This window comes from Caulobacter sp. HMWF025, assembly GCF_003060965.1.
Lineage (GTDB): Bacteria > Pseudomonadota > Alphaproteobacteria > Caulobacterales > Caulobacteraceae > Caulobacter.
Genome location: NZ_QAII01000158.1, coordinates 1 through 44,746, shown reverse-complemented (window position 1 = coordinate 44,746; position 44,746 = coordinate 1). Strand labels below are relative to the sequence as shown.

The 44,746-nt window shown below is 64.8% G+C and carries 35 protein-coding genes, 2 tRNA genes and 2 pseudogenes; 8 read left to right on the top strand and 31 right to left on the bottom strand.

All coding sequences use genetic code 11. The annotated features are described in order from the left end of the window. The 22 genes from DBR10_RS17240 to DBR10_RS17135 all read right to left on the bottom strand — a co-directional run. Positions 1 to 420, bottom strand: a 420-nt coding sequence (locus DBR10_RS17240) for a sulfite oxidase heme-binding subunit YedZ (RefSeq protein ID WP_146187869.1), incomplete at its 3' end; no start/stop codon positions are given. Next, positions 420 to 1,340, bottom strand: a complete 921-nt coding sequence (gene msrP / locus DBR10_RS17235) for a protein-methionine-sulfoxide reductase catalytic subunit MsrP (protein ID WP_108504086.1) — start codon at positions 1,338 to 1,340, stop codon at positions 420 to 422. The genes msrP and DBR10_RS17240, both read right to left, overlap by 1 nt. Before the next feature lie 74 nt (positions 1,341 to 1,414). Further along, a complete protein-coding gene (locus tag DBR10_RS17230) occupies positions 1,415 to 1,900 on the bottom strand; it encodes a periplasmic heavy metal sensor (protein ID WP_108504085.1) in 486 nt (161 codons plus the stop codon). Beyond that, positions 1,897 to 2,334, bottom strand: a complete 438-nt coding sequence (locus DBR10_RS17225) for a hypothetical protein (protein WP_108504084.1) — start codon at positions 2,332 to 2,334, stop codon at positions 1,897 to 1,899. Before DBR10_RS17225 ends, DBR10_RS17230 begins: the two co-directional genes overlap by 4 nt. Positions 2,335 to 2,347: 13 nt before the next feature. Further along, complete coding sequence (locus tag DBR10_RS17220; RefSeq protein WP_108489899.1) at positions 2,348 to 2,908, bottom strand: RNA polymerase sigma factor; 561 nt, start codon at positions 2,906 to 2,908, stop codon at positions 2,348 to 2,350. 30 nt (positions 2,909 to 2,938) lie between these two features. Then, complete coding sequence (locus tag DBR10_RS17215) at positions 2,939 to 3,352, bottom strand: EF-hand domain-containing protein (protein ID WP_108489900.1); 414 nt, start codon at positions 3,350 to 3,352, stop codon at positions 2,939 to 2,941. 107 nt (positions 3,353 to 3,459) lie between these two features. Beyond that, complete coding sequence (locus DBR10_RS17210) at positions 3,460 to 5,124, bottom strand: alkaline phosphatase family protein (protein ID WP_108504083.1); 1,665 nt, start codon at positions 5,122 to 5,124, stop codon at positions 3,460 to 3,462. A 125-nt stretch (positions 5,125 to 5,249) separates the two neighbouring features. Further along, positions 5,250 to 8,135 carry a bifunctional [glutamine synthetase] adenylyltransferase/[glutamine synthetase]-adenylyl-L-tyrosine phosphorylase gene (locus DBR10_RS17205; protein WP_108504082.1) on the bottom strand — a complete coding sequence of 962 codons (2,886 nt, stop codon included), beginning with the start codon at positions 8,133 to 8,135 and terminating at the stop codon, positions 5,250 to 5,252. A 96-nt stretch (positions 8,136 to 8,231) separates the two neighbouring features. Continuing rightward, positions 8,232 to 9,638, bottom strand: coding sequence for a sensor histidine kinase (locus tag DBR10_RS17200; RefSeq protein WP_108556532.1), 1,407 nt, complete (start codon positions 9,636 to 9,638; stop codon positions 8,232 to 8,234). A 42-nt stretch (positions 9,639 to 9,680) separates the two neighbouring features. Further along, positions 9,681 to 10,352, bottom strand: a complete 672-nt coding sequence (locus tag DBR10_RS17195; RefSeq protein ID WP_108504092.1) for a response regulator transcription factor — start codon at positions 10,350 to 10,352, stop codon at positions 9,681 to 9,683. Between the two features lie 193 nt (positions 10,353 to 10,545). Then, a complete protein-coding gene (locus DBR10_RS17190; protein WP_108504081.1) occupies positions 10,546 to 12,114 on the bottom strand; it encodes a trypsin-like peptidase domain-containing protein in 1,569 nt (522 codons plus the stop codon). A 101-nt stretch (positions 12,115 to 12,215) separates the two neighbouring features. Then, on the bottom strand, positions 12,216 to 12,749 hold the full coding sequence (locus DBR10_RS17185) for a cytochrome c-type biogenesis protein (RefSeq protein WP_442861127.1): 534 nt from the start codon (positions 12,747 to 12,749) through the stop codon (positions 12,216 to 12,218). Continuing rightward, positions 12,746 to 14,728, bottom strand: coding sequence for a heme lyase CcmF/NrfE family subunit (locus tag DBR10_RS17180; protein ID WP_108556531.1), 1,983 nt, complete (start codon positions 14,726 to 14,728; stop codon positions 12,746 to 12,748). The genes DBR10_RS17185 and DBR10_RS17180 overlap by 4 nt, the downstream gene beginning before the upstream one ends. Continuing rightward, positions 14,725 to 15,222: a cytochrome c maturation protein CcmE gene (gene ccmE / locus DBR10_RS17175; protein WP_108505411.1), complete on the bottom strand. Its 498-nt coding sequence runs from the start codon at positions 15,220 to 15,222 to the stop codon at positions 14,725 to 14,727. Before ccmE ends, DBR10_RS17180 begins: the two co-directional genes overlap by 4 nt. Continuing rightward, positions 15,219 to 16,337, bottom strand: a complete 1,119-nt coding sequence (ccmI, locus tag DBR10_RS17170) for a c-type cytochrome biogenesis protein CcmI (protein WP_108505412.1) — start codon at positions 16,335 to 16,337, stop codon at positions 15,219 to 15,221. Before ccmI ends, ccmE begins: the two co-directional genes overlap by 4 nt. A gap of 102 nt (positions 16,338 to 16,439) precedes the next feature. Further along, positions 16,440 to 17,771: a hypothetical protein gene (locus tag DBR10_RS17165; protein ID WP_108505413.1), complete on the bottom strand. Its 1,332-nt coding sequence runs from the start codon at positions 17,769 to 17,771 to the stop codon at positions 16,440 to 16,442. A gap of 185 nt (positions 17,772 to 17,956) precedes the next feature. Further along, on the bottom strand, positions 17,957 to 19,348 hold the full coding sequence (locus tag DBR10_RS17160) for an ATP-binding protein (RefSeq protein WP_108505418.1): 1,392 nt from the start codon (positions 19,346 to 19,348) through the stop codon (positions 17,957 to 17,959). 23 nt (positions 19,349 to 19,371) lie between these two features. After that, positions 19,372 to 20,049: a response regulator transcription factor gene (locus DBR10_RS17155; RefSeq protein WP_108505414.1), complete on the bottom strand. Its 678-nt coding sequence runs from the start codon at positions 20,047 to 20,049 to the stop codon at positions 19,372 to 19,374. 12 nt (positions 20,050 to 20,061) lie between these two features. Beyond that, the gene (locus DBR10_RS17150) at positions 20,062 to 20,379 is read right to left on the bottom strand and encodes a PepSY domain-containing protein (protein WP_108505415.1); all 318 of its coding nucleotides are present in this window, start codon (positions 20,377 to 20,379) and stop codon (positions 20,062 to 20,064) included. A 119-nt stretch (positions 20,380 to 20,498) separates the two neighbouring features. Then, on the bottom strand, positions 20,499 to 22,253 hold the full coding sequence (locus tag DBR10_RS17145; protein ID WP_108505416.1) for a DUF885 domain-containing protein: 1,755 nt from the start codon (positions 22,251 to 22,253) through the stop codon (positions 20,499 to 20,501). Between the two features lie 142 nt (positions 22,254 to 22,395). Continuing rightward, positions 22,396 to 22,470: transfer RNA gene (locus DBR10_RS17140), tRNA-Gly, on the bottom strand. Positions 22,471 to 22,516: 46 nt separating this feature from the next. After that, a tRNA-Gly gene (locus DBR10_RS17135) sits at positions 22,517 to 22,591 on the bottom strand. Between the two features lie 150 nt (positions 22,592 to 22,741). Here DBR10_RS17135 and DBR10_RS17130 point away from each other — a divergent pair. Beyond that, complete coding sequence (locus tag DBR10_RS17130) at positions 22,742 to 23,602, top strand: SDR family oxidoreductase (RefSeq protein ID WP_158273172.1); 861 nt, start codon at positions 22,742 to 22,744, stop codon at positions 23,600 to 23,602. A gap of 4 nt (positions 23,603 to 23,606) precedes the next feature. Here the strand turns inward: DBR10_RS17130 and DBR10_RS17125 are convergent, their stop codons facing one another. The 5 genes and pseudogenes from DBR10_RS17125 to DBR10_RS17100 all read right to left on the bottom strand — a co-directional run bounded on the left by DBR10_RS17125 (position 23,607) and on the right by DBR10_RS17100 (position 31,291). Beyond that, positions 23,607 to 24,539 (bottom strand): DnaJ C-terminal domain-containing protein, encoded by a 933-nt coding sequence (locus DBR10_RS17125; RefSeq protein WP_108556529.1) that lies wholly within the window; start codon positions 24,537 to 24,539, stop codon positions 23,607 to 23,609. Positions 24,540 to 24,621: 82 nt separating this feature from the next. Next, positions 24,622 to 26,964 (bottom strand): annotated as a pseudogene (locus DBR10_RS17120) (baseplate multidomain protein megatron); the annotation flags it as partial. Between the two features lie 73 nt (positions 26,965 to 27,037). Continuing rightward, on the bottom strand, positions 27,038 to 28,930 hold the full coding sequence (locus DBR10_RS17115; RefSeq protein WP_108503800.1) for a DUF262 domain-containing protein: 1,893 nt from the start codon (positions 28,928 to 28,930) through the stop codon (positions 27,038 to 27,040). Positions 28,931 to 29,373: 443 nt separating this feature from the next. Next, positions 29,374 to 30,015: a hypothetical protein gene (locus tag DBR10_RS18975; protein ID WP_146184058.1), complete on the bottom strand. Its 642-nt coding sequence runs from the start codon at positions 30,013 to 30,015 to the stop codon at positions 29,374 to 29,376. 1,051 nt (positions 30,016 to 31,066) lie between these two features. Then, complete coding sequence (locus DBR10_RS17100; protein ID WP_108556528.1) at positions 31,067 to 31,291, bottom strand: helix-turn-helix domain-containing protein; 225 nt, start codon at positions 31,289 to 31,291, stop codon at positions 31,067 to 31,069. Between the two features lie 92 nt (positions 31,292 to 31,383). On the opposite strand from DBR10_RS17100, the gene DBR10_RS17095 reads away from it, so the two are divergent. From DBR10_RS17095 to DBR10_RS17080, 4 genes are all read left to right on the top strand, one after another. Then, complete coding sequence (locus tag DBR10_RS17095) at positions 31,384 to 32,220, top strand: flagellin (RefSeq protein WP_108504304.1); 837 nt, start codon at positions 31,384 to 31,386, stop codon at positions 32,218 to 32,220. Between the two features lie 224 nt (positions 32,221 to 32,444). After that, on the top strand, positions 32,445 to 32,696 hold the full coding sequence (locus DBR10_RS17090) for a hypothetical protein (protein ID WP_108504305.1): 252 nt from the start codon (positions 32,445 to 32,447) through the stop codon (positions 32,694 to 32,696). After that, positions 32,693 to 33,079 (top strand): hypothetical protein, encoded by a 387-nt coding sequence (locus DBR10_RS17085; RefSeq protein ID WP_108504306.1) that lies wholly within the window; start codon positions 32,693 to 32,695, stop codon positions 33,077 to 33,079. Before DBR10_RS17090 ends, DBR10_RS17085 begins: the two co-directional genes overlap by 4 nt. A gap of 143 nt (positions 33,080 to 33,222) precedes the next feature. After that, positions 33,223 to 38,121, top strand: coding sequence for a DEAD/DEAH box helicase (locus DBR10_RS17080; protein WP_108504307.1), 4,899 nt, complete (start codon positions 33,223 to 33,225; stop codon positions 38,119 to 38,121). 36 nt (positions 38,122 to 38,157) lie between these two features. Here the strand turns inward: DBR10_RS17080 and DBR10_RS17075 are convergent, their stop codons facing one another. Then, on the bottom strand, positions 38,158 to 39,450 hold the full coding sequence (locus DBR10_RS17075; protein ID WP_108504308.1) for a DNA methyltransferase: 1,293 nt from the start codon (positions 39,448 to 39,450) through the stop codon (positions 38,158 to 38,160). A 243-nt stretch (positions 39,451 to 39,693) separates the two neighbouring features. Here DBR10_RS17075 and DBR10_RS17070 point away from each other — a divergent pair, with 243 nt between their 5' ends. Both DBR10_RS17070 and DBR10_RS18970 read left to right on the top strand, forming a co-directional pair. Further along, on the top strand, positions 39,694 to 40,272 hold the full coding sequence (locus tag DBR10_RS17070) for a recombinase family protein (RefSeq protein ID WP_108504309.1): 579 nt from the start codon (positions 39,694 to 39,696) through the stop codon (positions 40,270 to 40,272). Between the two features lie 320 nt (positions 40,273 to 40,592). Further along, positions 40,593 to 41,126, top strand: a complete 534-nt coding sequence (locus tag DBR10_RS18970) for a hypothetical protein (protein WP_146187868.1) — start codon at positions 40,593 to 40,595, stop codon at positions 41,124 to 41,126. Between the two features lie 63 nt (positions 41,127 to 41,189). On the opposite strand, the gene DBR10_RS17065 is transcribed toward DBR10_RS18970, so the two are convergent. Then, on the bottom strand, positions 41,190 to 41,960 hold the full coding sequence (locus DBR10_RS17065; protein WP_108506292.1) for a 3'-5' exonuclease: 771 nt from the start codon (positions 41,958 to 41,960) through the stop codon (positions 41,190 to 41,192). 105 nt (positions 41,961 to 42,065) lie between these two features. Here DBR10_RS17065 and DBR10_RS18965 point away from each other — a divergent pair, with 105 nt between their 5' ends. Next, on the top strand, positions 42,066 to 42,299 hold the full coding sequence (locus tag DBR10_RS18965; protein WP_146184223.1) for a hypothetical protein: 234 nt from the start codon (positions 42,066 to 42,068) through the stop codon (positions 42,297 to 42,299). A 102-nt stretch (positions 42,300 to 42,401) separates the two neighbouring features. On the opposite strand, the gene DBR10_RS17055 is transcribed toward DBR10_RS18965, so the two are convergent. Together DBR10_RS17055 and DBR10_RS17050 are read right to left on the bottom strand one after the other, a co-directional pair. Beyond that, positions 42,402 to 44,126, bottom strand: a complete 1,725-nt coding sequence (locus DBR10_RS17055) for a recombinase family protein (protein ID WP_108506294.1) — start codon at positions 44,124 to 44,126, stop codon at positions 42,402 to 42,404. A gap of 144 nt (positions 44,127 to 44,270) precedes the next feature. Beyond that, positions 44,271 to 44,746: pseudogene (locus DBR10_RS17050) on the bottom strand (baseplate megatron protein TIM-barrel domain-containing protein); the annotation flags it as partial.

Genomic DNA, 44,746 nt, shown 5'->3' with positions numbered 1-44,746 from the left:
CACCGCCAGCGGGATCAGCAGCACCAAGCCGAGCATGCCCAGGGTGATGAAGGGCCGCTTGAGAATGTCCTTCCACAGCTGGCCGAGGTCGAAATAGAGGTCGACCCCGACATAGCTGAACAGGTGCAGCACGATATAGGCGAAGGCGAACAGGCCGACCGTCCGCCGGAAGCGGATGAGACGCGGCTGCCGGAAAATCCGCGCCGCCGGGGTGATGGCCAGACCGACCAGCAGCAGTCGCAGACCCCAGACCCCCAGCTGCCGGATCAGCTTCTCGATCGGATTGGCCCCCAGATCGCCGGCAAAGCCCTTCCAGGCCAGCCACAGCAGGGGCGCAAGGCAGGCTAGCCAGACCAGGCCATAGACCAGGTTGTCCTGCAGTCGCGAGGGGCGTTTTCTCGCCGCCCTGGTCGGTTCCATCAGTAGTAGGTCTTCAGATCCATGCCCCGATAGAGATCGGCGACATACTGGCCATAACCGTTGAACGGCAGGGTCTCGCGGCGGCGGAACTCGCCGATCCGGCGCTCGGTGGCCTGGGACCAGCGCGGATGATCAACCGCCGGATTGACGTTGGAATAGAAGCCGTACTCGCGCGGAGCCAGGCGGTTCCATGCGGTGGCGGGCTGGCGCTCGGTCAGGGTGATCCGGACGATCGACTTGGCCCCCTTGAAGCCGTACTTCCACGGCACCACCAGCCGCAGCGGCGCGCCGTTCTGGTTGGGCAGGGTCTCGCCATAGAGACCGACCGCCATCAGGGTCAGCGGATGGGTGGCCTCATCGATCCGCAGGCCTTCGCGATAGGGCCAGTCCAGGGTGTTCCAGGCCTGGCCCGGCATTTCCGACGGCCGCACCAGGGTTTCGAAGGCGACGAACTTGGCCTTCGACGTCGGCTTGACCGTCGCCAGCAGGTCCTTCAGGGGGAAGCCGGCCCACGGGATCACCATCGACCAGCCCTCGACACAGCGCATCCGGTAGATGCGCTCCTCAAGCTTGTTGGCCTTGATCAGGTCTTCGATTCCGACCGTGCGGGGGGCTTCGCATTCGCCGTCGATGCGCACGGTCCAGGGCCGGGTCTTGAGCTTGCCGGCGTTCTCAGCCGGATCGCTCTTGTCGACCCCGAACTCATAGAAGTTGTTGTAGGTGGTGACATCCTCGCGCGAGGTCGGGGGCTCTTTCGTGGAAAAGCCCTTCGAGAAGTTGAGGGGCGCAGCGGCCGCTGCCCCGCCGAGACCGGCAAGGCCCAGTCCGGCTGCTCCGGCGATGAAGGACCGCCGCCGCAGATAGAGGTCCTGGCCGGTGACCTCGTTTTCGCTCAGGTCGGGGGCTTGGCGGATCAGCATGGCGGGCTCCGGAAAAGAACACTTCGTCCAAGATACGGATCACCGCGCCGTTTGGTTACGCCGATTTTGAAATATCAGTGCCGGGGCGGCCGATCACCGCCCCGGGCGGACTGCAGGCGCTGCAGACCGTCTGCCAGAGCGGCCCGTTCCCCGGCCGGCAGGGTAGCGGCATAGCCCACCAGCGCCTCGTCCACCCGGCCACGGGTCTGGACGTCCAGTTCGCGCGCCGCGGCAAGCCGGCGTGAGGCGGCGGCCGCGTCAAACGGCTCGTCGGCAAAGCTCTTCCAGACCGCACGGCGTTCCGATCGTGCCTGCCGCACGGCGTCGCGATTGGCCTGATTGGCCTCGCGCACCACCGCCCGCAGGCCCTGCCGGTGCTCGACCGTCAGGCCACGCCCGGCCGTCCACAGCGGCGCGCGCCCGGTCACGGCACCGACCACCGGATACTCGGCCTTGATCCGGTGACGCATGAAGGCCGCGCCCGCAATGCCGCCGACCAGGAAGAGGTTCAGTGCGCCCGACACGATCAGGGCCACGGTCAGGGTTCGGGTCGAGATCATGATGCTGCGGGCTCCTCGAGACTGTCGGTCGCGTCACCCCCGTCCACCGACGACGCGATCAGCGCGTCGGCACTCAGGTCCTCCCGGTCATGGCCGGCCAGGACAACGCCCACCGTAACCCCGGCCATGGCCGAGACGCCGAGACCGAGGGCCGCACCGAGCCCGGCGATCCAGCGCCAGGCGGAGGCTGCGGGACGCGGTGCGGCCGAAACCAGACGGCCCAGCAGGGCCGCATCCACCGCACCGGCCGGGGCCAGGTCGAGCAGACGGTCCAGCGCGGCCGCCGCTTCCAGATGGTGTCCAAGGCCTTGCGGGTCCTGCAACAGCAGGGCCCGCGCCGCCTCACGCTCGGGCTCGGGCCAGCGGGCAATGTCACCGCCGTAGGCTTCAGCCAGGGCCAGAAAGCGATCCCGTGAGAGGCTCATCTCGCTCATCGTGGCATCTCCATCATCCGGCGTCCCGCGTCAGGTCGGCCAGCGCGGCCTTCAGGGCACGCCGACCGCGTCCCAGCAGGCCTTCCAGCGCCTCGACACTGACCTGCATCAGGGCCGCGGCCTCGATATTGCCCAGGCCCTGGTGATGGCACAGGACGATCGCCTCGCGCTGACGGGCCGGCAGGGCCGCCAGGGCCGCTTCGACCCGGTGCGAGACCTCGCGCCCCAGCACTCCGGCATCGGGGCGCGGGCCGGGATCGGCCTGCTCGGGGGGCTCGGCCATCACCACGTCGCGACGGCGCCGCAGCCGGTCGCGGCACAGGTTCAGGGCCACCCGGTGCAGCCAGGTATCGAACCGGGCTGCACCCGGCTGCCAGGACCGGGCCTGTTTCCAGGCCCGCAGGAAGGTCTCCTGCGCCACGTCCTCGGCTTCGCCGGAGTCGTTGAGCATACGCCGCGCCAGGGCGAGGATACGGGGCAACCGCCGATCCAGCAGCTGGCGAACGGCACGCGGGTCGCCCCGCCCGACGTCCGCCAGCAATGCCTCGTCGGGATCGCTCCCCTGCGACGTCAATCGTCACCTCGCCGCCCGAAGTCGCATCGATCAGAGACCAACCTTCTTACGATCACGACCGGACTTCAAATCCGAAGCGCTCAGGACACCGTCCTTGTCGGAGTCCATGCGCTGGAAGCGGGCAGCGAGAGCCCCGTCCATCTCGGCGCGCGACAGGACACCGTCCTTGTCGCTGTCGAGCCGGGACCACATGCGGTCGGCCCGGCGTTCGCGCTTGGCCTTGGCCCGTTCCTCACCGAGGGCTGCAAACTCCGCGCGGGACAGCTTGCCGTCCTTGTTGCTGTCGAGGGCCAGCATCTGGGCTGAGCGTCCCGCCTGGAATTCGCTCTGGGTGACCTTGCCGTCGCCGTTCGTATCCAGCTTCGGGCCGTGCTGCCCCCCGGCCAGGACCGGCGTCGCGATCATCACGGCGGCAAGGCCGATCAGGGTAAGTTTCAGCTTCATCTTTGGTCTCCAGATCTATCGGACGCCCCCGTCCCACAGACCTTCAACGGAGACAGATCCGGTTTCCGTCGCTGGACCGCACAGGCCTTCGACCGAAGACCTTTGCTCTAGCGCGGCGTCAGCCCGTTGGGGTCGATGAACTGGCGGGGAAGGCCTGGCCCCTGGACATAGGCCCCCAGCCAGGCACCGCCGCCGCCGTTGAACCACTCCACCCGGATGGCGTGTTTGCCGGGCGTCAGGTCGATGCTGCCACCGGCCGTGAGCACACCGTGGTCTCCGTCATTGTCGACCACCGGCTTGCCGTCGATATAGAGCTTGCTGCCGTCGTCCGAGGCCAGGGAGAAGCCATAGGTCCCGGCGGCCGCGATCTGCAGGTCACCCTCGAACACCACGGCGACGCTGTCCTCGCGGGGCAGTTTCAGCCCGGTCAGCGAGATCTCGTGGGCGGTGCCGGAAGCCGCGGGCTGCAGCCGCGTGAAATCGGGCAGCCGCACCGGCCCCTCCGGCAGCAGATAGGCCTTCCAGGTCACGCCGGAGGCGACGGCGGTCTTTGGGTCCAGCATCCGGAAAAAGCCGGTCGCCGGAACGCTGGCGGCCTGACTGTCGACGAACAGGGTAGCACGCACGATCGTATTTCGGCGGATCGTAACCGGGCCGGCATAGAGCGGCGAGGCGGGTGTCGGGAAGCTGCTGTCCAGAGTGTAGCGGATCTCGCCCACCGGGTTGGGATTGCTGAGGGTCATCTGGACTGTCTCGGCGACGAACAGCCCGCCGGCGGTCGCGGTTCCGTCACGGGCCGGCGCGATCACCGGCGAGGCGTAGAAGCTGCTGGAGCGATAGGCCTGCTCCGGCGCGGCTTCGCCCTTCAGGATCGGCGTCACCGGCCGGCCCAGCCAGGCATAGGGGATCTTCGCCCCCAGCAGCCAGGCGGTGGTCGCCGCGGTGTCGAAGGTGTTGATCGGTAGGTCAAGCTGGACGCCCGGCTTGATGGCCTGGCCATAGGCAATCCAGGGGATCTCCAGCTCGGCCAGGCTTTCCCCGCCGTGGCCCTTGCCGACACCGCCGTGATCGGAGGTGACCAGGATCACCGTCCGGTCGGCGATCCCGGCCACCTCGGTCGCCTGACGAATCTGGCCGATCAGCGTGTCGACCCTGGCCACGGCGTCGTAGTAGCGCGCCGTTCCATGGCCGAATTCGTGCCCGGCATGATCGACGTCATCGAAGTGCACGAACAGCAGGCCGGGCTTGCGGGCCTTGATATAGGCGATGGCCAGGGCCGCCGTGTCGGCCTCGTCCTTGGAATTGACGTCATAGTCCACGAACCGGTGGTCATAGAGGTTGCCGAAGCCGTCCCACTGATAGATCGAGCCCACTTCCAGTTGCGGTTGCTGGTCGAACAGCACCTGGAAGATCGACGGGAAGAAGCCGCCCGACCCGGTGACCGAAGAGGGAAAGTTAAATTCGCCCACCTTCCAGTCATTGCTGGTCACGCCATGCTGTTCGGGCCCCACTCCGTTGAGGATCGAGGCCCAGTTGGCCCCGCTGGTGGTGGGCAGCACGCCCCGGGCATGCAGGCTCCAGCTGCCATGCTTCATCATGTCCTGCAGGATCGGCGTCTGGGCCTTCATCACCCCGTCGGGGCTGAGGCCGTCTACGCCGATGATGATCACATGCTCAACCTTGCGCGCACTGTCAGCCAGGGCAGAGCTTGCGCAGGCCAGACCGGCGATCAGGGCGATCGCGGTGGCGAGGTAGCGGATGGGGTGGGTCATGGCGGGCTCCGGAAACTGACCAGCACGCTGGACCGCGGCCATCCTGCTGGAGCCGGCCATCCACCGTGAATTGGTATAGACCAGTTACCACCACACGGTTGCGGTTTTGCGACTGTGGCCCGGGCTCAGGACTCCACCCGCACCACCGTCTCGAACGCCGCCCGGGCCTCCTGCTTGGCCCTGGCCAGCCGGGTTTTCAGCGTGGCGAAGGTGCGCGCGTGTCCGGCCCTGGCCAGCATGGCCTTGAAGGCCTTCGGTTCCAGCTCAGGATCGGTCCCGTCCTCGAGCGCCACCTTGAGCAGTTGCGACAGGTCCTGCTCCAGCCGCCAGGCGGTCTCAAGCGCCGACAGGGCTGACGCCTCGCCCAGGCCGGCCGCGCGCAGGGCCGCCAGGGCCTCGCCGGTGTTCTGGGCGAGGGGGCCGCCCCCGGCGGCGTGGCGCAGTTGCAGGAACTGGGCGACGAACTCGATATCGACGAGGCCGCCGGGCGACAGCTTCAGATCCCAGATGCCGCTGCCGGGCCGCTCCTGCTCCATCAGGGCCCGCATCTCCAGCACATCGAGGGCGGTCCGGTCCGCATCGCGCGGCCGGCGAAGGGCCGCCTCGATCGCCGCCTCGGCCCGGGCCTGGAAGGCCGGCGAACTGGCCCAGATCACCCGCGCCCGGGTCATGGCCAGCAGTTCCCAGGTCTCGGCCTCGCGGGCGTAATAGTCTTCGAAGGCGGCAAAGCTGACAGCGACCGGTCCCTTGGTGCCGGAGGGGCGCAGCTTCAGGTCCACCTCATAGAGGGTCCCCTCTCCGGTCGGGGCCGAGAGGGCCGAGGTCAGGCGCTGGGTGAAGCGGGCATAGAAGCTCTCGGCTCCCCAGCCCTTGATCGCCGACATCGCTGCCGGCTCGTGCGCCGCATAGAGGGTCATCAGGTCGAGGTCGGACTTGGCGGTCATCTCGCGCGATCCGGCCTTGCCCAGGGCCACCACCGCCACCTCGCCCGGGAAGTCGCCGCCCAGCCGCACCGTCTCGGCCAGAGCCGCCGGGGCCAGACCGGCCACGATCAGGTCGCCCAGCCCGGCAAAGGCCGCCCCGACGTCGCGGGCATCGGCGGTGCCGCTCATCACCCGCACGCCGATCCGGAAGCTCTGGTCGCGGAACAGCCGGCGGGCGGCGTTCATCGCCCCTTCGAAATCGTCCGGATCCCAGGGCGCCGTCTCGGGCACGGCCATGCTGCCGAAGAAGGCCGGGTCCAGCAGGGCGTCCAGCGCGGTCGGCCGCCGGGCCAGGGTCGCGGCCAGGCGCGGCGCGAAGGCCATGACCTCGACGATCAGCTCGAACAGGCGCGGCTGGGCCAGGAACAGCGACTGGATCTGCACGCCCGAGCTCAGCGAGCCGAAGAAGTCCGCAAAACGGTTGAAGGCGGTGTCGGGCGCGCCGGTGGCATTGGCGGCGTCCAGCAGGCGCGGAGCCAGGCGCGTGAACAGCTCGCGGCTCCGCTCGGTGCGGGTCGCGGCAATATGGCCGTGGTGCCAGCCGCGAATGGTCGCCGCCACCCGCTCTGGACTGGAAAAACCCATGCGCTTGAGCGTGGCAAGAGTCTCGGGATCATCCTCGACCCCGGTAAAGACCAGCGAACCGAAGCGCGACGACAACGCCTCCTCGCCCGCAAACAACCGGCCGTAGCGCTGGTTGACGCCCTTGAGGATCCTGCCGACCGCCGCATCAAACGACCGCAGATTGCCCTCGCCCCACAGGGCCGCGACCTTCTTACGGTCGGCATCGGACTCCGGCAGCTTGTGGGTCTGCTCGTCGGCGATCATCTGGGCGCGGTGTTCCAGGGCGCGCAGGTCGCGATAGGCCTGCGTCAGCCATTCGGCGTCGGCGACGGTGACATGCCCCGCCGCCGCCAGGGCCGCCAGGGCGTCCAGGGTGCGGGGCGAGCGCAGGTCCGGCTGGCGTCCGCCGAGGATCAGCTGCTGGGTCTGGACGAAGAACTCGATCTCGCGGATGCCGCCGCGCCCCAGCTTCAGGTCAGCCCCCTTGGCGGTCAGGCGGTCATCGACCTTGTAGGTATGGATCTGGCGCTTGATCGAATGGATGTCGGCAATGGCCGCAAAGTCCAGATTGCGCCGCCAGATGAAGGGCTGCAGATGGGCCAGGAAGGCCGCGCCCTCGTCCGGATCACCGGCCGCGATCCGGGCCTTGATATGGGCCGCCCGCTCCCAGTTCTGGCCGACGCTCTCATAGTAGTCGAGGGCTGCATCGACCGGCATGGCCGGCGGGGTCGAGGACGGGTCGGGCCGCAGGCGCAGGTCGATCCGGAACACATAGCCGTCGGCGGTGCGCTCCTGCAGAATCCGGCCCAGATGGTTGGCGATGCGAACCGCCACACCCTGGGGCTCAATCCCTTCGGCCACTGGCAGCCGCTCGGGGACGTAGAAGATCGAGAAATCGATATCGCTGGAATAGTTCAGCTCAAAGGCGCCGTGTTTGCCCATGGCGATGCAGAACAGGCCGGGCGCGGGCCCGTCCGCGCCCTCGCCGACATGCGTCAGGGCCCCACGTAAAACCTCAACCCGCACGGCCTGGGCCAGACCCGCCTTGAGACTGGCATCGGCGAACCGGGTCAGGGCCCCGGTCACTTGGTCAAGATCCCAGACCCCGCCCAGATCGCAGAGCGCCGTCAGCAGGTGCAGGTCGGCTTTCAGCTCACGCAGCCGGCGGCGGGCGGTCTCGAAATCGGGCTCGGCAGCCACCGTGGCGGTCTCGGCCAGCAGGCTGTCGAGGCGCGAGACCGGATCAGCCAGCAGAATCCCGGGCAGACGCCCCGCATCGCGTCGCGCCAGTCCGGCCAGATAGGACGAGGCCGCAAAGACCGGCGCCAGGGCCGGCCAGGCCGCCTCGACACCGGCGAGGCCCGCCTCCCCGACCTTGCGCAGGATCGCCTCATGCGCCCGCTCGGCGGCCTTGGGATCGTGGATCGGGCCGCAGGGGGCCAGGCGGTCGAGCAGGCGAGTCATGGCGGCCACCGTGGCCCGCCCGGCTCGTGTCAGCAAGCATCAGCACGCTGCCGAGGTTCCCCGGGTGCCGTCGTCACCAGCACGCCCCGGGAGAGCCTACTCCACTCTCGGCAGCACCAGGGCCACACGCAGGCCCGGGCCCATGCCGTTGTATTCACCGGGGCCTTCGGACAGTTCCAGCCGGCCGCCGTGCGAGGCGACGACGGCCTGCACGAGCGAGAGGCCAAGGCCCGCCCCCGGCTCGCTGCGGCTGTTTTCGAGCCGCACGAAGCGCTGGACGACGCGGGCCCGGTCCTCGTCGGGCACGCCGGGGCCGGTGTCGGTGACCGAAAACTCCAGCTCGCCGGACGACCGCCGCCGGGCACGCAGCATGATGGCCCCGCCCGAGGGGGTATATTTGATGGCGTTGTCGAGGATGTTGGCCAGGGCCTGGGCGATGAACTCGCGATTGCCGCGGATGACCAGCGACGGGGTGATCTCGGCCTTGAAGTCCAGCCCCTTGTCCTCGCACGAGAACTCGTAGAGCTCGGCCATGTCGCGGGCCAATTCGGAGGAGTCGAAGCTCTTCTGGTCGGGGGCCTGACCGGCGGCCTGCAGGCGGGCGATGGCCAGCACCGCATTGAAGGTCTTGAGCACACCGTCGGCGTCGAGCAGGGCCGTCTCCAGCGCCGCGACCGGATCGCCCTTGCCGTTCTCGGCATCGATCAGGGCCACCTCCATGCGGGCCCGCAGCCGGGTCAGGGGCGAGCGCAGGTCGTGGGCGATCGCGTCGCCGGCATGGCGCAGGCCGCCCATCAGGCGCTCGATGCGGTCGAGCATGTCGTTCAGGCCCTCGGCCAGTTCGTCATACTCGTCGCGTGCGCCGCGCACCTTGGCGCGGGCGTGCAGGTCGCCGGCCTGGACGGCGGTGACCAGATCCACCAGCCCCTGCATGCTGCGCGAGACGTTACGGCTGATCAGCACCCCGCCGGCCAGGCCCAGCAGGATCACCAGCGCCCCGGCCCCCCAGAGGGCCCGGACGATCTTGCGAACATAGTCCTCGGAGTCCTGGACGTCGGCGCCGACCATCAGCACCTCGCCGCCGTCGAGGCGAACAATCACACTCCGGGTCGAGCGCCGGATCTCGGCCCCGTCGATGTTGCGGTCAGTCAGCTTGAAGGTCACCCAGGCCGGGCCGGGCCCGCTGAAGCTGTCGACCGGCAGGGCCTCGACCGAGCCGGAGACCTTCTTGCCCGCCGGATCCAGCAGCAGATAGACGAACGGCCGCTCACCGATGGCCCGTTCGATGATCGCCTGGTTGAGCGTCGCCTGGCCCCCGACCCGATAGGTCGCCTCGAGGCTCTCCATTTCACGGCTGATCTCGGCATCGGCGCGACGGTTCACCTCGCCGGCCGTCGCGATATAGATGTAGCCGAGGAACGCACTGGCGGCCGCCGCGAACAGGGCCAGGAACAGCAGGGTCAGGCGGAACGGAGTCGTCCGCAAAAGGCGCGGCATGCGCATGGTCTAGACTTTCATGCCCGTCAGGCGAAGCCGCCGGGACACCTAGGGATCCAGCCGGTAGCCCGCCCCGCGCACGGTCTGCAGCATCGCCCGGTCAAAGCCCTTGTCGATCTTGCTGCGCAGGCGCGAGATGTGGACGTCGATCACATTGGTCTGCGGATCGAAGTGATATTCCCAGACCTTTTCCAGCAGCATGGTGCGGGTCACCGACTGTCCGGCATGGCGCATCATGAATTCCAGCAACTGGAACTCGCGCGGCTGCAGGTCGATCTCCTTGCCCTGGCGGTGAACCGTGCGGTTGATCAGGTTCATCTCGAGCTCGCCGACCTTCAGCGTCGTGGCGACGGCGCCGGTTTCGCGCCGGCGTGACAGGGCTTCGACCCGCGCCATCAGCTCGGGGAAGGCATAGGGCTTGACCAGATAGTCGTCAGCCCCGGCCTTCAGACCGACGACGCGGTCGCCGACTTCGCCCAAGGCCGACAGGAACAGGACGGGGGTGTTGTCACCCTCGCGGCGCAGGGTCTCGACGACCTCGACGCCGTCCTTCTTGGGCATCATGCGGTCGACGATCAGGACGTCGAAACCGCCCTTGCCGGCCGCAATCAGGCCGGCCTCGCCATCGGGCGCATGCTCGCACTGATAGCCAGCCTCCGTGAGACCATGGCTCATGGCCGCAGCCGCCTCGATATCGTCTTCAATGATCAGAATACGCATCAGCCAGCCCCTCATGCGTCCGTCGAACGGAGAAACAACCCACGTTCTCCCGATTCGACCCCGGGACGCGACATCTGGACTCTGGATACCGGTTTTGAGGACAGCCGTCCCTTAAACCTTCGACAGACTCCGGACGAAAAAGCCCGCCCCGGAGATCCGGGGCGGGCTGGATCGTTTCAGCGCTGACGCCGGATCAGGGGGCGATCTTCAGCGCCATGACCAGCGGGCGCCCCTGACGGACCACCTTGGCCAGCACGCTGGGGCGACCAGCCTTGCGCGCGGCGGCCACCGCTGCGTTGACATCGGCCGCCGAGCCGACGGTCATGCCGTTGATCCCGGCCAGCACGTCGCCCTTGGCCAGGCCCTTTTCGCCGGCGTCGGAGTCGGTTTTCACGCCGGTGATCAGCAGGCCCTTGAGGTCCGGATCGATCTTGAAGGCCGCGCGGGCCGCCGCATCGATCGGCGCGAGGCTCAGGCCCAGCGCTTCGAACTTCTGGGTCTGGGGCTTTTCGGGGGTCGGGTTGGCACCGCCCTCGGCATTGTCATCCCCGGCCCCCAGCGAGTCTTCCGACGGACGGACGCCCGACTTGACCTCGATGGTGCGCGGCTTGCCGCCCCGCAGGACCGACAGCTTGATCGGCTCGCCCGGGCGGGACTTGGCGACTTCGCGCGTCAGTTCCGAACCGGTCTTCACGGCGACACCGTTGACCGCCGTGACGATGTCCTCGGGCAGCAGGCCCGCCTTCTGGCCCGGCGCGCCGGCCACCAGCTCGGCGATGATCACGCCCTTGACGTCCGGCATGCCCAGGGCTTCGGCCATCTCGGGATTGAAGTCCTGGATGTTGGCGCCGATGTAGCCGCGCACGACCTTGCCGCCACTGATCAGCTGACGGGCCGTCGACTCGGCCACGTCGGCGGGAATGGCGAAGCCGATCCCGACCGAGCCGCCGGTCGGCGAGAAGATCGCGGTATTGACCCCGATCACGCGGCCATAGATGTCGAAGGACGGACCACCGGAATTGCCCCGGTTGATGGGGGCATCGATCTGGATGTAGTCGACGAAGCGCGACGAGCTGTCGCCCAGATCGCGATTATAGGCCGAGATGATGCCGGCCGTGGCCGTGCCGCCCAGGCCGAACGGATTGCCGATGGTGATGACCCAGTCGCCGACCCGCGGCTTGGCCTGGTTCTCGAAGTCGACATAGGGGAAGTCGGCACCCTTGGCCTTGGGGTCGGTGACCTTGATCACCGCCAGGTCGGTGCCTTCGTCGCGGCCGACCACCGTGGCCTTCAGCTCGCGGCCGTCCTTCATGACCACCTTGATCTCGTCGGCGTCGGCGACGACGTGATTGTTGGTCACGATGTAGCCGTCGGCCGAGATGAAGAAGCCCGAGCCCGAGGACTGCTGCTTGGGAGCCGCCGGAGCGTCTTCCTCACCTTCAGCGCCCGGCTTCTGGCCGCGCGGCACGATGTCGAAGCCCTCGAGGCCCGGAATGCGCAGGCGCGGCGAAGCGGCTGCCTTGGACGTCACGTCGATCTGGACGACGGCGGGCGACACCTTCTCGAAGATGTCGGCGAACGACATGGGCGCACCGGGCGGCGGCGCGAAATTGGCAACCGGTGCCATGGCGGCGTGGGCGGCCGGGGGCGTCTCGGCGGCGTCCGCCGTCCCCATCCGCATCCCGGCACCCGCCAGGGCTGCGGCAGCGACGCCCGCGCCGGCGACGGCGCCCAGAATGAAACCCGACTTCCTAGCGGTCATCTCTTGTCTTTCCTCACCCGCGGCGCTCGGCGCCGGGACCTGTCACTGCAGAACCTAGTCTCGAACGGATATCGCGCAATGGTTCCTGAAACATCTTTGCATCACGCGGGAGGGTCTTCTTGCGACCCCTTTTCGGCGCAATCGTGGCCGTCGCCCTCCAGCAGAACCGCGAGGCGGGCTTCTTCCTCGGCTGACAGGGCGTCCACCTCGGCGGTTTCAGCGGATCCGGCCGCAGAGCGCCGGCGCAACAGCGCAACCAGAAGACCGCCCCCGGCCAGCAAAAGCCCGGCAGGAGCCAGCCAAAGCGCGGCATTTCCCACCGAGAACGGCGGCTTCAGCAGCACGAACTCACCGTAGCGCGCCACCAGGAAAGCCCGCACCTCGGCATCGGTTCGGCCCTGGGCGATTTCCTTGCGCACGATCTGCCGCAGGTCGCCGGCCAGTTCGGCCTGGGAGTCGTCGATCGACTCGTTCTGGCAGACCAGGCAGCGGACCTCGCGGAACAGGGTGCGGGCCCGGGCCTCCTGGGCCGGATCAGGCAGGCGTTCCGAGGGCTCGGAAGCCGCCGCCATGCAGACCACCGCCGTCAGGGTGAGGGCGAAGGCGCGCAGGGCGCCGAGCGATGAGCCCCTCACGCGGCAGTCTCCGAGGCGCGACGGCCCACGCCCAGCCGGATACGCCGGTCAGACAGGGAGATGGCCCCGCCCAGCGCCATCAGCAGCGGGCCCAGGAAGATCAGTCGCACCCACGGATTGACATAGGCGCGCACGAGCCAGGCCGGCTTGCCGCCCTCGCCCGCCCGGCGCTCGCCCAGAACGATATAGAGATCGTCCAGGCCCTTCGGGCAGATGTGCACCTCGGACGTGGTCTGGCCGCCGGTGGGATAGAAGCGGCGTTCGGGACGGGCCGCGCAGACCAGACGGCCGGCCTGGTCGACGATCGCCACCTTGCCGCGCTCGGCCAGATAGTTCGGGCCCTCGACGGTGCCGACATCCTGCAGGGTCAGGCTGTAGGCTCCCAGTCTGAAGGACTGTCCAAGGCTGAGCGCCTGGGCCTGCTCGACCCGCCAGGCCGTCTCGAACGACGCACCGAGCACAAAGACGCCCATGCCGGCATGGGCCAGGGTGGTGCCCCACGCCCCGCGCGGCAGGCCGGTGGCCCGTCGCCAGGTCTGGGCCAGCGGGACGCGCAGCAGCTTCACCCGCTCGGCCAGCTCGGCCAGGGCCCCGCCGATCAGCCAGAAGCCCAGGGCCACACCGGCGCTGGCCAGCGCCTTGCGGGGCACGATCAGCCCGTAGGTCACCAGGCCCAGCACCGCGGCCGCCGCCAGGGCCACCCAGAGCCGGCGCATCACCGCTCCGGCATCGCCGCGCTTCCAGGCCAGCAGCGGCCCGGCGGGCAGGATGGCCAGGGCCAGCAGCATGACCGGCGTAAAGGTCAGGTTGAAGAACGGCGGGCCCACCGAAACCGCCTCGCCGTCGATGGCCTCGCGGATCAGCGGATAGAGGGTGCCCAGCAGGACGGTCGCCGTGGCGGTCGACAGGACGATATTGTTCAGCACGATCGCGCTTTCGCGACTGACCGGCGCGAACAGGCCACCGGAATTGAGCGACGGCGCGCGCAGGGCAAACAGCAGGAACCCGCTCCCGGCCGCGACACCCATCATCATCAGCAGCAGCACGCCGCGGGTCGGATCGACGGCGAAGGCGTGGACCGAGGTCAGCACGCCCGAGCGCACGAGGAAGGCTCCCAGCATCGAGAAGGTGAAGGCCGCCAGGCCCAGGAAGACCGTCCAGCCCGGCAGGGCTCCGCGCTTTTCCAGCACGATGGCCGAGTGCAGCAGCGCCGCGCCGATCAGCCACGGCATGAAGCTGGCATTCTCGACCGGGTCCCAGAACCACCAGCCGCCCCAGCCCAGCTCGTAATAGGCCCAGAAGGCCCCCAGGGTGATGCCGATGGTCAGCAGGCTCCAGGCGGCGAGGGTCCAGGGCCGGACCCAGCGGGCCCAGGCCGCATCGACCCGGCCCTCGATCAGGGCCCCCATGGCCAGGCTGTAGACCACCGAGAAGCCGACATAGCCCGCATAGAGGAAGGGCGGATGCACGGCCAGGGCCCAGTCCTGCAGAAGCGGGTTGAGCGAACGGCCCTCGACCGGCGGATCCACCAGCCGGATCATCGGGTTGGAGGCGAAGACGGTATAGGCCAGGAACATGATCCCCAGCGCCCCCTGCACCGCCACCGCATAGGCCCGCAGGCGCGGCGGCAGGCTGGCGCCGAACACGGCCATGGCCGCGCCATAGCCCGTCAGCACCAGGCACCAGAGCAGCATGGAGCCCTCATGGCTGCCCCAGGCCCCGGCCACCTTGAACAGCATCGGCTTGGCGGTGTGGGAATTGGCCGCGACATTGGCAACCGAGAAGTCGGACGTGACGAAGGCGTGGACCAGGGCGGCGAAGGTCACCGCCACGCACAGGAAGGTGGCCAGGGCCGCACCCCGTCCGGCCCCGGCGAGCACGGCCGAGCGCCGCGCCCCGCCGACGGCGGACAGCCCGGTCTGCAGCACCGAAAACACGAGGGCCAGGATCAGGGCGAAGGCGCCCAGTTCGATGATCATGGCTTACCCCCGGCCGGTGCGGCATAGGCCGGAGCACCGGCCCCCTGCCCGCGCCATTCGCCCTGTTCCTTCAGGGCCTTGGACACTTCTCGCGGCATGTAGCGCTCGTCGTGCTTGGCCAGGACCTGTTTGGCGATGAAGGTGCCGGACTCGTCAAACGATCCCTGGGCCACGATGCCCTGCCCCTCACGGAACAGGTCCGGCAGGTCACCCTGGAATTTCACCAGGGCCGTGGCGGTGTGGTCGGCGACCACGAACTCGACATCGCCGCCGGGGTGCTTGACGACGCTGCCCGCCTGAACGAGCCCGCCCAGCTGGACCTTTCGACCGGCCGGCACCTTGGCCGCCTGGGCCTGGGCGGGCGTGTAGAACAGCGAGATGGCGTCGCGCATGCCGTACAGCGCCAGTCCGACCGCCAGGGCGAGGACCGGGGCGATGGCGAGAAGAATCGTCAGACGACGCCGGGCCTTGCGGGATTTCGGCCAGAAACTCATGGCCTTGCCCCGTCCTGTTGACCGGTTTTTGGTTGCGGCGGCGTCTGGGCCGCCTGACGCAGCGCGGCCAGCACCTTGGGCTCGCCGGAGAAGCGGGCCGAAGCCTCGGCCAGGGCCGCAGCCAGCTTGGCCGTCTCGCCCATCACGGCATAGGCTCTCACCAGCCGCACCCAGCCGTCGGGGTCATCGGGCGCGGTCTTGAGCCGCGTCGCCAGGCCCTCGACCATGCCGGCGATCATGCCCTGGACCTGCTCGGTTTCGCCCGGCTGGGCCACCGGTGCAGGCAGGCCGCCGGCCTTCTCGACGGTCGCGATCTCACGCATGAGCGGCTCGCGGCCCTGGTCATCGGACGGCAGGTCTGCTGCCAGGGCGCGCCAGTCGGCCAGCCCCCCGGCAACGTCACCGTCGGCGATCCGGCTACGGGCCAGATAGTAGCGCGGGCTGGGCGCAGCGGGATCGATCTTCAGCGCCTCGCCGAAGGCCAGGCGGGCATCGGGGCCGACCTCGCCCTGGGCCTCGGAGACGAAGACTTCGCCAAGGGCGGTCCACAGGTCGACCCGGCCGGGGGCCAGACGCACGGCCCGGCGGAGGGCCTGCTCGGCTCCGGGCAGGTCGCCGGAGGCGGCACGCGCCAGGGCCAGATGTTTCAGGGGCTCGGGATCGGTGGGCCGTTCGGCCGCGATGGAGGCCAGAACCGCCGCAATCCGGGGCGGATCCAGGGTGGCGGGATCGGTGGCCCGCCACTCGGCGACGCGGCCGGCATAGGGCTGGTCGGGCATGCCCGGGGACCCGATGGCCACATAGGTGGCCAGGGCCGCGATCGGCGCCAGGGCGGCCGTCAGCAGGGCGATGCGACGCGGACCAGCCCCCTCGGAGGGCCAGGCCTCGACATGATCGGCCGAGGCCAGCAGCCGCCGGGCCGCCTCGGTGCGGGCGCCCTGACGCTCGGCCTCGTCAAGAAGACCCTGGCCGGCCAGCCGCTCGATCTCGAGCAGTTGCCGACGCTGGGCGTCTCGTTCAGGGGCAACAACGAGACGGCTTTTCGCCGCACTGCGCAGCACGAGCGCGCCGGCTGCCGCCGACAATCCCGCAGCCGAGATCCAGAATGCCAACATAAGGGCCTGTTAGCCGGGAATGGCTTCGGCCGTTAGCGAAAAAAGCGCTTAAGGGGTTACTCCGGCACACTTGCTGTCCGGGAGTGTGAGGGCAGACAGGCCTCAGGCCGCGATTGCCGCCGCCGCCCGGCGCCGGACAATCTCGGCGGTTTTGTCATCGCGGGTGTAGGCAATCAGATTGGCGGCGATGTCGAGATACTGCCGGGCGATCGCAGGATCACCGCCCTCACCGGTCCGGGCCGCATAGAGGACGTCCTCGATATACTGGTCCAGGCGGGTATTGAGCTTCTCGAGCGCCTTGATCCGCGTCGTACCATAGCCGCTCTTGTCGGCGCAGGGACGCAGTTCGGCGATGAAGGTCAGGGCGGCGGTGGCGCGGCGCACCCGGCGCTCGTCCGGCGGATTGTCGAGCAGGGCCACTCCCTTGCCGCCCTTGCCGCCCAGGATCGAGATCGGCCGCGTCGGCAGGGCTTCGGCCAGTTCCCGGTCGGCGGCCGCCATACGGATGTCGGCGGCCTGGGCGATGGCCTGCTTGAACTTCGCCACGCGCTTGCCCCAGGGGCCGTCCTTGGCGAGGTTCACGGACTGCTCGAGCTCAATGATCTGCAAGGCCACGCGCTGGGCGATATGGCCGGCCTCGCGCCCGATCTTCTCGCCCCGCTCGAGATCGAAATCGCGGATCATGGCAATGGAGGTTTCGATGTCGGTCAGCACGCTCTCACCGAACGAGGCAGCTTCCGAGCTGGCCATGTAGCGATCGTTCGGCCGGTCCATGACCGCCGAGATAATCCGCAGAATCCGCCATTCGTCCGGCAGCTGGGCCGCCATCATGTCGAACAGCATCGGACCGGCGTCGTCGCGAATGGCGCAGGCGTCGCGATAGGCCAAGCGCGCGGCGGCAGCCCGCTCGCCGCTCATCTTGCTGACCCAGTCCGACAGCTTCGGCAGGGTCGTCCGGACGATGCTGGAAATCTCCAGGCAGCGGGCCAACTGCTCGCACTCGCTCAGGTCGCGGAGCGAATCGAAAGCGGTCTGCGAAGGGTCACGCAGGCCGGTAACGGCCATCGCGCAGAGCTGGTCGAAGACTTCGGGCGCCCCCTGCTCCAGATCCCAGGGATTGCAGCGGGATGCGGCGTCCTCGACGGCGCGGGGTGCGACGGTCTTCAGCGCCTTCCAGAGACGCGCCAGAACGACGGGGGGAAAGTGGATCAGTCCGTCCTTTCGCGGCCCGCACAGCGGCACGATCGGCGCGAGGACATTGTTGCGGACGAAACGCTCGGTGGTCTCGACCTCGACCAGGCCGCGAACCTGGGCCAGACCGCCGACTTCACCGACCCCGGACAGAGCCAGTTCGAGGCTGCGCAACGCAGCATCGGGCGCGGTTTGCACCAGCGTCCGGATGATCTGCAGTTTGTGCGCAGCGATTGCGGTCATGAGTCTCCGCCGGGTCAAAGGACCGACAGCGTCAACCATGTTGCCAACGAGGTTAAGACTTTCCGAAATCTCGTGAAAATCGTTCGGCCGAACACGGAAATCCGGACGGCCAAAAGTTCAGATGCGGCAAAGGCTTGCAAAGCCAGCCCTGACACCGCTGGACACAGCCTGTGCGACGGGAATCTCTAGCCCGGTGCCCGCGGCAGATCGAGCGAGACCCGCAGGCCACCGAGCGGGGAATCGCCGAGTGTCACCGACCCGCCGTAGGCCCGGGACAGTTCATCGACGATGGACAGGCCGAGCCCCGATCCCGGCGTATGCTCGTCCAGACGCTGGCCGCGCTTGAGCGCGTCGGCCCAGCGCTCGGGCGGCAGGCCCGGCCCGTCGTCATCGACGACCAGGCTCCAGCGGGCCTCGCCGACGGACGTTGCCATGACCCGGATCCGCCCCCGGCACCACTTTCCGGCGTTCTCCATCACATTGCCGGCCAGTTCCATCAGGTCCTGTTTCTCGCCCTGGAAGCAGAGATCATCGGGGCAGCGCCAGTCGATCTCGATCCCCTGCCCGTCTGCCTTGTCCTGGAAGATCCGCTCCAGGGTCACCGCCAGTTCGTCAAGGATCGGCTCGACCGGGGTCCGCTCGCCGCTGGTCTGCGAGCGGGCGGCCGCACGGGCCCGGCGCAGGTGATGGTCGACCTGCTCGCGCATCACGTCAGCCTGGCGGGTCACGAGCGCCGACAGCGGGCCGGGTTGCTGCGAGGCCTCGGTCAGCATCACCGACAGCGGGGTCTTCAGGGCATGAGCGAGGTTGCCGACATGGGTCCGCTGGCGCTCGACGACTTCCTGGTTGTGGGCCAGAAGGGCGTTCAGCTCCACAGCCAGGGGCTCGAGTTCCTCGGGATACTGGCCATGCAGGCGCTCGGTCTGGCCCCGGCGAACCGAGGCCACCTCACGCCGGAGCTCGAACAGCGGCGCGAGACCGAAGCGGACCTGCACGACCACGGCCAGGATCAGGCCGCCGCCGAGGATCAGCAGGGCCATGGCGGTGATGCGCACGAACCGCCCGGCATCGGCGTCGATCTGCGAGCGGTCCTCGGCGGCGAGGAATACCACCGGAGTCGTGTGGCCCGGCAGGCGGGCGAGAAGGGCGGCGGCGCGCAGCGGCTTGTCCTGCGGACCGCGCATGTCGAGGAACAGGGTCTTGCCCGGCGACGCCATCAGCTGGTCGATCTGGGCTGACGAGAGCATCAGGTCGCTGTCGAACAGCGACCGCGACCGCTCGATCGCCTTCAGAACCCCACCGCCGGGGCTGTCGAACAGGGTCCAGTAGCGACCGGAATAGGCGCGGGTCGCCCGGATATCGACCAGGAACGGCGCCTTGACCACGCCGTCCTCGACCGTGGTGCCGGCATAGAGGTCGTCGGTGAGCATCGACAACGACTGGTCGAACCGCCGGATGCCGGCGTCGCGGAACTGGCTGTTGACGAAGACGCCCGCCACCGCGACCACCAGCAGGGTCCAGAGACTGGCCAGCAGGACGAGGCGAAAGACCAGCGAGCGCTTGCGCGGCGCGAGCAGGTCGCGGACGCGCGTCAGAAGACTCACCCCGCCGACTCGCCTTCCAGGGGCGTCAGCCGGTAGCCCAGGCCACGCACCGTCTCGATGCGGTCGGAGCCCAGCTTCTTGCGCAGCCGGCCGATGAACACCTCGATGGTGTTGGAGTCGCGGTCGAAGTCCTGGTCGTACAGGTGCTCGACCAGCTCGGTCCGCCCGATCACCCGGCCCTGGTGCATCATCATGTAGTGCAGCAGGCGGTATTCCAGCGAGGTCAGACGCAGGGGCTCGCCATTGACCGACGCGCGGGCGGCGCGGGGGTCGAGACGCAGGGCTCCGCAGGACAGACTGGGGGCGGCATGGCCGGCCGAGCGGCGCAGCAGGGCCCGCAGCCGCGCCAGCAGCTCTTCGGTGTGGAACGGCTTGGCCAGATAGTCATCGGCCCCGGCGTCGAAGCCGGCGACCTTGTCGCTCCAGGCGGCGCGGGCGGTGAGGATCAGCACCGGCGTGGCGACATTGCCCCGCCGCCAGCGCTCCAGCACCGAGACGCCGTCCACCTTGGGCAGGCCGAGATCGAGGATCACCGCGTCATAGGGCTCGGTCTCGCCCAGGAACTGGGCTTCCTCCCCGTCCGGCGCATGATCAACGGCATAGCCGGCATCGGCCAGGGCCAGTTTCAGCTGGCGCGTCAGGTCGGGATCGTCCTCGACAAGCAGGATACGCATGCAAAGAGGCCCTTAATTGGCGCTGAGGATCTGGCCGCTCTCGGCATCGACGATGAAGTCGATGCGGCGGCCGTCGGTGGTGGCCCACCGGACCCGGTAGTTGCGGCCTTCGAGGCCGGCGTCGAGCACGCGGCCGGGGGTCCGGCGGGCGATCTGCTCGATCACCCGGGCCAGCGGCACGAGACGACCCGACTGAACGCCGCCGCGGGCCTGGTCCTGCTGGGCCCGCCAGTCGGCGCCCAGCGAGTCCGGGCCGCGTTGCGCCGACGCGACACCCGGCAGGGCGGCGGCGAGGGCAGCGGCGACGAAGAGGGCGCGGATCGGTTTCATGCGCTCAGATCTAGAGGACGGCGGCTGAATGGAGACTGAACAAAGCGCTTATGAACGGGGTGTGTCGTTCTGTCACGGGCCCAGCGGCCAAATGGCCGCCGACCGGCGAACTGTGCTCCCTAGCCCTTCTTCTGGTCGGCGATCCAGGCATCGATCCGCTGCTCCAGCACCGCCATCGGCAGGGACCCCTGCAGCAGCACGGCATCATGGAACCGGCGCTCGTCGAACCGGTCGCCGAGCGCCGCTTCAGCCCGGTGACGCAGCTCCAGGATCTTCAGCTCGCCCACCTTGTAGGCCAGGGCCTGGCCCGGCCAGGAGACATAGCGGGCCAGTTCAACCTCGATATTGACCGGTGACAGGGCGGTATTGTCCGTAAAGCAGGCCCGGGCCTGCTCGAGGCTCCAGTGCTTCCAGTGCAGGCCGGTGTCGGCCACCAGCCGGCAGGCCCGCCACATCTCGTAAGACAGCCGGCCGAACAGCTCATACGGATCGCGATAGATCCCCATCTCCTCTCCCAGCCATTCCGAATAGAGGCCCCAGCCCTCACCGAAGGCGTTGAAATACAGACCCTTGCGGAACTCGGGCACGTCCGTCTGTTCCTGGGCCAGCGAGGTCTGGGTGTGATGCCCGGGCGCGCCCTCGTGCAGCACCAGGGCCGGCAGTTCGTACAGCGCCCGCTGGTCCAGCTCGGAGGTGTTGATCATCAGCCCCCCGGCCCGTCCGGCCTTAGGGTCGCCGCCGAAATAGCGGCCGGTCGTGTAGCCCTTCTCGATACTGGCCGGCACGGGGCGCACGCCATAGCTCAGGCGCGGCAGCACGCCGAAATGGGCCGGCAGCTGGTCATCGGCGCGCTTGGCGATCTCGCTGGCCTTTTCCAGCAGCTGCTGGCGGCTGGTGGCGTAGAACTTCGGATCCTTGCGCAGATAGGTGATGAACTCGGGCAGGGTGCCGGTAAAGCCGGTCTGGGTCATCACCGTCTGCATCCGGGCCCGGATACGGGCCACCTCGCTTTGGCCGAGGTCATGGATCTGGTCCGGCGTCATGCTCGTCGTCGTGTGGCGGCGCGCCAGATAGGCGTAGTAGCGCCGACCGTCCGGCAGGTCCGAGGCCGCCAGGCTCTTGGCCGCCTTGGGCAGGTATTCGGTTTCCATGAAGCTGACGAAGCCGGCGCGGGCCGGCGCGATGCGGGTGGCCAGAAGCGCCTCGCCCTCGGCGATCAGGACCGCCTTGCGGTCGGCCGGTACACTGGCCGGCAGGGCCCGCAGGGGGGCCAGCAGCGGCTCTTCGGCGACCGGCGTGGCCGCCGTGCGCCGGGCGCGGTCCAGCACCGACTGGGCGGTCGGCACGGCCTGGACAAAGCCGCTGGCCATGCCGCGCCGGGCATTGGCGAGGTTGACCGCATACCAGTCCGGCGTGGTGGCGATCAGGTCCAGCCACTTGCGGGCCTCGGCCTCGGACTTCAGCCGCATGCCGTTCGCGCGATAGAGCAGCGCCACGTCAAAGCCGCCGTCACTGCTGAACGGCATGCGCGACTCGTCAAAGCCCAGCCCCTCGATCCGCTCATCGAGGGAAAACCGCAGGATCTGCGCGGTCAGCCGCTGGTCGGGGGTCAGGGTGGCGAGGTCCACACCGTCCAGCAGGCTCCGGGCCTGGACCAGACGGGCTTTTCGGGCCGCATCGGCCGCCGGACCGACGACCGGCAACCGCCAGCGCTGGGCCTCAGCCCCGCCGCCGTCATCGTCCTCGCCCCCGGCATTGGCCGCCTCATAGGCCTTGACCGCCGCAGTCAGCCGGTCGCCCGGCTGCGGTGCCGCGTGGGCCGCAGAAGACAGCAGGGCAACCGCCAGCAGGCCCGGCAGGCCCCAGCGCGACATCCGACGAACAGCCATGGGCACTCCCCGCAAAAACCTGTTCGCAGGGTTAGATCAGGAATCAGCCCGCAGCCAAACCCGGACCGTGGCGGGCCAGGGGCTCAAGTCTGTCGATGTCAGGAAAAGAGAGAGAGAGAGGAGAAATTGGAGCGGGCGAAGAGATTCGAACTCTCGACCCCAACCTTGGCAAGGTTGTGCTCTACCACTGAGCTACGCCCGCATCCGGATTTCTCGGGTCTCGTTCCACTCTCCAGGAGGCTGGAGACTGGAGCGGGCGAAGAGATTCGAACTCTCGACCCCAACCTTGGCAAGGTTGTGCTCTACCACTGAGCTACGCCCGCATCGTGGAAGCGAAAGAACCGCCCCGCGACGAGGAGGCGGCTTATGGCAGAGCGCTTGGCCGTTTGCAAGGGGCGTTTGAGGGCTTGCGAAGGCGCTTCTTTCCGGCGCTCAATCAGCCCCCTGAGGATTGGGGTGGCGGAGTTTCGACCTTGCGTCTGTTCGTGTTCGGCCTGGGCTATGTGGGGACCGCTTTCGCTGAAGCCCTGCGCGTCCGGGGCTGGGAAATCGCCGCGACCGCCCGCTCGCCGCAACAGGCGCAGGCCCTGCGCGCAGCGGGCATCACCCCGGCCGACCCAAGCGACCGCGAAGCGATGGCCGCCGCCATGGCGGGTGTGACGGCCGTGCTGATCACCTCCCCGCCCGGACCGGACGGCTGCGCGGCGCTGGAATCGGTGATTCCCGCCCTCGCCCAGGCCCAGGCCTTTCCCGACTGGATCGGCTATCTGTCGACCACCGGCGTCTATGGCGACTTCGAAGGACGTTGGGTGTTCGAGACCTCGCCGCTCAAGGCCCAGTCGGTCGAGGGGGCCCGCCGGGTCGGGGCCGAGCGCGACTGGCGTCAGGTCGGTCGCGGCATGGGCCTGACGGTGACCAGCTTCCGACTGCCGGGCATCTATGGCCCCGGCCGCAGCGCGCTGGACCGCCTGCGAGCCGGTGAAGGCCGCCGGATCGTCAAGCCGGGCCAGGTGTTCAGCCGCATCCATCTGGACGACATCGTCTCGGGCCTGCTGGCCTCACTGGACCAGCCCCGGGCGGGCGGCATCTACAATCTCTGCGACGACGAGCCGGCCCCACCACAGGACGTGATGGAGTATGCGGCCGGCCTGCTCGGCGTGCCGGTGCCACCGGACCTGCCCTTCAACGAACTGGGCCTGTCGCCCGCCACCCGGCGCTTCTATGCCGAGAACAAGCGGGTCTCGAACGCCCGGGCCAAGGCCGAGCTGGGCTGGACCCTGCACTATCCGACCTATCGCGAGGGGCTGAAGGCGATCCTGGCCTCGGGCCGCTAGAGCCCTACTTCCGCTTGGGCGAATAGGGCTTCTGCTCGCGCCAGGCCTGGGCGAACTTTTCCAGGTCGGGATCGATGGTGTCGGGCAGGGTCACCACCAGACGGGCCAGCAGATCGCCACGCTTGCCCTTGGCATCGGCCAGACCCCGGCCCTTGAGCCGCAGGGTCGCGCCGCTGTTGCTGCCCTTGGGCACGTTCAGCATGACCGCCCCGTCCGGGGTCGGGGCTTCGACCTTGCCGCCCAGCACCGCATCGGGCACCGAGACCGGCAGGTCCATGACCAGGATCTCGCCCTCACGGCGGTAGATCGGGTGCGGCTTGATCGACAGTTCAATCAGCGCGTCGCCGGGCCCGGCGCGGCCGGGACTGCCCTGCCCCTTCAGGCGCAGGGTCTGGCCTTCCTGGGCCCCGGGCGGGATGGAGACATCGATCGTGCGGCCGTCCGAAAACGCCACGCGCTTCTTGCCGCCCCGGATGGCCTCTTCCAGGTCGACGTCGAGCCTGGCCCGGACATCGGCCCCGCGCGGCGAAAAGCCTCCGGCCCCGCCACCGAAACCGCCCTGGCTGCGCGACCCGCGTCCGAGGATGTCGCCGAACAGGTCGCCCAGATCGATATCGGGACCGTCAGAGCCACCGCGCGAGGAAAAGCCGCCGCGATTGAAACCGCCGCCGAACGGATTGCCGCCCGCCCCGCCATAACCGCGCATGGTCTCGCGGCCGTCGGCATCGATCTCGCCGGCGTCGAACTTCTTCTTCTTCTCGACATCACCCAGGATATCGAAGGCGGCACTGACCTGCTTGAAGCGGTCTTCGGCCGCCTTGTTGCCGGGATTGGTGTCGGGGTGAAACTGCTTGGCCAGTTTGCGGAACGCCTTGCGGATCTCGTCCGCGCTCGCGGTCCGGGATACGCCAAGTTCCAGATAGGGGTCACGCGCCAAGGAATTGCCTCTGCGGAGTCAGGGAAAGCCCTACTCACTTAGGCCGTTCGCGCCGTGGCGCAAGCCAATTGTTGCATTATTATCACAGCAACCTTGTGGCCGGGACACCCCAACCCGCCGTGGCCGAGCCCTGGGCGACCTCAACGCTCAGGATTCCGGCCGTTCCGGCCGCCAGATCGACAGCGCGCAGGGCGGCGGAATAGGTGAACCCCGGTGCGGCCAGCACCACCTCGCGGACCACCGCGCTGCCGTTGAGGACTCTCAGCCGCCAGGTCTCGGCCAGCTCGCCGAGCGGAACCTCACCGTCCCAGACATCGCCGCCGACCCGGCTGCGGCGAATCCAGCGGATCGTCTGGTCGCCCCCGACTGACCGGACCCGCAGATGGGCCGGAGCCAGGGGCCGCGCCGCCCGGCCGGTCCAGGTTATTATCGCTTCGCTCATCGCCGGGCCGGACGGCGGTCCCCCGGCCGGCGCGGCCCGCACCCGCAGCGGCACCCCGCGCTCAAAACCGGAAAGCGTCAGCCGCGCCAGGGTCTCGTCCAGCAGCACGACCGCCGCGCCCGCCGGGATCAGGTCAGGCGCGGCCTGCCCGTCCCACTGGCCGCGCAACAGGCCCGACAGGGTCCAGACCTCCGGCGCGACCAGGGTCGCCGTAGCGTAGCCGATCACCTCCCAGGCACCGGCCGCGCCCTGAACCGCGATGACCCCGTCGCCTGCCAGGGCCAGGGCCAGCGACCGGGACGACAGGCCGATGCCTTCCAGCCGAACCGTCAGGCGACCGCTTCGATCCAGACGGTGCGGCGAGGCCGGCGGCAGGTCGGCGAGGGTCTGACCCAGGCTCGCGGCCGCTGGCACCGCCGCCCGCAGGGTCAGGCTGTCGACATCGGCACCGGCATGCACCTCCATCGGTCGCCACGGCTCGGCGGCGACGGCGATCCACGGTCGCAGATCCTCCCCGCCCTCCGGCGGCATCGGCAGGTCGAGGACCTGAACGACCGGCGAGCCGGGCGGCTCGCGGGCCGGTGCCGGGGACCAGTCCTGGCTCGCGGCCAGGCTTGGATCAGGCAGCACCGGGGCCAGCAGGGCCCGCGGCTGCTCGTCGAGATCGATGCGCCGCACCTGCCAGGCCTCGCCTTCGAAGCTCAGACGGGTGCCGGTTTCCAGACGCAGGGCGGCCAGGGGGGCCAGATGCACGACCCGCTCGCGCTGCGCGGCCAGGGCGGCGTCCAGCAGGCGTTGAGCGACCACAGTGGCGTCCGCCGCATAGAGTCCCAGCGGCATCTCGATGTCGGCACTGCCATTGCCGCCCGCACGCCGCACGCTGACCGAACCGGCCTGGTCGTCGCGGGCCGCATCGATGAAGCGCAGGCGCACGGCGGCGACAGGATCGGTCAGGCGACGCACGGCGGTGACCGGCGCGGCACGATCCTCGGGCCAGGCGAGATCGGCCTCGTCCAGAACTTCAGTCGCCGGGCCCGCGCGCGAGACCAGCCGCACGGCCCCGCCCCGCTCCACGGCATCCAGTCCAAAGGCCTCGCACAGCGGAGCCAGGGCGTCGCGCAGCCGCATCGGCCGGTCGAGGACATAGCCGACGGCCCCGCCGCTCGCCTCGCCGGGATCCAGCGCCACCCCGGCCCGGGCCGCCAGCGCCGCGATCAGCTCGACCAGCGGCGCGGTCCCGGTCCGGCCGTTCAGCCAGTGTCCCGTCAGCCAGTTGGGTCCATCAGCCCAGATCGCGCTGCGGGCCGGAAAGTCGGGAAACGGCCGCGCATCCCAGCACCAGGCCGAGGCCGCCTCGACCATCGGCCGGCCATAGACCCGAGACACCGGATTGGCGGCCGGATCGGCGAGCCAGTCCAGCACCGCCTCCAGGAACCGCCGCTGACCGATCTCGTCGCGCGCGCCGCTCGAAAACGGCGGCAGGCCGCTCTCGGCGCTCTTGGCGTCAATGAAGAGGTTGGGCGCATTGCTGCCCTTGTCGATGGCCGGACAGCCGAACTCGATCAGCCGGATCGGCTTGGACTGCGGCACCCAGCCGGTCGGGGTGGCCGAACGCACGCCGCCGGGACGGTCGTAATGCGCATGGCTCCACCAGCCCTTCAGGTCCTTGGGCCGGAACATCCAGGCCTCGCCATGGGCCCCGTCGGTGATGGGGGTGCGGACCTGGGCCAGCCGCGCGGCCTCGTCGGCATAGGACCAGTCAAAGCCCTCACCGCCGGTCAGACCGGCCCGCAGGCCGGCGCTGTCGTGCGGCCCGGTAAGGCCCGCCAGCGCGTCCAGATGCCCCGTGCCGTCCCGCCAGTCGGTGACCGGGGGATAGAAGTCGATGCCGACGAAATCGATGGCCGGGTCGCTCCACAGCGGGTCGAGGTGGAAGACCGCATGGCCCGAGCCGTCGGCGGGCTGGTGGCCGAAGTACTCGCTCGACAAGTTCCACGTTAGCTACCAGCGCGAAGACGAGGACTAACGGTCTGCTTGGCCCTCTGACAGATCGAACTCATCCATCAGCATTAGCCGTTGGGGTGCTCGGCGAAGGCCAAAGCGCTATCGCAGCCGCTGCCATCACATCAGCGCGACGCGCAATGGCTTGCTCGTTCCAAACGGGCTCCGCCGCGATGGCGATGTTCGTTTTGAGGAGCGAGTCATGGAGACGAACCCTCTTCGTTTCGAAGTCAGAATTGCTCGCCGACGAATTGGCTGGCGGCGTAAGCAGCGTCAGGTTCGGCAGGGTCTGTACAACCGCCTTTCTCGCCTCGATTTCCAACCGCACCGCCTCATCAACGCCCGAAATAAAATCGGCCGGTACGACCGCGCCACTGGGGAGCGGCCAATTGGTCGTCCATGTCTGCGGCATGACGTGTTCAATCGTCAGGCCGTCTTGAAGCGTTCCATGGATGTTGAACTTGTCGCGCATGGCGAATTCCAACTCTTCGAGGATCAGCTTGAGCCGATGCTGCGGAATCCAGCCGTATTGGGGCCGACTACGTATGGCGGCGGCGAACTCGTCGTCGGTCGGAAAACGAGATGTATCAGCGCCCTTCTTGGCGTCCATCACCGTGGCGAACGCGTCCTCCGTGATGCCGTTCTTCTTCATGAAGGCCGCGACCTCCACGAAGAGATTGTTGTAGTTCTTCGGCGACAGATAGCAGATCGCCCGGCGAACGATGTAGCTCCCCACGAGGTCGTAGAGCCGGGCCTTGGTGGCATCGTCAGCGTCGGATTGAGCGATCACCAGAACAAGCGGGTACGCGGTCGATAGATCGAATGTGTTCAGCCTTCGCGACAACTTAGACAATTCGCCGGTGACAGAAGGCTCGGCAAGTTGGCGATAGGCCGGGGCGTACTTCGTCAGAGCGCCAAGCTCGGCGGCGGTGCTCTCAAACGCACGCGCGGCGACGAACGCCTTATATTCGGAGAATAGCTCTCCCAGCGAGATGACGACACCACGCTCGGCCGCGAGGACGTGGCCCAAGAAGAAGTCGATCCTCGGCTTTTTGATACGCCCCTGCGTCTGCTCCTGCTTCCAGAACGGCTGCTCGAACTCAGACCAGTGCTCTTCTAGTAAAGCACCCTGATCTTCGTTGCGGCGGTTAGCACGGTGGAACACGTCGTTGCGCACGAGGTCCATGGCGGCCAGCGGCTTGCCGCCGCTGTTGAGTGTTTCAAAGATCACCTGAGCGTCGTCATCGGCCGCGAGGGTGATGACGATCAGCCGGAAGTGTTCGAACAGGACGGTCGATAGGGCGAGCAAGCGCTGATGTAGAACCGCATGGTCGTACTCCTTGCGGTCTGGGAGCCGTCGCCCCTCGGTGATGTAGTCTTCCGCCTGATCCCAGAAATACCAATATGCCCACAGCGGGCCGGGAGCGGTGTTCCGAATCTTCCCGTTCTTGAAGAAGTGGTCGGGGTATTTCTGGCGCAGCGTTGCGCGGTCTAGGTCGATGATGTGCCGGAACAACGCCCGATCATAGGTCGTGGGCTCCAGCTTGTACCGTTCAGTGGCCCGATCTTGCATCGGCGTATCGTCGCTATGGACGATCAGATCGGAAAGCTGGCGCGCGACGTCTGGAAAGCCAAACTCCTTCGCGACATCGCGTAGGGCCGCGAAACAGAGGTGGAAGGTCGTAAGGCGCTGCTGACCGTCAACGACATTGAAGGCCTGAATCTTGCCGAAAACCGGATCGCTATCCGGGATCAACAACAGCGCGCCCATGTAGTGGGAGAATGCGACCTTCCCGGTTTTCAACAGTTCGTCGGCCTTGCCCTCTATCTGCTCCACCAACGGCTCAAGTTCCCGCTGATTCCATGCGTATGTGCGCTGGTAGATTGGGACGATGAAGCGCTGGCGTTCGCTGACGATCTTCCCGATGGATAGTGGCTTCGCGTCCAAATCGGCCCCCTACAGCAGGGCTTCAACTAAACCTTCGGCATCAGCATTGTCACGCCACAACTACTGACGTTTCGTCAGCCATCGCCAGATCGCCTGATGCTGACCCCGGACATCGATCCAACGGCTACCGCCCCGCTCTCTGTGCTCGATGGTCGTCAGGCGACGGCTGCGAGCGACCAGAAACGGCGAGCCGGAGAAGTCAGACGTATTTCGAGGGCGAATCGCCCTGACCAACGCCACCAATGATGGTGACATGAGATGTACGGACGCATTGTCCGACCGAAGGGCCTCGACAAGTTCGTGTGCCGCCTCCCGCTCCTTGGTGCTGGGTTCACGCACCAGACCCACGCCGCACACCGGTAGGATCACAGACCGCCCGGCTGCGATCTGGATGATCTCCATTGCCCACAGCCACCGGGCATATTCCTCGGCCCGCCAAACTCTCAGGGCTCAAGTCGTCTGATGGCGGCGATGAGATCGTCGATGCTGTCGAACGCCACCAACTCGGACGAACGGTCGCTGCGCACGCGCCCATGCACGACCGTCTGGCTCGGTGCCCGCACCGGCTCGCCACCCTCGCGCGAAGGTCGTCCCCGATACTTGAAGGTATCCGGCGACTGCGTTTGGAAGATCGTCATCGCGTCGGCCGGACACACCGTGAGAAGTTCTCCACGCACTTCCCACGGATAGGCCGCAACGGCGTCGATCACCTCCAGAACGGCGGGCGACACATTCGGGACTTCGAAACAGACAGCCTCCCACGGGAAATGATCTCCGTTGGGCTGCGGGAACGGCATTCGTTGGAAGCAGATGTTCCGCCACCGTCTCTCTTGGCTGGGCGTCAGGAGAACTTCGTCGGTCACACGACAGACGCCGGTCGGCGGCGCCACCAGTGCATCTCGCTCCTCACGATGAACGATCACCGGCAACGAGAGGCCCAGCGCCGCCGGGGGAGCCTCGAAACGCCAGTTGTAGGTGCAGACCCAGTTCTGGCCGCAGACCGACCGGAGGTATCGTCGAAATTCGGCGGCGTTCAGCCTGCCATTGGCATCAAGAAAGCAAAATACCGCCAACCTAAAGATCATGCACAACTCTTAGCTGCCAAACTCCGATTTAATTTACAACATAACGATTAAAATTGAATTCAACCGCTGAATATGAGATAAATATATTATCGAGCAAGCCGTGGCGGCGCGTTCAACGAGTTCAATGTTGATGTGGTGAACACAACGACATTCGAAGCTCCCAAGCAGACCGTCACCTGCTTGGGGGCTTTTTCTTTTCTACCACATATACTCTCAGGGTGACTTCTTACTAGGCTGACCCGGCCCAAACTAGCCAACGTACAGGGGTCGGGGGATGCCGATTACCAGCTAGACCGGTGTAGAGAGCACCAAACACGGAACGGGATCGGTCCCGGTCGTCCGTTAAGGCCCGAAGGGGCCAGATGAGAGTTGGTAGCCTCGTTAGACATTCAATGATCTGGGGTCCGCCGTGACCGACTTGGAGCCCTAGAAACTGACGCACGGTCTGTAGAGTGCGCCAGTGCAGCCGTCACCCCCGTGGCCGGGGACCGGCGAACCGTTTCGATCCACCATAAGTGACAAGCAAGCGACCCCGCCTCACGAGGGCAGGCGATTCATTGGCAAGCGCGCGACGCATGACGTCTGCGGCCTCTGCACTCTGGACGCGGGTTAAGCAGCCCCTACGCCGAGTAATGCTCAGGCGTCTTAGGTCATGGGATCGGGAAGTCATGACAAGGCGAGTACCGGGAAACCGCTCGCACGGAGTAACAACCTAAGTCATTTACAGAAAGCCGACTCGTCCGAGAAGGTTCTTCCCCCTGTCTCTCCATCCTCTGCCTACACATTCAATGTGTAATTCCAGTGTGATGGAGGGACAGGGGGATAATGAAAGCCGATCTGAACGCGAGAACATGCAATTCTAAATCTTCGTATTTCACACAGTTTGACACTTTTCTCTCTGTGGGATGCAGAAAACTGCTCGCCGGTGTGGGAGCGAAGGCTGCGCCTGAGCGGGAACGCCAAGAGCGGCCTGAGCGCAGTGCAGCAAGCTCACGGCCCCCAATCCCGTACAACAAGGCTGGCGCCCAATCAGCAGCAGCGCCGGAATGAGCTAGGCTTCGCCTTCGGCGTCATCGGCCAATAGGGCAATGGGCGTGACCTCCAACGCTTGCGCGAGTTCCCACAGGGTGACGATGGTCGGGTTGCGCTTTCCGCGTTCGAGATCGCTCAGGTAATTTTGGGCGAACCCACAGCGCTCAGCGAACACCTCCTGCGTCAGCCCTCGTTCGAGGCGGTACTTCCGCACATTCCGGCCGACGATCTTTCGCATGTCCATGCCGAACACGCTTGGCGTTCACGCATCTTGGAGTTTATCTACTATAGTTCATATTGACGACATCGGCCCACTCGGCCGCCGAGGGGGACCGGATGGGGATCAACAGCGTCAACACCAACGCTCAGGCCCTTGTTGCTCTTCAAGGGCTCAATGCGACAGGGCGGGACTTGGCCACGACGACCACTCGCATCGCGACGGGTCGCGAGGTCAATTCGGCTAAGGATGACGGGGCGACCTATGCCATCGCCAAGCGACAGACCGCTGACGCCAACGCCCTGAACGCGGTGAAGGACTCGCTGGCACGCGGTCGAGGCGCCGTGGACGTGGCGTTGGCTGCCGGTGAGCAGGTTGTCGATCTCCTGACCAAGATGAAGGCCTTGGCTCTGACCGGCACAGAAGAGAGCATTCCCCGCAGCAGCCGCCAGTCCCTCATGGATGACTACTGGACGATGCACTTGCAGATCATGCGAACCTTCGAAGGCGCGGATTTCGACGGCATCAATCTGCTGACCGGGAGCCAGACGGTCAGTTTTCTGGCCAGTGGCGATGGCGCCCAGACCGTGGACATCGACGGCCTCGGCGCCAAGTTTACGCCCTACACGCCGACCGACCCGTACTACATGCGAGGGCACACGCTGGATGAGGTCGAATACGCCCAGTACTGCCTTTCGGATGTCAGCCACACCTTGAAGAGCATGACCGCCGCTCTCGCCAAGCTGGGCACTCAGGGCGAGGCGCTCGATGGCCAGACGGCACTCGTCGGCAAGCTGCAAGATCAATCCGAGATCGGGGTGGGCAACCTGATAGACGCCGACCTAAGCAAGGAGAGCGCCAAGCTCACCGCCCTACAAACCAAGCAGTCCCTCGGCGTGCAGGCCTTGTCCATCGCCACCAACTCGGCCAACTGGCTGCGCAGTCTTTTTGGCTAGGGGTGACGGTCGCGACTGATCACCGGTAAAGGTTTCTACCCCTGAAATGGGATCGTCACGCCATTCGACGCCACACCAACGGTCAACGAATCCACCGTCGAACATACCGCCAGAGCGCTGGGCGCTGATCTGCACGAAGTGCGGCGTTCGATGAAGTTTCAGCCAGAGGCGCAAGTAGGCCTCCGGTCCAGCCGCCGACCGGGGCGGTCAGGCTAAATACCATCATGATCAACGACCTCTACGACATGATGGCAGAGCGTGGCCTGACCCATTCGCGGCGCCATTTCTCCACCGAACTCCTTGGCGCCGCACACAACTACGCCACCACCAATCGCCACGGGCGCCCATCGGACAGCGCCCTGCTCCACCTCATCAGATGGCTCTACGGCCGTGGCCGGTACATCCTCGCCCTCTACTGCCTCCAGAAGCTCGTATGGCCGGAACGGCCGGATCGTCGCCTGTGGAGTGGTCGATGATCTGGCGCCCTTGGCTGATCGCCGCCCCCGTCACCAGCACCATTCCAGACGAGATCGTGGCGGCCATGCTCGCGGCGGGGCACTGGGTGACCGAGCCGGAACCGACGAACCTTCTCGTGATCAAGGTCGCGGACCCAGAGGCGCTGACGCACCTACACACGAAACTCGCGGGCGTCGTACTGTCCGACTTCGACGAGTTTGTGGGCACCGACGAATTCGTAGTCACAGAAGCGGACCGCCCCGAATGTGAACGCCACATTGCGGACCGGCCTCCGAGCATAGTCAGTTGGAAGCGACTGACACAAATCGGGGTGGGCGATGACAACGCCCGGCGCGATCTGATGAGCCGTTACGAGCACTACCGTCAGGCCGTAATACGCTGATCACTGTGGATCAGACCTTCATGGGGGTTCCCACTTCTCCCGACGCACGCCACGGTAGCGCCAGCATGGCCGGGCAGCATCTGGGGTGACCTCCCTCGTGTCGCTCACCCGCCCACGCTGCCGTTTCGCTGTCCGGTGAGCCCATGTCCGATCTACGCGCCCTGCTGAAATCCTTTCGCGACGCCGCCCGCTCCGAGCGGGAGAAGGGAAACTACTTCGAGCGCATCGCGGTGGAGTTCATCAAGCACGATCCCGGCATGGCTCAGGAATACGAGGACGCTTGGCTCTATTCCGACTGGGCCAAGGCGTCAGGCCGAGACGGCCGTGACACTGGGATTGATGTCGTCGCACAGATGCGAGACGGCGGCGTCTGCGCGATCCAGTGCAAATTCTACCAAGAAGGCCATCGTGTCCAAAAGGCCGACATTGACAGCTTCTTCACGGCGTCGGGGAAGAGCCCGTTCACTCGCCGCTTGATCATCGACACCACGGACGCACCGTGGAGCGGTCACGCCGAAGATGCCCTTGACGGCCAGCAGATCGAAACCACCCGGATCGGTCTGGATCGCCTCGCCGAAAGCATCAACTGGGCCAAGTACCTCCGCGACGAAACCGTGGAGGTCGCCGAGAAGAAGAAGGCCCGCCCCCACCAAGAACAGGCGTTGGAGGCGGTTCGCGAGGGCTTGTCCGAGGGTGACCGTGGCAAGCTGATCATGGCCTGCGGCACCGGCAAGACGTTCACCGGCCTCAAGATCGCGGAGAACATGGTCGGCGTCGGCAAGACCGCGCTGTTCCTCGTACCGTCACTGTCGCTGATGTCCCAGACCATTCGGGAATGGACCATCGATTCCACGACACCACTTCGAGCCTTCGCCGTCTGCTCAGATGCTCAGGTCGGGAAACGGCGCCGCAACGCCGACGACGTGGCCGAAGTCGAAGCCCATGACCTCGACTATCCGGCGACGACCGACGCGGCCAAGCTGGCCAAGAAGGTCGCACATTCGGCACCAGACCGGATGACGGTCGTGTTCGCGACCTACCAGTCCATTCAGGTCGTGGCGGCGGCGCAGACGGCACACGGGATGCCTGAGTTCGACCTCATCATTTGCGACGAGGCCCACAGGACGACCGGAGCGACGTTCGCAGGCGACGAAGAGAGCCATTTCGTCAGGGTCCATGATCAGACGTACCTCAAGGGCAAGAAACGGCTCTACATGACCGCGACGCCCCGCGTGTTCGGTGATGGCGTTAAGACGAAGGCCAACGAGGCCTCAGTCGAACTCTGCTCGATGGACGACGAGACCAAGTACGGAACGACCCTATTCCAGAAGGGCTTCGGCTGGGCGGTCGAAAACGGCCTGCTCACGGACTACAAGGTTGTCGTCCTCGCCGTGGACGAGGGAATGGTCAGTTCCAGCATCCAGAGCCGCTTGGCGGCCGGTGACAATGAACTGAAATTGGATGACGCGACCAAGATCATCGGTTGCTACAAGGCGCTCACCAAGGGCGACTTGAAACAGGACATAGGCGACGACGGCGAGCCCATGCACAGGGCGCTGGCGTTTTGTAAGGACATCGCCAGTTCGAAGCTGATCAAGGACCAGTTCCAAGCGGTAGTCGCCGAGTACCTCGCGTCTGAGGAGGGCAAGGAGGTCGAAGCAGGCCGAACGCCACTCGGTTGCGAGCTTCAACACGTTGACGGCACATTCAATGCCAAGGAGCGGAACCGTTGCCTAGATTGGCTCAAGGCCGATCAGCCCGAGGATGTCTGCCGTATCCTTACCAATGCCCGCTGCCTGTCCGAGGGCGTCGATGTCCCCGCTCTTGACGCGATCCTCTTCATGCACCCCCGGAAGTCCCAAATCGATGTGGTGCAGTCGGTCGGCCGCGTCATGCGCCGGGCCGAAGGCAAGAAGATGGGTTACGTGATCCTGCCCATCGGCGTGCCCGCTGGAATGTCGCCCGAGGATGCCCTGAACGACAACGAGCGTTATCGCGTCGTCTGGCAAATCCTGAATGCCCTGCGATCACACGACGAACGGTTCGACGCGATGATCAACAAGATGGATTTGGGCGTCGATGTCGGCGGCCAGATCGAGGTCATCGCCGTAAGCAACAAGCTGCCCAACAAGGCCGACAAGTCTAAGGGGAAGGCGAACATCGGTCACGGCAGCGCCCCGGATGACGACGGCGATGACGACAAGCCAGAACGCAAGCGCCCTGACGAAAGCCAGATCGAGTTCGTATTCGATGAGTTCTCGAAGGCGATCATGGCGAAGATCGTCAAGAAGTGCGGTAGGCGCGACTACTGGGAGAATTGGGCCAGCGACATCGCCAAGATCGCCCAAACGCACATCACGCGCATCACCGCTCTGGTCCAAAAGGAAGGAACAGCGGAACGAAAGGCATTCCGGGAGTTCCTAGCAGAAATTCGCGATGACCTGAACGAAAGCATCTCTGAATCAGATGCGGTCGAGATGCTGGCCCAGCACATCATCACAAAGCCAGTATTCGAAGCTCTATTCGAGGATCACAGCTTCGCGAAAAACAACCCTGTGTCAGTGGCGATGCAAGGGGTTTTAGACATTCTGGATGAGCAAAACTTGGAGAAGGAATCCGAGTCGCTCAATAGTTTTTATGAAAGTGTGCGTCGCCGAGCCTCGGGCATCGACTCCCCGGAAGCCAAACAAAGAATTATAGTCGAACTTTACGATAAGTTCTTCCGAACAGCCTTCCCCAGAATGACAGAAAAGCTCGGCATCGTTTACACGCCAGTTGAAGTAGTCGATTTTATAATTCGGTCGGTTGACGAAGTTCTTCGATCAGAATTCGGGCAAAACCTTGGAAGTGAGGGCGTTCATATAATTGACCCCTTCACAGGTACAGGCACCTTTATAACTCGCCTCCTGCAATCTGGGCTCATATCGCGAGAAGATATCAAAAGGAAATATTCCAACGAAATACATGCAAATGAAATAGTCCTTCTTGCATACTACATCGCAGCCATCAACATTGAAGCCACGTACTCCGGCATAACGAATGAATATGCTCCGTTTGGCGGAATCTGCCTTACCGATACCTTTCAACTATATGAGCAGGATCGTGATTTAATTAGCGAAATAATGGCCGATAATAGCAGTCGGCGGATGCGACAAAAATCTCTTGATATACGGGTAATTATTGGAAATCCGCCGTATTCAGTGGGTCAAAGTAGCGCAAATGACGACTCTGCTAATTCGAACTATCCGAAACTCGATGAAAGAATAAGAGAGACCTACGCTGCGAACAGTAGCGCTACAAATCTCAATGCGCTTTATGACAGCTACATTAGGGCGGTTCGCTGGGCCAGCGATCGTATCGGAGATAGCGGCATTGTGTCATTTGTGACAAATGCTGGCTGGATCGACGGGAATTCTACGGATGGACTTCGGAAATCCCTCGCAGAGGAATTCTCCGATCTCTACATATTCCACCTTCGCGGAAATCAGCGAACATCGGGCGAGCAATCACGCCGCGAAGGCGGGAAGATTTTTGGCTCCGGCAGCCGTGCCCCTATCGCCATCTGGCTCTTCGTCAAGAACCCCTCCGTGGAAAAGCGTGGCAACATCTATGTTCACGACATTGGAGATTATCTAAGCCAAGCGGATAAATTGGCACGCATCTCCATGTTTGGAAGCATAGGCGGCATCAGTGCCGCAAATGGATGGACCGCAGTCACGCCAGACACCCAAAATGACTGGGTTAAGCAAAGGGACGAAAGTTTCGACCGTTACATCCGCATCGGGAACAAAGACGCCAATAGAGAGCCTGCAATTTTCTCCACTTATTCGCGCGGGATAGAAACTGGGCGAGATGCTTGGGTCATAAACTCAAGCATTATAGAACTACGTTCGCGCGTGAGAAATTTTATCTCGTTCTATAATTCTGAGATCGAAAGACTTACGGAAGAGTTTTCAAAGCATAAGATGGATTGGCTGGGGGCTAGATCACTCGCTTCGAAAGATTCGACGAAAATTAGCTGGACGAGAAGCCTGCTGACAGATTTAGCGAAGCGTCGAAAGGCTTCCTTCCAAGAGGAAAACCTAGTCCAGTGCGTTGCGAAGCCATTTACAATGCAGTGGCTGTATTTTGATGATCAGCTAAACCATGAGCGCGGGCAACTCCCGAGGATGTTCCCGGAAAAAGGGAAAGCGAACCGGGTTATCTGGGTAACGGGCGTTGGCGCGTCGGTGCCATTTAGCTGCTTTATGAGCGGGTGGATTCCATCACGTGAAGGTCCATCAAGTACCCAGACGTTCCCCCTATACTTGTATCCCCGACCTACAGATAGCATCAAGCAGGAACTTGACCTTGATGATACAGAGGTTCGCGACGGAATAACGGATGCAGGACTTTCTCACTTTAAAGCAGCTTATCCAGAAGCAACGATAATGAAGGAGGACGTTTTCCATTACGTATATGGAATTCTACACTCAGAATCATATCGAGCGCAATTTCAAGACAATCTTTCCAAGCAACTGCCACGAATTCCACTTCCAAAGAAGGTGGAGGATTTCTGGCAGTTCGTGAGAGCGGGAGAGAGTTTGGCAGATTTACACGTGGACTTCGAAACTGTTGAGCCCTACCCAGTCACGATTAAAGAGGGTGATCTGAGCCTCGCAGTGATCGAGGACGAAAAGACGTTCTACCGCGTTGAAAAGATGAAATTCGGTGGCAAGCGACCCAAAGTCGATAAGGCGACGGTGATTTATAACCCGCGCATCACGATGACGAACATTCCGATCCACGCCTACGACTACATCGTCAACGGCAAGTCGGCGCTTGAATGGGTCATGGAACGACAGGTCGTAAAAACCGACAAAGACAGCGGTATCGTCAACGACGCCAACCGCTACGCCGTCGAGACAGTCGGCGACCCCGCCTACCCACTCAAGCTGTTCCAGCGGGTCATCACCGTCAGCTTGGAGACCATGAAGATCGTGCGCAGCCTGCCCGCACTCGACATCATGGACACGACCAAGACGGACACCGCACAGGCCTAGTAGGCTACTATTCAATGACGATCTGGTGCGGCCGAATTAGCCCAGCCGCACCAGCCGTAGCCGCTCCTGTGCAAGCTCGAAGTAGCCTGCATCCTTCTCGACGCCGACGAACCGGCGCCCCTCCATCACAGCCGCCACCGCCGTCGTGCCAGAGCCGAAGCAGCAATCCAGTACGGTGTCGCCTTCGTTCGTGAATGTGCGGACGAGGTATCGCATCAGTTCGAGCGGCTTCTGCGTCGGGTGGACGGGCCTAAACTCAGAGGGAAACCGTAGGATCGACTTCGGATAGTTCGTGTGGGTTTGATTGCGGCCATCGCCGGTGATGGGCTTGCCGTTGAAGGTGTCCGGCTCGCCGTTTCGCTTTGTGTTGGGCTTGATGTAGCAAGGGCGGTAGATCGGGCTGAGGGTGTTCTGGCCGCCGGAATCTGACAGCGTGCCGCCCTTCACAATCCCACCGCCGGAACGCACTGGCCTTTCAAGCTCGACCAACCCCTGCGGATTGAAGGTCATGTTGCGGGCGATCTGATGCCCCCTTCCCGACACGATAGTACCGGGGCTGAAAACGAGGACGTCTTCATGTTTTTTGAGGTGCCGCTTACTGGCCTGTAGAAACCCGGTCGCACGGCTCTTTTCCCAAACCAGCGCCTCCTTGAACCACTCAGGATTGCTCATCACCAACTCTGCGGTGAACGGCTGACTGGCCGTCAGGATCACGGCGCCAGTCGGCTTTAGAACTCGCCGGAACTGCTCCCACAGCGGCTCCAGCGGAATCGCCTCATCCCATTCCAGATTGGTGAGCGAGTATGGCAGGTCGGCGATGACCGCGCTGATCGAACGGTCTGGCAGCGTGGGCAGCACCTCCAGACAGTCACCGAGGATCAGGCGGGCGCCATGTAGTGGATCGGTCTGCGGAACGACCATCGGCGTGAGCCGCAGGAACATCATCGCAAGGAGCAGGCTCCGCAGGTTGCCCCGCCCGTGTTCGATCTGGATGATTGTCGGCTTGCTGAGGCCGATCAGCGTAGCGAGCGCCGCCTGTGAGTAACCCGTCGCCCTCCGAACGGTAGCGATCCACCCGCCAACTTCCAGCGACGGCTGCTGGTCGGCGAACCGCAGCCTCAAGACGCCGAGCACCGCCAGAAGCGACCGCAGCGTGCCGCAGCCCTGCTCCAGCCCTTGCACGGTGACCAGATCGATCCCCGCCTCGGCAGCCAGTCGCTTCTGGCTGAACTTCATCGAGCGGCGCACTTCACGCAAACCGGCGCCTAAAGCTCCGGCCGCATACTCGATGGTAGTTTCGTTGACTGATGGTGCGGCGTCGAACGGCATGATGGCGCCATTTCTGGGGTAGAATCCTTTACCGGAAGGTTTCCAGCGAGGAGCCGGATGGCGGCCGAATGTCGCTCGCCGCGACGGCCGACGCCCTCTCTCTGATTTCCATCAAATGATCGGTATTATGCTTTGAATATCTTGCCTCAATACGCCCGTTTATTGAGGAAAAAATCATCTCAATACTGTATCCTAAAACCACTGTCTGGATTGCGAGCAATCCGTTGAGTTTTGGGAGATTGAATGAAGATCGGCTTTTCTCGGGTTTCCACTTCGTCGCAGGATCATGCTCTACAAATCGACGCTCTGGAAAAAGCGGGCTGCGAACGCATCTTCCTTGAGACTGTTTCCGGTACGCGCATCGACCGGCCGGAGCTTGCCAAGGCGCTGGAGTTTGCCCGCCCCGGCGACGTGCTCTGCGTTTTCGCGCTTTCGCGCCTCGGTCGAAATATGCGGCAGATCATCGACATCGTTGACGATCTGAACAGCCGGGAGATCGGGCTGCATTCCCTGACCGAAAATATCGAAACCTCTTCGCCGACCGGCAGGCTTTGGGTGAACATGCTCGCAGCCCTTAATCAGGCCGAGACTGACATCCTCAAACTGCGCACGCGACACGGCCTCGCCGCCGCTCGTGCCCGTGGTCGAGTTGGCGGTCGCCCACGCTCCCTCGACGATCAGAAGCTCCGCGTGGCCAAGGCGCTGATCGCGGAGGGCACGCTGACTGTCGCCGAAGTCGCCGGTCAGGTCGGATGTGCTCCGGCGACGCTTTATCGGGCGCTGCCGGGCGGCCGAACAGCTATGGGCGAGCAGCGAGTGTAGCTCGCCCTCGCAAGTTGGGCGCCGATCTCCAACTCAGCCATTGCGAAAGCTGACAACCAATGGACAAGTAGCGGTAGCGCTCTGGGGACACGGAGCGAGGGGGACAAGATTTGCCAAGCAAGGCGCTCCACAGATTCACTCAACGTCTGATCTCCTACGAGACAGACCTTGAGCTAACCGACGTGCTTATAACAAACTTCCTGCGCGGACAGGCCGACGAGAGGACCATCTGTGAGGCGACAGGAGGGCGAGTTGATGGATACCCCCGACTTCACGCTTGCCCTAATACAATACAGTCTCGGAAAATTGTCGGTCTGCATTTGAAATCCACAATCCACGTCGCCTTTATAAAGGAATTATACGAAGATTTTTCTGATTTTCTCGCAACGTCTCTATCGCGAGCAGCGCTCGCCGGAGTAGATGCGTCGCGTTTTGCTGGCGAAGTCAAACTCGACATTCACGCCAAAGAAATCCTTCAAGCTGGTTCTTGGGATGCTGTTATACGCTTGATATCCGACAAGATATTTCGGGCGCTTGAGAATGAACGAAATACACGCTCTCTAATAAACAAAATGAGCGTTCGCGTTGGACTACAGCTAGAAGAGAACGTTCTGACGGCAGCAATGCCCTACCTAGATGCTCGCCATATATTGGTACACCGAGATGGCAAGCCAGACGATCTGTACGTTCGCTCTTATCCTGACGTCCCCATTGCAAGAAATGGTGCCATCACGATGAACTTTGATTTTGTCACTCGTGCACGAAACGCGGTGAAGGCACTCGCCGAACACATCGACGCCAGAATGATTGATGCTGGCCTCGTCCGCCAACAGGACATCGCCGGGCAGCGCTGATCGAGGGAGGCCACTAGAGGGGCGACTGTAGGGGAGCGTGCCTCGGCAACACCAGCGCCCCGGTCAGGCGGAGATCGGCACCTCTACAGACCGATGCAGATCATCGATCAGAAACGCGAGGTGGGGCTTCTCGACTAGCCGTGCCCGGATGAAGTCGGCAAGCGCCGTCTCGCTGGACCGGAACTCGTCAGGCTTCAATGCCCCCCGGAACAGTTCATAACGCAGCCACACCCGATAGGTGTTCACGACATCGGTCTCACAGTACGCGGCGACCTCGGCGATCCGCCCGGCCTTCACGAATCCAGCCACCTCAGCGCCGTCAACGCCGTCAGGCTTTCCCGCCAGCCCCAGAACCCGGCATAGCTCGTCCAGCTTCGCCTTGGCGCCGCTGCTGTACGAACCCAGCACGTCGCACAGATCGACGGCGGCATCATCGTAGCGCTTGAAGTACGCACGGGCATGGAGACCCGGCGCCGGGATCGAATTGACCATCGCCCTGTAGCGCAAGACCGGCAGATCGAAGCCCTGACCGTTGAAGCTGACAAGGGTCGGGCGGAGGGACTGGAGCCGGTCAGAGAAAGACGAGATCAGGTCGGCCTCGGATCGTTCGCCCATATGCGGTGCACCCAGCGACCGGATCGCCCAGTGGTCATCCAGCCGTTCAGCGATCACGGCGCCGATGCAGGCGATTTTGTGCAGAGGGAGTTTCGGGAACTTCTCGCCGACGATCCCCTCAGCTACCGCGTCGTCGTGCTCAGCCAACCCGTTGATCCGCGAAACTGCCTCAAGATCAGGAATGGTCTCCAGATCGAACACGACAACGTACTGGGCCAAATTACCTCCGAAATCTCAAATATATCGACATATTGTTCGTCCACTATAGCATAGAATGATATATATAACCGTAATTTATATAATCAGTCGATGCGGAGCGAAATTATGGACCACAAGAGCGTCGATTTGAGGGTGGAATTGCTTTCCGCGTTCATCGGAAACAACGCAGTTTCTGTGACCGATCTAAACGAGCTAATCAGCAATATAAGTTCCAGCCTGAACGGCGTTGTTTCGACCCGTTTCCTCCGCCCGGACGCGGCGGCGAAGCCGTCCGCAAGCCAAACACGCAGGAACATCACGCCGGACGCCAAGATCGCTCGCTTGGCCGTTGGGTCGTGAATGAAAACGGGCTTGGGAAGGCGACCAATCGGCCCATTTCCAGACTGTTTTCCATAATGACTTCGCCTCGACCGAATTTGCCCGGCGGGCGACTTTAGTATTCTAGGCCGCACCTCGGGCATGACGGGCGACGAGAAGGTTCGCCTTCTCCGTCAAGGCGGGGGTGACGGGGCTCGCACCGAGACCAGTCTTAAAATGCGCTTCAAGTGCCGTGAGGGTTTCCGGTGTCTGATCCTTGAAAAGCTGCATGACATCGAGTTTGTCGATGACCTCGCCCTTGGTATCGATCACGACCCGCAAGATTTTTGAGAATGTGAGGACATACTGGCGATAGCCGTCCTGAACCTCACAGACGACACTTACGCCCATAGCCCGGATAGCTTCGGCCACCTTTCGGCGTGCCTCAGTCCTCGTCGCTTCGTCAGGATCGTCGAGAAGGTCACGGACCTCGAAAACACGACGCTGATGCTCGGAGGCATCGACGGCACCACGGGCCTTGTTGAGGCGTTTGCGAGCCTCTTCAAGCTCATCCTTTAACCTCATGATTGATCGTTGCAGTTCAGCGGCGCGATCCTGATAGGCAGGGATTTCGGGGTTCTTGATCGACAGGTTCACCGCTGACGCCTGCTGGTCGGTGGCGTCTTTTAAATCCTTCTCGATCTGAGCGACCTCGTTCACGACACCGATGGTCTCATTGGCCTTCGTGAAGAACCGATTGTCCAAGGCGAGATGCAGCACCTCGTTAAGCGCGGTGACCTCAAAGGCCGCATAGGCGAACATTTGGCGTTGTTCGCAGCCCCGGCCCGACATGGAATTTCGGCACTTGAATAGGCCTTTCCGCAGAACGCTCGTCGGTGACAGCTTGCTCGACTGGCGGGGACGGAGGGTCATCGGCCCCCCGCAGCAACCGCACGTGACGCCCTGAGCGAAGAGGTTGGTGGAAAGGCGACGGTAACGACCTCCAGTTCCGCGACGACTATCCGACGCCGTGCGCGCCTGAGCTACAACGGAGGCATCAACGATCCGGGGGAAATAGCCAACGATGCGCTCTCCAGTACCCGTGCCGTTGCTTGCACCGGGGATGTAGTCGCCTTCGACCGCCGGACTATGCAGCAGCAGGCCAACATATTTGTCGGTCCACTTTGTGCCGCGACCGCCGAAGCTAGGAACCTTGGCCTCGTTTAGAGCGGTCGCGATCATGCGGTTGCCTTGACCTTCGACAGACCAGCGGTAAACCGCCCTGACGGTCTCAGCTTTCGTGTCGTCGATCTTCCATTCGCCGTCGATCACAGACAGCCACGCCGGGACGCGGCGGCTGATGATCTTGCCTTCTTTGGCGCGAGCGAATCGCCGTGCCCAATTGTCGTAGTTGAGCGCCGATTTCCGGTTCGAATGCTCGTTAGCCACCTGAGCCTTAATGAGGATCATCAGGATATTGGTGATTTGGTCGGGGCCTCTCAAGGCACCTTCGTCGTAGACCTTCTCGCCTTCCACGGTCGCGATCTTGAGACCGATTTCGCAAAGGTCTTCCATCCACCGCTGGGCTGTGCGCGGGTCCAGACGCGACAGGCGGTCGAGTTGTTCGACGACGAGGATTGAGCCCGGCTCGATGTCACCGCTACGAACGCGGGCGGCGAACTTGCCAAGGTTGCCGCTACGGAGGTGATCGCCCTTCCACGCGGACTTACCTTTGTCCTCAATTCTATCGGCGATGGTCCAACCACGCCGGGCGCAGAAGCTCTCGCAAAGCTCGCGCTGGCGTTCGAGCGAATTGCCGTGTTCCTGCTGCGGCGTGGAAAATCGGCTGTAAATGTAGGCGTTCGGCATCTGTGACCCTCGCGAAATAGCCTAGCCGTAGGTGCTTAACATCCGCCTAGTCGGTCGATTGCGGGGCTGTTAGGCGCCTGTGACTAACCGGGACCAGTTGGGACGAATGCGACTGCGTTAGGCCGGGCGTCTAACAGCGACGGGTTCGCTCCAGTCGGCCGCATAGCCGATCTGCGGGCCCGTCCCGAGCATCGACCGCACGTCCCCGGCCAGGGCCTTCAGCGCCGTGACCGCCGGATAGCTGCCCCCGGGCCCGCGCACCGCGGTCAGGCTGCGCAGCTCCGACCCGATCAGGAAGCCGTCGACCCCGCCCGCCAGCTGCGCCAGGGCCGCCGCGTGCAGGACCATCCGCCGGTAGCCCCAGTCGGCTCCGCCGGAGAAGGTCGGCAGACCATCGCTCTGGCCGAACTGGCCGGGGGTGGCGCTGCCGAAAAAGGCGGCGACCTGGCCGGCCGCTCCGGCACTGCCGTCCGGCGATCCGGGCCGTCCGGGGGCCGGATGGCAGGTGATCCGCCCGCGCCACGGATAGGCCCCCTGCCCGGCCCCGCCCCACGGATCAGCCAGGCCCGACGCTGCCGGCACATCCATCAGCACGAACGGATAGAGCGTCACCTTCAGGC

What these genes read in the sequence shown, in the direction of transcription:
- msrP (WP_108504086.1), bottom strand. Translation starts at nt 1,340, where the DNA reads ATGCTGATCCGCCAAGCCCCCGACCTGAGCGAAAACGAGGTCACCGGC.
- DBR10_RS17230 (WP_108504085.1), bottom strand. Translation starts at nt 1,900, where the DNA reads ATGATCTCGACCCGAACCCTGACCGTGGCCCTGATCGTGTCGGGCGCA.
- DBR10_RS17225 (WP_108504084.1), bottom strand. Translation starts at nt 2,334, where the DNA reads ATGAGCGAGATGAGCCTCTCACGGGATCGCTTTCTGGCCCTGGCTGAA.
- DBR10_RS17215 (WP_108489900.1), bottom strand. Translation starts at nt 3,352, where the DNA reads ATGAAGCTGAAACTTACCCTGATCGGCCTTGCCGCCGTGATGATCGCG.
- DBR10_RS17210 (WP_108504083.1), bottom strand. Translation starts at nt 5,124, where the DNA reads ATGACCCACCCCATCCGCTACCTCGCCACCGCGATCGCCCTGATCGCC.
- DBR10_RS17205 (WP_108504082.1), bottom strand. Translation starts at nt 8,135, where the DNA reads ATGACTCGCCTGCTCGACCGCCTGGCCCCCTGCGGCCCGATCCACGAT.
- DBR10_RS17200 (WP_108556532.1), bottom strand. Translation starts at nt 9,638, where the DNA reads ATGCGCATGCCGCGCCTTTTGCGGACGACTCCGTTCCGCCTGACCCTG.
- DBR10_RS17195 (WP_108504092.1), bottom strand. Translation starts at nt 10,352, where the DNA reads ATGCGTATTCTGATCATTGAAGACGATATCGAGGCGGCTGCGGCCATG.
- DBR10_RS17190 (WP_108504081.1), bottom strand. Translation starts at nt 12,114, where the DNA reads ATGACCGCTAGGAAGTCGGGTTTCATTCTGGGCGCCGTCGCCGGCGCG.
- DBR10_RS17180 (WP_108556531.1), bottom strand. Translation starts at nt 14,728, where the DNA reads ATGATCATCGAACTGGGCGCCTTCGCCCTGATCCTGGCCCTCGTGTTT.
- ccmE (WP_108505411.1), bottom strand. Translation starts at nt 15,222, where the DNA reads ATGAGTTTCTGGCCGAAATCCCGCAAGGCCCGGCGTCGTCTGACGATT.
- ccmI (WP_108505412.1), bottom strand. Translation starts at nt 16,337, where the DNA reads ATGTTGGCATTCTGGATCTCGGCTGCGGGATTGTCGGCGGCAGCCGGC.
- DBR10_RS17165 (WP_108505413.1), bottom strand. Translation starts at nt 17,771, where the DNA reads ATGACCGCAATCGCTGCGCACAAACTGCAGATCATCCGGACGCTGGTG.
- DBR10_RS17155 (WP_108505414.1), bottom strand. Translation starts at nt 20,049, where the DNA reads ATGCGTATCCTGCTTGTCGAGGACGATCCCGACCTGACGCGCCAGCTG.
- DBR10_RS17150 (WP_108505415.1), bottom strand. Translation starts at nt 20,379, where the DNA reads ATGAAACCGATCCGCGCCCTCTTCGTCGCCGCTGCCCTCGCCGCCGCC.
- DBR10_RS17145 (WP_108505416.1), bottom strand. Translation starts at nt 22,253, where the DNA reads ATGTCGCGCTGGGGCCTGCCGGGCCTGCTGGCGGTTGCCCTGCTGTCT.
- DBR10_RS18975 (WP_146184058.1), bottom strand. Translation starts at nt 30,015, where the DNA reads ATGATCTTTAGGTTGGCGGTATTTTGCTTTCTTGATGCCAATGGCAGG.
- DBR10_RS17100 (WP_108556528.1), bottom strand. Translation starts at nt 31,291, where the DNA reads ATGGACATGCGAAAGATCGTCGGCCGGAATGTGCGGAAGTACCGCCTC.
- DBR10_RS17095 (WP_108504304.1), top strand. Translation starts at nt 31,384, where the DNA reads ATGGGGATCAACAGCGTCAACACCAACGCTCAGGCCCTTGTTGCTCTT.
- DBR10_RS17090 (WP_108504305.1), top strand. Translation starts at nt 32,445, where the DNA reads ATGATCAACGACCTCTACGACATGATGGCAGAGCGTGGCCTGACCCAT.
- DBR10_RS17085 (WP_108504306.1), top strand. Translation starts at nt 32,693, where the DNA reads ATGATCTGGCGCCCTTGGCTGATCGCCGCCCCCGTCACCAGCACCATT.
- DBR10_RS17080 (WP_108504307.1), top strand. Translation starts at nt 33,223, where the DNA reads ATGTCCGATCTACGCGCCCTGCTGAAATCCTTTCGCGACGCCGCCCGC.
- DBR10_RS17075 (WP_108504308.1), bottom strand. Translation starts at nt 39,450, where the DNA reads ATGCCGTTCGACGCCGCACCATCAGTCAACGAAACTACCATCGAGTAT.
- DBR10_RS17070 (WP_108504309.1), top strand. Translation starts at nt 39,694, where the DNA reads ATGAAGATCGGCTTTTCTCGGGTTTCCACTTCGTCGCAGGATCATGCT.
- DBR10_RS18965 (WP_146184223.1), top strand. Translation starts at nt 42,066, where the DNA reads ATGGACCACAAGAGCGTCGATTTGAGGGTGGAATTGCTTTCCGCGTTC.
- DBR10_RS17055 (WP_108506294.1), bottom strand. Translation starts at nt 44,126, where the DNA reads ATGCCGAACGCCTACATTTACAGCCGATTTTCCACGCCGCAGCAGGAA.